Annotated in this window: 40 protein-coding genes and 1 pseudogene; 21 read left to right on the forward strand and 20 right to left on the reverse strand. The window is 71.5% G+C overall.

Annotated features, from left to right (window positions below; genetic code table 11):
• Positions 1-14 precede the first annotated feature (14 nt).
• Complete coding sequence (locus ITI46_RS08045; protein ID WP_209238731.1) at positions 15-908, reverse strand: SIS domain-containing protein; 894 nt, start codon at positions 906-908, stop codon at positions 15-17.
• 190 nt (positions 909-1,098) lie between these two features.
• Complete coding sequence (locus ITI46_RS08050; protein ID WP_209238732.1) at positions 1,099-1,614, reverse strand: DUF1203 domain-containing protein; 516 nt, start codon at positions 1,612-1,614, stop codon at positions 1,099-1,101.
• Between the two features lie 189 nt (positions 1,615-1,803).
• On the opposite strand from ITI46_RS08050, the gene ITI46_RS08055 reads away from it, so the two are divergent.
• From ITI46_RS08055 to ITI46_RS08070, 4 genes are all read left to right on the forward strand, one after another.
• Entirely contained in the window at positions 1,804-2,982 is a 1,179-nt protein-coding gene (locus ITI46_RS08055; RefSeq protein WP_209238733.1) for a CaiB/BaiF CoA transferase family protein, read from the forward strand.
• A 56-nt stretch (positions 2,983-3,038) separates the two neighbouring features.
• Positions 3,039-4,181, forward strand: a complete 1,143-nt coding sequence (locus ITI46_RS08060) for an acyl-CoA dehydrogenase family protein (protein WP_209238765.1) — start codon at positions 3,039-3,041, stop codon at positions 4,179-4,181.
• Between the two features lie 58 nt (positions 4,182-4,239).
• Complete coding sequence (locus tag ITI46_RS08065; RefSeq protein WP_209238734.1) at positions 4,240-5,454, forward strand: acetyl-CoA C-acetyltransferase; 1,215 nt, start codon at positions 4,240-4,242, stop codon at positions 5,452-5,454.
• 80 nt (positions 5,455-5,534) lie between these two features.
• A complete protein-coding gene (locus ITI46_RS08070) occupies positions 5,535-7,736 on the forward strand; it encodes a 3-hydroxyacyl-CoA dehydrogenase NAD-binding domain-containing protein (RefSeq protein WP_209238735.1) in 2,202 nt (733 codons plus the stop codon).
• Positions 7,737-7,767: 31 nt separating this feature from the next.
• On the opposite strand, the gene ITI46_RS08075 is transcribed toward ITI46_RS08070, so the two are convergent.
• Entirely contained in the window at positions 7,768-8,550 is a 783-nt protein-coding gene (locus tag ITI46_RS08075; RefSeq protein WP_209238736.1) for a MerR family transcriptional regulator, read from the reverse strand.
• 120 nt (positions 8,551-8,670) lie between these two features.
• Between ITI46_RS08075 and ITI46_RS08080 the strand changes: the two genes are divergently transcribed.
• Together ITI46_RS08080 and ITI46_RS08085 are read left to right on the forward strand one after the other, a co-directional pair.
• A complete protein-coding gene (locus ITI46_RS08080) occupies positions 8,671-10,488 on the forward strand; it encodes an AMP-dependent synthetase/ligase (RefSeq protein ID WP_209238737.1) in 1,818 nt (605 codons plus the stop codon).
• Between the two features lie 131 nt (positions 10,489-10,619).
• Complete coding sequence (locus ITI46_RS08085; protein ID WP_209238738.1) at positions 10,620-12,101, forward strand: amino acid permease; 1,482 nt, start codon at positions 10,620-10,622, stop codon at positions 12,099-12,101.
• A 91-nt stretch (positions 12,102-12,192) separates the two neighbouring features.
• Here ITI46_RS08085 and ITI46_RS08090 read toward each other — a convergent pair whose 3' ends face one another.
• From ITI46_RS08090 to ITI46_RS08115, 6 genes are all read right to left on the reverse strand, one after another.
• Positions 12,193-13,446, reverse strand: coding sequence for a cytochrome P450 family protein (locus ITI46_RS08090; RefSeq protein ID WP_209238739.1), 1,254 nt, complete (start codon positions 13,444-13,446; stop codon positions 12,193-12,195).
• Entirely contained in the window at positions 13,443-14,651 is a 1,209-nt protein-coding gene (locus ITI46_RS08095) for a cytochrome P450 (RefSeq protein WP_209238766.1), read from the reverse strand. The genes ITI46_RS08090 and ITI46_RS08095 overlap by 4 nt, the downstream gene beginning before the upstream one ends.
• Positions 14,652-14,731: 80 nt before the next feature.
• Positions 14,732-15,373 carry a GTP-binding protein gene (locus tag ITI46_RS08100; RefSeq protein ID WP_209238740.1) on the reverse strand — a complete coding sequence of 214 codons (642 nt, stop codon included), beginning with the start codon at positions 15,371-15,373 and terminating at the stop codon, positions 14,732-14,734.
• Positions 15,354-15,716, reverse strand: coding sequence for a DUF742 domain-containing protein (locus tag ITI46_RS08105; RefSeq protein WP_209238741.1), 363 nt, complete (start codon positions 15,714-15,716; stop codon positions 15,354-15,356). Before ITI46_RS08105 ends, ITI46_RS08100 begins: the two co-directional genes overlap by 20 nt.
• Positions 15,713-16,156 (reverse strand): roadblock/LC7 domain-containing protein, encoded by a 444-nt coding sequence (locus ITI46_RS08110; RefSeq protein ID WP_209238742.1) that lies wholly within the window; start codon positions 16,154-16,156, stop codon positions 15,713-15,715. The genes ITI46_RS08105 and ITI46_RS08110 overlap by 4 nt, the downstream gene beginning before the upstream one ends.
• A complete protein-coding gene (locus tag ITI46_RS08115; RefSeq protein ID WP_209238743.1) occupies positions 16,153-17,895 on the reverse strand; it encodes a sensor histidine kinase in 1,743 nt (580 codons plus the stop codon). Before ITI46_RS08115 ends, ITI46_RS08110 begins: the two co-directional genes overlap by 4 nt.
• Before the next feature lie 196 nt (positions 17,896-18,091).
• Here ITI46_RS08115 and ITI46_RS08120 point away from each other — a divergent pair, with 196 nt between their 5' ends.
• Positions 18,092-18,970, forward strand: coding sequence for an oxygenase MpaB family protein (locus ITI46_RS08120; protein WP_209238744.1), 879 nt, complete (start codon positions 18,092-18,094; stop codon positions 18,968-18,970).
• A 61-nt stretch (positions 18,971-19,031) separates the two neighbouring features.
• Here ITI46_RS08120 and ITI46_RS08125 read toward each other — a convergent pair whose 3' ends face one another.
• Entirely contained in the window at positions 19,032-20,522 is a 1,491-nt protein-coding gene (locus tag ITI46_RS08125) for a M1 family metallopeptidase (RefSeq protein ID WP_209238745.1), read from the reverse strand.
• Positions 20,523-20,700: 178 nt separating this feature from the next.
• Here ITI46_RS08125 and ITI46_RS08130 point away from each other — a divergent pair, with 178 nt between their 5' ends.
• Positions 20,701-22,062 carry a M14 family metallopeptidase gene (locus ITI46_RS08130; protein ID WP_209238746.1) on the forward strand — a complete coding sequence of 454 codons (1,362 nt, stop codon included), beginning with the start codon at positions 20,701-20,703 and terminating at the stop codon, positions 22,060-22,062.
• A 109-nt stretch (positions 22,063-22,171) separates the two neighbouring features.
• On the opposite strand, the gene ITI46_RS08135 is transcribed toward ITI46_RS08130, so the two are convergent.
• The 3 genes from ITI46_RS08135 to ITI46_RS08145 form a co-directional block, all read right to left on the reverse strand.
• Positions 22,172-23,113, reverse strand: a complete 942-nt coding sequence (locus ITI46_RS08135; RefSeq protein ID WP_209238747.1) for an FAD-dependent oxidoreductase — start codon at positions 23,111-23,113, stop codon at positions 22,172-22,174.
• Between the two features lie 68 nt (positions 23,114-23,181).
• Positions 23,182-25,194, reverse strand: coding sequence for an amylo-alpha-1,6-glucosidase (locus ITI46_RS08140; protein WP_209238748.1), 2,013 nt, complete (start codon positions 25,192-25,194; stop codon positions 23,182-23,184).
• Between the two features lie 4 nt (positions 25,195-25,198).
• Positions 25,199-26,701 carry an MGH1-like glycoside hydrolase domain-containing protein gene (locus ITI46_RS08145; RefSeq protein ID WP_372451867.1) on the reverse strand — a complete coding sequence of 501 codons (1,503 nt, stop codon included), beginning with the start codon at positions 26,699-26,701 and terminating at the stop codon, positions 25,199-25,201.
• Positions 26,702-27,111: 410 nt separating this feature from the next.
• Between ITI46_RS08145 and ITI46_RS08150 the strand changes: the two are divergent.
• Positions 27,112-27,216 (forward strand): annotated as a pseudogene (locus ITI46_RS08150) (carbohydrate ABC transporter permease); the annotation flags it as partial.
• A 76-nt stretch (positions 27,217-27,292) separates the two neighbouring features.
• Positions 27,293-28,528, forward strand: coding sequence for an ROK family transcriptional regulator (locus ITI46_RS08155; RefSeq protein WP_209238749.1), 1,236 nt, complete (start codon positions 27,293-27,295; stop codon positions 28,526-28,528).
• An 18-nt stretch (positions 28,529-28,546) separates the two neighbouring features.
• On the opposite strand, the gene ITI46_RS08160 is transcribed toward ITI46_RS08155, so the two are convergent.
• The gene (locus ITI46_RS08160) at positions 28,547-30,184 is read right to left on the reverse strand and encodes an ABC-F family ATP-binding cassette domain-containing protein (protein ID WP_209238750.1); all 1,638 of its coding nucleotides are present in this window, start codon (positions 30,182-30,184) and stop codon (positions 28,547-28,549) included.
• A gap of 357 nt (positions 30,185-30,541) precedes the next feature.
• On the opposite strand from ITI46_RS08160, the gene ITI46_RS08165 reads away from it, so the two are divergent.
• On the forward strand, positions 30,542-31,609 hold the full coding sequence (locus ITI46_RS08165; protein WP_209238751.1) for a DUF8094 domain-containing protein: 1,068 nt from the start codon (positions 30,542-30,544) through the stop codon (positions 31,607-31,609).
• A gap of 28 nt (positions 31,610-31,637) precedes the next feature.
• On the opposite strand, the gene ITI46_RS08170 is transcribed toward ITI46_RS08165, so the two are convergent.
• Positions 31,638-32,657 carry a hypothetical protein gene (locus ITI46_RS08170; protein WP_209238752.1) on the reverse strand — a complete coding sequence of 340 codons (1,020 nt, stop codon included), beginning with the start codon at positions 32,655-32,657 and terminating at the stop codon, positions 31,638-31,640.
• A 229-nt stretch (positions 32,658-32,886) separates the two neighbouring features.
• On the opposite strand from ITI46_RS08170, the gene ITI46_RS35440 reads away from it, so the two are divergent.
• Positions 32,887-33,009, forward strand: coding sequence for a hypothetical protein (locus ITI46_RS35440; RefSeq protein ID WP_280634737.1), 123 nt, complete (start codon positions 32,887-32,889; stop codon positions 33,007-33,009).
• 126 nt (positions 33,010-33,135) lie between these two features.
• On the forward strand, positions 33,136-35,268 hold the full coding sequence (locus ITI46_RS08175) for a prolyl oligopeptidase family serine peptidase (RefSeq protein ID WP_209238753.1): 2,133 nt from the start codon (positions 33,136-33,138) through the stop codon (positions 35,266-35,268).
• Between the two features lie 34 nt (positions 35,269-35,302).
• Here the strand turns inward: ITI46_RS08175 and ITI46_RS08180 are convergent, their stop codons facing one another.
• From ITI46_RS08180 to ITI46_RS08190, 3 genes are all read right to left on the reverse strand, one after another.
• Positions 35,303-37,690, reverse strand: a complete 2,388-nt coding sequence (locus tag ITI46_RS08180) for a Tex family protein (RefSeq protein ID WP_209238754.1) — start codon at positions 37,688-37,690, stop codon at positions 35,303-35,305.
• Positions 37,691-37,839: 149 nt separating this feature from the next.
• Positions 37,840-38,712: an SCO6745 family protein gene (locus ITI46_RS08185; RefSeq protein WP_209238755.1), complete on the reverse strand. Its 873-nt coding sequence runs from the start codon at positions 38,710-38,712 to the stop codon at positions 37,840-37,842.
• A gap of 72 nt (positions 38,713-38,784) precedes the next feature.
• Positions 38,785-39,549 (reverse strand): enoyl-CoA hydratase/isomerase family protein, encoded by a 765-nt coding sequence (locus tag ITI46_RS08190; RefSeq protein ID WP_209238756.1) that lies wholly within the window; start codon positions 39,547-39,549, stop codon positions 38,785-38,787.
• Between the two features lie 402 nt (positions 39,550-39,951).
• Between ITI46_RS08190 and ITI46_RS08195 the strand changes: the two genes are divergently transcribed.
• Positions 39,952-40,401 carry an ATP-binding protein gene (locus ITI46_RS08195; RefSeq protein ID WP_247745651.1) on the forward strand — a complete coding sequence of 150 codons (450 nt, stop codon included), beginning with the start codon at positions 39,952-39,954 and terminating at the stop codon, positions 40,399-40,401.
• A 65-nt stretch (positions 40,402-40,466) separates the two neighbouring features.
• Here the strand turns inward: ITI46_RS08195 and idi are convergent, their stop codons facing one another.
• Both idi and galE read right to left on the reverse strand, forming a co-directional pair.
• Positions 40,467-41,027, reverse strand: a complete 561-nt coding sequence (gene idi, locus ITI46_RS08200; protein WP_209238758.1) for an isopentenyl-diphosphate Delta-isomerase — start codon at positions 41,025-41,027, stop codon at positions 40,467-40,469.
• Positions 41,028-41,154: 127 nt separating this feature from the next.
• Complete coding sequence (galE, locus tag ITI46_RS08205) at positions 41,155-42,153, reverse strand: UDP-glucose 4-epimerase GalE (protein WP_209238759.1); 999 nt, start codon at positions 42,151-42,153, stop codon at positions 41,155-41,157.
• 235 nt (positions 42,154-42,388) lie between these two features.
• Here galE and ITI46_RS08210 point away from each other — a divergent pair, with 235 nt between their 5' ends.
• The 7 genes from ITI46_RS08210 to ITI46_RS08240 all read left to right on the forward strand — a co-directional run bounded on the left by ITI46_RS08210 (position 42,389) and on the right by ITI46_RS08240 (position 49,467).
• Positions 42,389-44,173, forward strand: a complete 1,785-nt coding sequence (locus tag ITI46_RS08210; protein WP_209238768.1) for a DUF5941 domain-containing protein — start codon at positions 42,389-42,391, stop codon at positions 44,171-44,173.
• Positions 44,170-44,907 carry a phosphocholine cytidylyltransferase family protein gene (locus tag ITI46_RS08215; RefSeq protein ID WP_209238760.1) on the forward strand — a complete coding sequence of 246 codons (738 nt, stop codon included), beginning with the start codon at positions 44,170-44,172 and terminating at the stop codon, positions 44,905-44,907. Before ITI46_RS08210 ends, ITI46_RS08215 begins: the two co-directional genes overlap by 4 nt.
• Positions 44,895-45,959: an iron-containing alcohol dehydrogenase family protein gene (locus ITI46_RS08220; RefSeq protein WP_209238761.1), complete on the forward strand. Its 1,065-nt coding sequence runs from the start codon at positions 44,895-44,897 to the stop codon at positions 45,957-45,959. The genes ITI46_RS08215 and ITI46_RS08220 overlap by 13 nt, the downstream gene beginning before the upstream one ends.
• Positions 45,937-46,716, forward strand: a complete 780-nt coding sequence (locus ITI46_RS08225) for a CDP-alcohol phosphatidyltransferase family protein (RefSeq protein WP_209238762.1) — start codon at positions 45,937-45,939, stop codon at positions 46,714-46,716. The genes ITI46_RS08220 and ITI46_RS08225 overlap by 23 nt, the downstream gene beginning before the upstream one ends.
• 29 nt (positions 46,717-46,745) lie before the next feature.
• Positions 46,746-47,618: a glycosyltransferase family 2 protein gene (locus tag ITI46_RS08230; RefSeq protein ID WP_209238763.1), complete on the forward strand. Its 873-nt coding sequence runs from the start codon at positions 46,746-46,748 to the stop codon at positions 47,616-47,618.
• 66 nt (positions 47,619-47,684) lie between these two features.
• Entirely contained in the window at positions 47,685-48,635 is a 951-nt protein-coding gene (locus ITI46_RS08235) for an ABC transporter permease (protein ID WP_209238764.1), read from the forward strand.
• Complete coding sequence (locus ITI46_RS08240) at positions 48,622-49,467, forward strand: ABC transporter ATP-binding protein (protein WP_247745646.1); 846 nt, start codon at positions 48,622-48,624, stop codon at positions 49,465-49,467. Before ITI46_RS08235 ends, ITI46_RS08240 begins: the two co-directional genes overlap by 14 nt.
• Positions 49,468-49,508 lie beyond the last annotated feature (41 nt).

The raw sequence follows: 49,508 nt of genomic DNA on the forward strand, positions 1-49,508 counted from the left end.
GAGCCGGCTTGCGGTCAGCCGTCCAGCATCACCGAGCGGGTGAGGCTGCGCGGGCTGTCCGGGTCGAGGCCTCGAACCCGTGCCCGCTCCAGCGCGACCCGGTGGACCAGCACCAGATCGGCGAGCGGGTCACGGTCATGGCACACGAACTGCGCACCGGTCGCGGCCACCTCGCCCTCCAGCCCCTCCGGCGCCGCGCCGAACAGCCAGGTGACCCGCCCGGGCGCGGCGATGGCTATCGGCCCGTGCCGGTACTCCATGGCGGGGTAGGACTCCGTCCAGCTCTGGGACGCCTCCCGCATCTTCAGTGCCGCCTCGTTGGCCAGGCCGAAGGTCCAGCCCGTGCCCAGGAAGGTGAACTGCTCGGCGTCCAGCCACTCCTGCGTCAGCGGGTCGGCCAGCGCCGCCTCCGCTTCGCTCACCGGGCCCGCCAGATCCTCGCCGAGGTGTGCGCGCAGCAGCGCGAGGGCCGAGGTGGCGAAGCGGGTCTGCACCACGGACCTCTCGTCGGCGAACGGCAGCGCCACCGTCTCGTCCGACAGTGACGTCGCGGGGGTGTCCGGGTCGCCCAGCACCGTGACCGTGGGGATGCGGCCCCGCACCGTCTCCAGTACGCGGAGGACCTCCGTCGTGGTGCCGGAGCGGGTGATCGCCACCACCGCGTCATACCCCCGGGCCTCGCCGAGGAAGGCTTCCGAGGCGGCGAAAGCGTCCGTCACGCCGAGCCCGGCCCGCTCGCGCAGCGCCGCGTATGACTGGGCCATGAACCATGAGGTCCCGCAGCCGACCACGGCGACGCGGGCACCCGCCGCCGGGAGCGGGGTGTCGCCGGAACCGATCTTCGCCGCCGCCCGCCACGTCTCCGGCTGGCTGCGCAGCTCCTGCTCCATGTATGTGGTCTCGCCCATGCCTGGGGCCCCCTCCTGAACCGGAGCCCCTGGGATCCGGTGCGTAAAGTTGCGTGAAATCTCTGACTTTCACGCAACTTTACGCAGCCCCGTCGAAGCTGTCCATCCCACTCCCGGGTGAACGCCCTCCCCACGGCCCCCGACGGCCCGACCCCGACGGCCCAGCCTCCGACGGCTCGGCCCCGACAGCTCAGCCCCCGGCCACTCTCCGCGTCTCCAGCTGGAAGCAGCCGAACTCGACCGCACGTACATGCACCGCTGCGACCCGGGGGTCGTCGTACAGCCGGGCCAGCCCCACTTCCAGCGGCGGCGTCCCTTCCCGCTCCTGGTCGAGCAGGAGACCGCCCAGGATCCGGCCCTCCGCCGAGTAGGCGCGCAGCACCCGTCGTTCGCCGCGCATGGTCTCGGGATACCTGCCGTCCCCGGCGCCCGCCCAGCCGCCGCAGTCGTCCGGATGGATGAAGACGGGCCCCACCTCGTCGTACGCGCCGGGGTCAGCGCCCGTCTCCTGGGCCCAGCGGCGCAGCGGTGCGTAGGAGACGAGGGCAAGGGTCTCGCCCGGTTTGCTCCGCTCCAGGCAGCAGCGCAGCGGGTTGTCGCCCTCCTCGTCCACCATCCGGCGCGGCGGGGCGCCCGCGTCGTCGCGTGTGCGCAGTTCGTCCAGTGTCCGGGGCGGGATCGCCCGTATTTCGTAGCTCCTGTTCATGCGCCCAGGCTGCGTCGGCCGGCGGTCAGGTGCTGGCGGCTTTCGGCCGTGGCGTTCAGGCGGCGTGCAGTGGGTGCCGGAGGGGCCGCCGACACCTTCCGGCGTCCCCTCCGGAGGGCTTGTGGATTGGCGGGGCTGTCCATAGCATCGCCGGTGTTACATCAGTTGTGTCACAGTGCTGGGGGCCGGATGGCAGCAGCGGAAGAACACGCCGGAGCCGCCGCCGGGGGCCCACTGGCCGGGGTACGGGTCGTGGAGCTGGCCGGGATCGGTCCTGGCCCGTTCGCCGCGATGACGCTGGCCGACCTGGGCGCCGACGTCGTCCGCGTCGACCGGCCCGGAGGCGGCGCGCTCGCCGTCGCGCCGGAGTACGACGTCACCAACCGCAACAAGCGCTCCGTGGTCCTGGACCTCAAGCAGCAGGCGGGAGTTGCCGCCGCCCTCTCCCTCGCCGAGCGCGCCGACGTGCTGGTCGAGGGGTTCCGGCCCGGCGTGGCCGAGCGGCTCGGCGTCGGCCCCGAGGTCTGCCTCGCCCGCAATCCGCGCCTGGTGTACGGCCGGATGACCGGCTGGGGCCAGGGCGGGCCGCTGGCCCAGCGGGCGGGGCACGACATCGGCTACATCGCGGTCACCGGTGCCCTCGGTATGACGGGACCGGCGGCGGGCCCGCCCGTCGCACCCGGAAATCTGCTGGGCGACTACGCCGGCGGCTCCCTCTATCTCGTCATCGGCATCCTGGCCGCGCTGCACCACGCGCGTGGGCCGCAGGGCGCGGGACAGGTCGTGGACGCGGCGATCGTGGACGGCACCAGCCACCTCACAGCGATGATCCAGGGCCTGCTGGCGGCGGGCAGCTGGCGGGACCGGCGCGAGGCCAACCTGCTGGACGGCGGCTGTCCCTTCTACGGCACCTACGCCACCTCCGACGGCGGATTCATGGCCGTCGGCGCCCTGGAGCCCGCGTTCTACGCGGAGTTCGTGCGGCTGCTCGGCATCGCGGACGAGGCGCCGCCCCGGGAGGACACCGCCGCCTGGGGAGAGCTGCGGGAGCTGATCGCCGCCCGGTTCGCGTCCCGTACCCGCGCGGAATGGACGGAGATCTTCCAGGACACGGACGCCTGCGTCGCCCCCGTGCTGTCGCTGACCGAGGCGCCCTCCCACCCGCACCTGGCGGCGCGCGGCACCTACGTCGAACACAGCGGCATCACCCAGCCGGCCCCGGCACCCCGGTTCTCCGTGACGCCCACCCGTATCGCCAACGGCCCCGCCGAGCCGGGCGCGCGCACGGCGGAGGTCGCCCGCGACTGGGACGTACCGGCACTGACCGCATCCGCCGCACCGCGCGAAGGAGACCAGCCCACCCCATGAAGCAGCAGACGAACGGGCAGACCAACCCGCAGACGAACCGGCAGACCCACCGGCAGCTGAAGCGGCAGATCTTCACCGAGGATCACGACGCGTTCCGGCAGACCGTGCGCACCTTCCTGGCCAAGGAGGTGGAGCCCTACTACGCGCAGTGGGAGCAGGACGGCGTCGTCTCCCGCGAGGTGTGGCTCGCGGCAGGCAGACAGGGGCTGCTGGGGATCGCGGTGCCGGAGGAGTACGGCGGCGGGGGCGAGCCCGACTTCCGCTACGCCGCAGTGCTCGCCGAGGAGTTCACCCGCGCGGGTGCTCCGGGTCTGGCCATCGGGCTGCACAACGACATCGTCGGCCCCTACCTCACCGGGCTGGCGACGGACGAGCAGAAGCAGCGCTGGCTGCCCGGGTTCTGCACCGGCGAGACCATCACCGGGATCGCCATGACCGAGCCGGGCGCCGGCTCCGATCTGCAGGGGATCCGCACCACGGCTCAGGACAAGGGCGACCACTGGCTGCTGAACGGCTCGAAGACGTTCATCTCCAACGGCATCCTCGCCGACCTGGTCGTCGTCGTGGCCAGGACGACGCCCGAGGGCGGCGCGCACGGGCTGAGCCTGCTCGTGGTCGAGCGCGGCATGGCGGGCTTCGAGCGGGGCCGCAACCTGGACAAGATCGGCCAGAAGGCGCAGGACACCGCCGAGCTGTTCTTCAGCGACGTACGCGTGCCCAAGGAGAATCTGCTGGGCGAGCTCAACGGCGCCTTCGGGCACCTGATGACCAATCTGGCGCAGGAGCGGATGGCCATCGCCGTCGCCGGGATCGCCGGGGCCGAGCAGCTGCTGGAGCTCACCACCGCGTACGTCAAGGAGCGCACCGCGTTCGGCCGGCCGCTCGCCAAGCTCCAGCACATCCGCTTCGAGATCGCCGAACTGGCCACCGAGTGCGCCGTCACCCGCGCCTTCCTGGACCGCTGTATCGAGGAGCACGCCAGGGGCGAACTGGACGCGGTGCACGCCTCCATGGCCAAGTGGTGGGCCACCGAGCTGCAGAAGCGCGCCGCCGACCGCTGCCTCCAACTGCACGGCGGCTACGGCTATATGAGTGAGTACAGCGTGGCCAGGGCGTTCACCGACGGCCGTATCCAGACCATCTACGGCGGGACCACCGAAATCATGAAGGAGATCATCGGACGGTCCCTGCTGAACTGAGCCTTCCTTCCGCCCCCCGGGATCCCTCTCCCCGTACCGCTACGAAAGGCACACCCTCGTGAGCTCAGAAGCGTTCGTGTACGAGGCCATCCGCACCCCGCGCGGGCGCGGCAAGGCCAACGGCGCCCTGCACGGCACCAAGCCCGTCGATCTCGTCGTCGGCCTGATCGGCGAGCTGCGCCGCCGGATGCCGGAGGTGGATCCGCAGGCGATCGACGACATCGTGCTCGGCGTGGTCAGTCCCATCGGCGACCAGGGCTCGGACATCGCCAAGATCGCCGCCATCGCGGCCGGGCTGCCGGACACCGTCGCAGGCGTCCAGGAGAACCGCTTCTGTGCCTCCGGGCTGGAAGCGGTCAACATGGCCGCGGCCAAGGTCCGCTCCGGCTGGGAGGACCTGGTGCTGGCGGGCGGTGTGGAGTCCATGTCGCGGGTGAAGATGGGCTCGGACGGCGGCGCCTGGTTCAACGACCCGATGACCAGCTTCGAGACCGGTTTCGTCCCGCAGGGCATCGGTGCCGACCTCATCGCCACCCTGGAGGGCTTCAGCCGCCGCGACGTGGACGAGTACGCGGCACGCTCGCAGGAGCTGGCCGCGCACGCGTGGAAGGAGGGCAGGTTCGAGCGCTCCGTGGTGCCGGTACGGGACCGCAACGGGCTCACCGTGCTCGACCACGACGAGCACATCCGTCCCGGCACCACCGCCGACACCCTCGCAGGGCTCGAGCCGTCGTTCGCCGCCATCGGGGACATGGGCGGGTTCGACGCCGTCGCGCTGCAGAAGTACCACTGGGTCGAGAAGATCGACCATGTGCACCACGCGGGCAACTCCTCGGGCATCGTGGACGGTTCGGCGCTGGTCGCCATCGGCAGCGAGGAGGTCGGCAGGCGGTACGGGCTGCGCCCGCGTGCGCGTATCGTCTCCGCAGCCGTCTCGGGTGCTGACCCGACCATCATGCTGACCGGTCCTGCGCCCGCCTGCCGCAAGGCCCTCGCGAAGGCCGGGCTGACGGTGGACGACATCGCCGTCGCGGAGATGAACGAGGCCTTCGCGGCGGTGGTGTTGCGGTTCGCACGGGACATGGAGCTCCCGCTGGAGAAGGTGAATGTCAACGGCGGTGCCATCGCCATGGGGCATCCGCTCGGTGCCACCGGGGCGATGCTGCTCGGTACGTGCATCGATGAGCTGGAGCGCACGGATCAGCGGTACGGGCTGGTCACGCTCTGCGTCGGTGGAGGGATGGGGATCGCCACTGTGATCGAACGCCTGTAGTTGCGGCCGCTGTTCACCCGCCGGACCCTCGCCGTCGTGGCTGCGTGCCGCTGCGGCGGACATCTGCTTGGAGATCACCCATGCCTGAACCCACTGAATCGTCGGCCATCCGCTGGGACAAGGACAGCGCCGGGATCGTCACGCTGACCTTCGACGACCCCGACCAGTCCGCGAACACCATGAACGCGGCCTTCCAGACCTCCCTCACCGCGATCGCCGACCGGCTGGAGGCCGAGAAGGACGAGGTGCGGGGCGTCATCATGACCTCCGCCAAGAAGACCTTCTTCGCCGGCGGCGACCTGCGGCTGCTCATCCAGGCACGCCCCGAGAACGCCCAGGAGGTCTTCGACAACGGGATGCGCATCAAGCGCGATCTGCGCCGTATCGAGACCCTCGGCATCCCGGTCGTCGCGGCCGTCAACGGGGCGGCGCTCGGCGGCGGGCTGGAGATCGCGCTGGCCTGCCACCACCGCGTCGCGCTCGATGCGCAGGGATCCAAGATCGGCTGCCCGGAGGCCACGCTGGGGCTGCTCCCGGCCGGCGGCGGTGTCACCCGTACGGTACGGCTGCTCGGCATCACCGACGCGCTGCTGAACGTGCTGCTCCAGGGGCAGCAGTACCACCCGGCCAAGGCCAAGGAGATCGGCCTGGTCCATGAGGTCGTACAGACGCCCGAGGAGATGCTGGCCGCAGCCCGCGCCTTCATCGAGGCCAACCCCGCCTCGCAGCAGCCCTGGGACGTCAAGGGCTACAAGATCCCCGGCGGGACCCCTTCGCACCCCAAGTTCGCGGAGAACCTGCCGGCGTTCCCCGCCAACCTGAAGAAGCAGACGGCAGGTGCGCCCTATCCGGCGCAGCGCAACATCCTGGCCGCCGCCGTGGAGGGCGCCCAGGTGGACTTCGAGACCGCGCAGGTGATCGAGGCCCGCTACTTCGTTGAGCTGGCCTGCGGGCAGATCTCCAGCAACATGATCCAGGCGTTCTTCTTCGACCTCCAGGCCGTCAACGCGGGCCGCAGCAGGCCCCAGGGGATCCCCGAGCGCAAGGTCGAAAAGGTCGCCGTGCTGGGCGCCGGCATGATGGGCGCCGGGATCGCCTACTCCTGTGCGAAGGCGGGGATCGACGTCGTCCTCAAGGACCTCACCCAGGAAGCGGCCGAGAAGGGGAAGGCGTATTCGGCGGGCCTGCTGGAGAAGGCGCTCTCGCGCGGGAAGACCACCGAGGCCAAGCGGGACAAGCTGCTGGCGCGGATCACCCCCACCGCCGACCCGAAGGCCGTGGCCGGCTGCGACGCGGTGATCGAGGCGGTGTTCGAGGACCCCGCGCTCAAGCACAAGGTGTTCCAGGAGATCCAGCACATCGTGGCGCCCGATGCGCTGCTGTGCTCCAACACTTCCACCCTGCCGATCACCTCGCTCGCCGAAGGAGTGGAGCGCCGGGCCGACTTCATCGGACTGCACTTCTTCTCACCCGTCGACAAGATGCCGCTGGTCGAGATCATCAAGGGCAAGGAGACCGGCGCCGAGGCGCTGGCCCGCGCCTTCGACCTCGTACGGCAGATCCGGAAGACACCCATCGTGGTCAACGACTCCCGCGGCTTCTTCACCTCACGTGTCATCGGCCACTTCATCAACGAGGGCGTCGCACTGCTGGCCGAGGGCGTGGATCCGGCAACCGTGGAGCAGGCAGCGGCGCAGGCCGGCTACCCGGCCAAGGTGCTCTCCCTGATGGACGAGCTCACCCTCACCCTGCCGCGCAGGATCCGCGACGAGACGCGGCAGGCCCTGCGCGCCGAGGGCAGGGAACTGCCCGCGCATCCGGCCGATGCCGTACTCGACCGGATGGTGGACGAGTTCGGCCGCACCGGGCGCAGCGCAGGCGCCGGGTTCTACGACTACGACGAGAACGGCAAGCGCGTCGGGCTGTGGCCCGGCCTGCGGGAGCATTTCGTCAAGGAAGGCACGAGCACGAAGGAGGGGGACACCGGCATTCCGCTGCGGGACATGCAGGAGCGGATGCTCTTCTCCGAGGCGCTGGACACCGTCCGGCTGTTCGAGGAGGGCGTGCTCACCACCGTGGCCGACGCCAACATCGGCTCCATCATGGGCATCGGCTTCCCCGCCTGGACGGGTGGCGTGATCCAGTACATCAATGGCTACGAGGGCGGGCTGCCCGGCTTCGTCGCCCGCGCCCGCGAGTTGGGCGAGCGGTACGGGGAACGGTTCGCGGTGTCGGCGCTGCTGGAGGAGAAGGCCGCCAGGGGCGAGACCTTCAGCGACTGACCGGTCGGTATGTGCCAGCCGGGCCCCGCCGTCACTCCGCCGCGGGGTCCGGGCCGTTCACGGAGGGGAAGACCTGGCGCAGCTCCTCCTTCATGGAGCGCTGGAAGGCCGTCAACAGGGCCTGCACCACCATCGGCTGCATATGCGCGGAGAGCGACTTCATCCGCTTCAGCCGGTCCTGGTCCGGCTCCAGCTCCTGGTAGGGGTCCCACACCTCCTGCTTGAACAGCCTGCTCAGCTCCCGTGCGGCCGAGCGGGTGTGCTCGATCATCACCTCGCGCGCCGCCAGGATCGCCTCCTGTGAGATCGGTACGTCCAGCAGCCGCACCCCGAGCTGCACCAGTGCCGGATCGACGCGGAAGATGTCCGGGTCGTCCGTGGGGGCGAGGACGCTCATCGCCTCCAGCCGCTTGAGGTCGTCGTCGGTCAGCTCCCGGCCCACCCGGCCCTCCAGTTGGGCCCGCGTCGTCTCGTCCACCGTGTCCGGCATCCAGGAGGCGACGACCGCGCGGTGGATCGCCAGGTCGTGGGCGCTGATGTCGTCGGGGAGGCGTTGCAGATAGCGCTCGATGGCCGCCAGTGTCATGCCCTGGTTCTGCAACTCCTCGATGAGCGCCAGCCGGGAGAGGTGCTCGGGGCCGTACCGTCCGACACGGCGGGGGCCGATCGTGGGCGGCGGCAGCAGGCCCCGCGTGCTGTAGAAACGGACCGTACGTACGGTCACGCCCGCGCGGGCCGCGAGCTGGTCGACGGTGAGCTCGTCGGTGGTGAGCCGGCCGGTGGGCTCGCCCGCCGGCCCGTCCTGTCGCTGCATCTGCCGCGCCCCTCTCACCACGGCACCACGGGGGTGCCGACCGTACCGATCACGTTCAACAGTATTGCTGTCTCACCACTCCTGTGAAACCTTCGGCCCACCTTCACGCGCGGAGGAGCCATGACGACGATCCTGCGACTCCCCAAGGACACGTCCGAGCTGACCATCCCGGACCTGCTGCTGCGCAATGTGCAGGACCACGCTGACCTTCCGGCGCTGACCTGGTACGCCCGGCGCGGGCGCACCACCCTCACCTGGGCCCAGGTCCGCCACCGGATCGCCGAACTGGCCGCCGGGCTCGACGCGCTGGGCGTCACCCCGGGCGCGCACGTACTGCTGATGATGGGGAACCGGCCCGAGCACTGGCTGACCGACCTCGCGCTCGTCCATCTGGGCGCCGTTCCGGTCTCCGTCTACGGCACCGCCGCGCCCGACCAGCTCGCCCATATCGCCCGGCACTCGCGGGCCCGCATCGCCGTCGTCGGGGGAGCGGAGGAGCGGGCGCGCTGGGAGTCGCTGATGGCGCCCGGCGGCGAGATCCTCGGCGGAATCCGGCAACTGGTGGTCGTCGACGAGGACGCCGTCGGCCCGCACCTCGCGTGGCAGGCGCTGGCGCGCCCGTACCAGCCGGACCGCTTCGAGGAGACGTGGCGCAGGGTGTGCTCCGCCGACCCGGTGACCGTCGTCTACACCTCGGGCACCATGGGCGACCCGAAAGGCGTGGTGATCAGTCACCGGAACGTGGTCCTCAACGGAGTCGCGCTCGACGGCGTCACCGAACTGCCCGACCACGCCGACCACATCTGCTATCTGCCCTTCGCCCATATCGCCGAGCGGATGCTGGGCATCTATCTGCCCGTCCTGCGCGCCTCGCACGTCCACCTGTGCGACGACCCCGCGAATGTGGCGGCGCTGGTGCGCGAGCTGCACCCGGCCGAGTTCTTCGGGGTGCCGCGGGTGTGGGAGAAGCTGGCCGCCGCCGTCCGTACCGGGCTGGAGGGGCTGCCCGCCGAGCGCCGGGCCGCCGTGGCCGAGGCGGCGAAGGCGGCCCGCGCCCATGTGCGCTGCCGCGAGCGCGGTATCCCGCCGGGGCCCGGGCTGGCAGCGGCGTACGAGAAGGCCCGCGACGAGGTGCTGCGGCCGCTGCTGGAGCCCGCCGGGTTCGACCGGCTGGTGTGGACGGCCAGCGCCTCGGCGCCCATGCCGAGAGAGGTGCTCGACTTCTGGGCGGGGCTCGGCATCGTGATCATGGACGCCTGGGGGCTGACGGAGACCACCGGGGCGCTCACTCTCAACGGCCCGGCCGCCTTCCGGCTCGGCTCGGTCGGGCGTCCGCTCGACGGAACGGAGATCCGTACCGCCCAGGACGGGGAGATCCTGGTGCGCGGTACCACCCTGTTCGCGGGGTATCTGCGGGCCGACGGCTCGGTCGAGCAGGGCACCGACGCGGACGGCTGGTTCGCCACCGGGGACATCGGCCGGATCGACGAGGACGGCTTCCTGTGGCTGACCGGCCGCAAGAAGGAGATGATCGTCACCTCCACGGGCAAGAAGGTCTCACCGGCGTTGGTGGAGAACGCCCTCAAGGAACACCCCCTCGTCGGCCAGGCCCTGGTGCACGGGGACGGCCGCTCCTATCTGGTCGCCCTCCTGGTCCTGGACGGCGAGACGGCACCGGCCTGGGCGGCCCGCAACGGGATCGACGTACCGCCAGGGGAACTGCCGGCGCACCCCGCCGTGCGCGCCGAGATCGACCGTGCCGTGGCCGCGGCCAACGCCCGCCTCAACCGCACCGAACAGGTCAGGCGCTACCGGCTGCTGGACGGGGAGTGGACGGCGGCGACGGGGGAGCTGACCCCCTCGCTCAAACTGCGCCGGAAAGTGATCCTTTCCCGTTACCTGGAGGTCATCGACGGTCTGTACGGAGATCACGTGTGAGAAACCCCAGGGTGTGTGGTGCGTCACCGCATAGCCGGCTCCTCCGGGGTTAGGTGACGCATTGGTCCGCAGCCGTGATCACGCCGGCCGCCGACCCGGCAAAGCCCATCCCAGAGTGAGTTGGACCAACTGTGAGCAACGACGTCGTCCAGGACGCCAAGCCGTCGCAACCCGGCGGAGGCGACCAGGTCGCAACGCCGCCCCCGCACGGGGCGGCTGCCGACGCCGGTGACACCGGCTACAGCAAGGACCTCAAAGCACGTCACATCAACATGATCGCCATCGGTGGGGCGATCGGCACCGGACTGTTCCTGGGGGCCGGCGGACGCCTCGCCTCCGCTGGACCGGCGCTCGCCCTCGCCTACGCCGTCTGCGGGCTCTTCGCGTTCTTCGTCGTCAAGGCCCTCGGCGAGCTGGTGCTGCACCGGCCCTCGTCCGGCTCCTTCGTCTCCTACGCGCGGGAGTTCCTCGGCGAGAAGGGCGCCTATGTCGCCGGCTGGATGTACTTCCTCAACTGGTCGACGACCGGCATCGCCGACATCACCGCCATCGCGCTCTACACGCACTACTGGAGCTTCTTCACCGACATCCCGCAGTGGGTGCTCGCGCTGATCGCGCTGGCCGTGGTGCTCGCCGTCAACATGATCTCCGTGAAGATCTTCGGGGAGCTGGAGTTCTGGTTCGCGGTGATCAAGGTGGCCGCGCTGGTCGTCTTCATGGTCATCGGCATCGTGCTGCTCGCCACCCAGCACCCCGTCGGCGGCACCACGCCGGGGCTCGGCCAGATCACCGACCACGGCGGCTTCTTCCCCAGTGGGCTGATGCCCGTCGTCATCGTGATGCAGGGCGTCGTCTTCGCCTACTCCAGCGTGGAGCTGGTCGGTGTGACGGCGGGCGAGACCGCCCAGCCGCACAAGGTCGTCCCCAAGGCCGTCAACGCCATCATGTGGCGCGTCGGCTTCTTCTACGCCGGCTCCGTGCTGCTGCTGGCGCTGCTGCTGCCCTGGGACCAGTTCACCGACGGCCAGAGCCCGTTCGTGACCGTGCTGTCCAAGCTCGGCGTCGACGGCGCCGGCGACGTGATGAACCTCGTCGTCCTCACCGCCGCCATGTCCAGCCTCAACTCCGGCCTGTACTCGACAGGGCGCATCCTGCGGTCCATGGCCGCCGCAGGGTCGGCGCCCAAGTTCACCGCCCGGATGAACTCCAGCCAGGTGCCGTACGGCGGCATTCTGCTGACTGCCGCCGTCTGCGTGGTGGGTGTCGGGCTCAACTATGTGGTGCCCGGCAAGGCGTTCGAGATCGTGCTGAACATCGCGGCCCTCGGCATCGTCAGCACCTGGTGCACCATCATGCTGTGCCACTGGGTGTTCGTACGGCGCGCCAAGGCCGGGCTGGTCACCCGGCCCTCCTTCCGGCTGCCCGGCTCGCCTTTCACCGAGTGGGTGACGATCGCGTTCCTCGTGGGCGTCGTCGTCCTGATGTGGGACGACCCCGACGTGGGCCGCAAGACCGTGATGCTGGTGCCACTGATCGCCGCCGCGCTGGTGGGCGGCTGGTTTGCCGTGAGGGGGCGCGTGCGGGCGATTGCTGCGGAGGAGCGGCTGAAGTAGGGGCTGCCCCTTGCTGCCCGTTGCAGGCTGCGGGCGCGTTGTGGCTGGTCGCGCAGTTCCCCGCGCCCCTTACGGGGCGCGGGGAACTGCGCTAGTGCAGCCGCACGGGCAATTCGTACAGCTCGTTCTGGGTGATCGCGGGCTTGTTGCGGAGCTCTTCCGGGGGGACGGCGAGGGACAGTTCCGGGAACCGGTCGAAAAGTGCGGGCAGCGCCACCAGCGCCTCCAGGCGGGACAAGGGTGCCCCCGGGCACACATGGGGCCCGTGGCCGAAGGACAGATGCCGGGTGGGGGGCGTACGTGTGACATCGAAGCGCCCCGCGTCGGGCCCGTGCTGCCGCTCGTCCCGTCCGATGGCACCGTAGGCGATGATCACCGCGTCGCCCTGCTTCATCACGGTGCCGCCGACATCGATGTCCTCCGTCGCGAAACGGATCAGCACATGGGTGGTCGGCGCGTCCCAGCGCAGGGTCTCCTCGATGGCCGCCTCCCAGCTCACCTCGCCGGAGCGGACCAGGGCGAGCTGTCCGGGGTGGGTGAGCAGCGCCCGTACCGCGCTGACGATCAGGCTGATCGTCGTCTCGTGCCCGGCGGTGATCAGCACCTGGACGGTGGCGAGGACCTCCTCGTCGCTGAGCGAGTCGCCCTCCTCGGCGGCTGCCAGCAGCGCGCTGGTCAGATCGTCACCGGGTGACTCCTTCTTCTGCGCGAGCACGGCGCTGAACAGCGAGCCCAGCTCGGCGATGATGCCCTGGACCTCCTCCGGCGGGGTGACGCTGCTGAAGAAGCCGTCATAGAGCGTGCGCAGCCGCGGGATCTGGGTGGTGTCGATGCCCAGCAGGTCGCCGATCACGGCCATCGGCAGGGGGTAGGCGAAGCCGGCCTTCAGGTCGACCCGGCCTTCGGAGTCGGCCTTCGCGGACAGGTCGTCCAGCAGTTCGCGGGTGATCTCCTCGATGCGGGGCCGCATCGCCGCCACCCGGCGCGGGGTGAGGGCCTGCGCCGTCAGCGTGCGCAGCCTGCGGTGTTCGGGGCCGTCGAAGGTGAGCATGCTGGGGCCGGGGTCGGCCAGTCCGATCAGCGGCCAGGTCTGCGGGATCTCGCCCCGCTGGTGGGCCGCCCAGTGGTCGATGTTCTTGACCAGCCTGCTGTCCGTCAGCAGCTTGCGGGCCGCCGCGTGGTGGGTGACCGCCCACACCCGTACACCGCCCGGCAGTTCGACGGGCGCGAGCGGCCCGGCGGCGCGCAGCCGGGCGCCCTCGCCCGCCAGGTCACGCACCAGCGGGTCGAGCACGATCACCTCGTCGGCGGCGGCATCCGTTCCGGTGACGGGACACGACGTCATCGATAGCCTCCTGCGGTGCTGGTGGGGGTCGGGGAGAAGCGGACCGGGAGCGACGCCAGACCCCGCAGGAACGGCGAAGGACGCCAGACCAGAGCCTGCCGGCTGACCGCCAGGTCCACGTCCGGCAGCCGGTCGAGCAGCACCTCGATACCGGTACGCGCGATGCCCTCGGCGATGTCCTGCGCCGGGTAGGGGCAGCGGTGTTCGCCGTGCCCGAAGGAGAGGAAGGCGCTGTTGCCGCCGGTGAAGGCGGAGCGGTCCGGGCGCACCTGGGGGTCGCCGTTGGCCGCGGCGAAGCTGAGCATCAGCAGATCGCCGGCGGCGACGTGCCGGCCTGCGAGCTGCGTGTCGCGGGTCGCCCAGCGGCCCGCGATGTTCTGGCTGGGGGTGTCTTCCCACAGCACCTCGTTCATGGCCTCGGCGACGCTGTGCCGGCCGCCGGAGAGGGAGGCGGCGAAGCGGTCGTCGGTGAGCATCAGCCGCAGCGAGTTGCCGATCCAGTCGGCGGTCGGCTGATGGCCCGCCACGATGTTCACCATCATGTCCTCGACGATCTCCTCGAAGGAGAAGTCGTCCGAGAAGTCGTGGTGCAGCATCCGGGAGGCCACCCCGGCGGCGGGTGCCTCGCGCCGGGAGGCGAGCAGTGAGGTGATCGCCGCCCGCACCCGCTCACTGCCCGGCAGCGCGTCGGCGTCCCCGTCCACCAGCGCGTTGATGTCGGGCACCAGCGCGGCCCCCGCCTCGTCGGAGAAGCCGTAGAGCTGGGCGAGCACCAGCGCCGGCAGCACCTTGGCGTACTCGGCGATCAGATCGGCCGAGCCGCGCCCGCAGATTCCGTCGATCAGCTGGTCGGCGAACCGCTCGGCGTGGTTGCGCAGTTCGAACGGGTCGACTGCGGCCAGCGCGTCGCTGACCAGCGTCGCACGGCGGTGGTGCCGCTCACCGACGGTGTAGAGGATCGACGGCTGCTTGCCCACCATCGGCAGCAGCGGCCAGTCCGCCGGAATGTTCGGCCACTGATTCCACAGCCCCGAGTCCCGGCTGAAGAGCACCGGATCGGAGGTGACCTGGTGCAGCTCCCGGTAGCCGAGCACCAGCCAGCAGGGCACGTCTCCCGGCAGCACCACCGGCGCGAGCGGACCGTGCTGCTCGTACATGTCGCGGTAGAGCCTGGCCCGGTCGTCGTTCTGGAAGCGCGGGCCCATCAGGGGAACGGCGTCCGGGCTCGGGTGTGCGGGGCAGCCTGGCGGCGGTGCGGCGGTGGTGCCGTGGTGCTGAGCGGGTGTCAAAGGGTGTTCTCCGGGGCGGTACGCGCGGTGGACAGGGTGTACAGGTGCTGGACGAGGGCGAGCAGCACCTCTTTGCTGGACTCGCGGGACCGCGCGTCGCACTGGATGAGCGGGATCTCAGCGGGCAGATCCAGGGCCTCACGCACCTGTTCGACGGCGTGCCGGGGGCCGCCGAAGTCGTTGCACGCGACGATGAACGGCGTGCCGTGCGCCTCCAGCCGGTCGATGGCGTACCAGGAGTCCTCCAGCCGCCGGGTGTCCACCAGCACGACGGCGCCCAGGGTGCCGGAGAAGAGCCGGTCCCACAGGAACCAGAACCGCTCCTGACCCGGTGCGCCGAACAGATACAGCACCGTCTCGTCGTTGAGGCTGATCCGGCCGAAGTCGAAGGCGATGGTGGTGGTCGTCTTGCCCTGCACGGCCGAGAGGTCGTCGACGCCCTCGCCGGCGCGGGTCATGGTCTCTTCGGTGTTGAGCGGACGGATGTCGCTGACGGCCCGCACCATGGTCGTCTTGCCGACGCCGAAGCCGCCGACGATCACGATCTTCAGCCCCTGGGCCGCGGTACTGAGCAGCGGCGGGCGGGCTTCGGTGCCAGCTGTCGTCACCGGGTTCGCTTCAGATGTTGCGGAGTCCAACGAGCACCTGCTTAAGGATGTCGGGATCGGGCAGTGCGTCAGCGGTCCGGGCCCGCCGCGGATGGCGAGCGGTGATCTTCCCCTGGGCGAGCAGGTCGCCCAGCAGGATGCGGACGACGCTCACCGGCAGGCCCAGATCGGAGGCCAGCTCCACGACCGCTGTGGGGAAGCGGCAGATTCTCAAAATCGCGGCGTGCTCCGACTGCATGCCACGCACGGGGGCGCTCTCGCTGACCACGAGCGTCACCAGGTCGAAGGTGTCGGCTCCGGTCGTGGAACGGCTGCGCCCGCCGGTGACGGTGTACAGCCGGTCCGGGTCCTCGTCCCGGCCCGGCCGGGTCATACTGCTCCGCCTCCGTCCGCCGAGCCGCTGCGGACGTCGCCCGCGGCCGTCTGGCGCGGCGGGGCGCTCAGGTACTCGCTGAGCTGTTCGATCAGCTCGTTCATGTTGTGGCCGACGAGCCCCACGTCCGAGTCCTCCTCGGCGATGACGGCCAGGTGCGCGCCGTCGCCCGCCTCCACGACGAACAGGATGCCGCCGTAGAACTCGGCCATCGCCTGGCGTACCCCGCCGTTGCCGTCGCCGAACTCCACGGAAGCCCCGTGCGACAGGCTCTGGATGCCGGCCGAGATGGCCGCGAGCTGGTCGGCCTGGTCGATGGAGAGCTCGGGTGTACGGCACAGCTTGAGGCCGTCACGGGAGAGCACGAGAGCGTGCCGGGCACCGGGGGTGCGCTCCAGGAGGTTCTCCAGCAGCCAGTCGAGCTTGCTGTCAGTGATCATTCGGTGTCGTCCTCCGAGAGGGAAGAGGAGCGGGTGGGGGAGGAGGGGGAAGACGTGCCGGACTCTTCCGGATCGCCGGTGCCCTGGACGGCCCGCCGGAAGTCGCCGAACCGGGTGCCGGAAGGACGCTTGGCGCGGCCGGCCGCCGGGGATGTGCCGTCCGCTGCCGCCTCCTCGCCGGCCCCGTGCTCCGCGCCGGACTGGGAGCGCTCCGTCTGTGACGAGGCGGCGGTGGCCCTGGCGACGGCCGCGAGGGTCTGGCCCCGCCGCCGCTTGGGCAGTCCGCTCTCGCCGTACACCTGGGGTGGCGGGGCCGCGTTCGCGTAGCCGCCGCTCCCCTGCTGGTCGTGGCCCTCGGCGCGCTGCTGCGCCGGGCGGGCAGGATCCTGCTGCCCGGCGTGGTCGGCCGCCGGTCCCGAGTGCTCCGTCACGGGGCGCACATGGTCGGTCGGCGGCGGGGTGCTCTGGGCGCCCAGCGAGGCTCGGGGCGCCGGGGCGGGCTCGGCAGCCGGTGGCATGGGGGCGGGCTCCTCTCGGCGTCGTTCGGTGAGCAGCTCGCGCGGGATCCGCACGAGTACGCCCGTGCCGCCGTGCGCGGACGGCCGGAAGGAGACCGACAGGCCGTGCTTGCGGGCCAGCCGCCCCACCACGGCCAGGCCGAGCCGGGTACCGGACAGTGTGGTCAGGTCGCCGTGGTCGGCGGAGACGGCCTGCTGGGCGCGGCGCAGCGCGACCTCTCCCATCACCAGGCCGCCGTCCTCGATGGTGATGACCACGCCTGCGGCCACCTCCTCGACGTAGACGTGCACTTCGGAGGTGGGCGGGGAGAAGTTCGCCGCGTTGTCCATCAGTTCGGCCAGCAGGTGCATGACGCCCTCGGCCGCGTGGCCCGCGATGGCGACCTCGCTCGTGGAGTGCAGCCGCACCCGCTGGTAGCCGCTGATCCGGCCCATGGCGCCGCGCAGGATGGACTCCATCACGATCGGCTTGGCCCAGCGGCGGCCCGAACGGGCGCCGGTCAGCACGGCGATGGAGTCGGCGATCCGGCCCATCTGGGCGTTCCTGTGGTCCAGCTCCAACAGGTCGGCCAGCACGTCCTCGTCCGCGTGCCGGTGCTCCATCTCGCGCAGGTCGGCGGCCATGCTGGTGGCCAGCGCCTGCACCCGGCCCGCAGCGTTGGCGCACGCGGACATCGCCGCGGCACGCATGTTCTCGCCCCTGTGGACCTCGCGCGCGAGGCTGATCAGTACCCGGCGCTGTGCCTCGGACGAGACCGGGGGCGCCTCGGCCAGCGCGGTCTCGGCCGATCCGCCGCGGCGCAGCCGCTCCACGACGGCGGGCACGGTGCCGTCGGCGAAGTAGTTGTCCGCCGCCTCCCGTTCGGCCAGCCTGGTCTGTCCTGCGGACACCGCGGCCCGCAGCGAGCGGCTGGTGAGCCGGGCGTGCGCCGCCACCGTGACCGCAGCGCACAGCACCGCACCGGCAGCGCCGGTGCCCCAGGCGACCCCGGCACGCGCCGACTCGGCGCTGGAGTAGACGGCGATCAGGCAGGCGGCGCCCGCCACCACGACGGAGATCAGCAGCGCGAGCGCCGTGCCGGCCGCGGTCCCGTCACCTGCGGCGGCTGGCTGACCGGCGTGCACGGTCGGTTGAATGCTGCCTGTGACCGGCTGGGCTGAGCCGGCTGCCGGTTGGCCCGCGCCTGCGGCCGGTGGCGGTGCTATCTCGGGGGAGGTCATCAATCAGGTCCTAGGGGGACGGAACCGGGCAGAGGCGAGAGCTGAGCCGCAGCCCTCCGATCAACGCCGCACCAATATAGGCCAGTTAGTGATCACTGAGCAGCACAGGGGTGCTCACGTTCCGCTCAGCGCCCACGGCGGCCCTCGCCGCGCCGGGAACGGCCACCGCAGGCATGATGGGGGGCGCGGGGGCATCATGAGAAGAGTGCAGGCAAGCGAACGAGAGCGGCCGGTGTACACCGGCCTTGAGCCTCCGCCCCCGGACGGCATCCTGTGGGACGTCGTCGGGGAGGTGCGCTCGCTGCTCATGCTCCCCGCCGCGCTCACGCTCCAGGTCGCTCACCCCGCTGTCGGCGCGGGAGTGGACGACCACTCCGTCTTCCGCACCGACCCCTGGGGCCGCGGTGAACGCTCGGTCCGGAGCCTGCTGCTGTGGGTCTACGGCGGCGAGGAGGGGATCGCCGAGGGGCGCAGGCTGCGGGAGCTGCACAAGACGATCCAGGGCGTCGACGCGCACGGCCGCCGCTACCACGCGCTCACCCCCGCCTACTACGCGTGGGTGCACGCCACCGGCTTTCCCGTCTACCGGCACGCCCAGCGGTATCTCGGCCGCCGCCCCTACACGGACGACGAGGAGCGCAGGCTGTACGCGGAGTGGCTGCGGGTCGGCCGCGTGCTGGGCATCCACGACCGGGACATGCCCGCGACGCGGGAGGAGTTCTGGCCCTACTGGCGCCGGATGCTGGCCGAAGAGATCGAGCCGACGAAGGTGGTCGGCGAGCTCACCGCTGTGAACACCGACATCCCGCCGCCGCCCTACGGGCCGCGGCCCGTGCGCTCTGCTCTGCGAGCCGTGTGGCCGCTCGTCGTCCCCGGTTTCGCCCGGTTCCGGCGCTTCCTGACCATCGGGCTGATGCCGCCCGAAGCCCGGGAGGCGCTGGGCCTGCCCTGGACGCCCCGTCAGGACCGCCGGCTGCGCCGCCTCGGCAAGGTCCTCGCCCGGACCCTGCCCCTGCTGCCGGAGCGCTTGCGCTTCCTTCCGTACGCACGCAGGGCGCGCGCCGCCCGCCGCTGAGGCCCGTTACGGGGACACCCGCACGCAGGGGGGTGCCCCCGCAGGGGACGGAGCCGGCGGTTCAGTGGCGGGGATGGTCCGCCGTGTGGATCTGCTTCCAGGAGCGGGGCTGCTTCGGGGTGCCCTTCACGGCGAAGGACGCCGCGCCCGCCCCGGCCTTCGCCGACGGCTTCGACGGCTGGTACAGCCAGGTGTCGAAGAGTTCGGCGAGCGGCTTGCCGGAGACCTTCTCCGCATAGGCGACGAAGTCGCCCACCTCGGCGTTGCCGCCCTTGTGCTCCTGCGGCCATCCCTTCAGCACGGCGAAGAAGTCCTTGTCACCGATCTCGTTCCGCAGCGCCTGCAGCGCCATGGCGCCCCGGTCGTAGACCGCGCGGTGGAACTGGTTCTCCGGGCCCGGGTCGCCCGGCTTGACCTTCCAGAAGGCGTCGTCGGCCGGATGCGCGGCATAGGCGTAGTCGGCCAGCTCCTGCGCGGTGCCCTCGCCCTGGTCCTCGGACCACAGCCACTGCGCGTACCGTGCGAAGCCCTCGTTGATCCAGATGTCCTTCCAGCCCTTGACGGAGACGCTGTCCCCGTACCACTGGTGGGCCATCTCGTGGACGACGACGGAGGTGTTGGAGCCGTCGGCGAAGTCGTCGGGGCTGTAGAAGGGGCGGGTCTGCGTCTCCAGCGCGTAGGTGGTGTCGGTGTTGGGGACGTAGCCGCCCATCGCTTCGAAGGGGTACTTGCCGAAGTAGCCCTCCAGCCATTCGGTGAGCTCGGCGGTGCGCTCCACGCTGGCCCGCGCGGCGCCCTCGTGCTCGCCCAGGTCCTTGCTGTAGGCGTTGATGACGGGCAGTCCCGAGTCGGTCTTCGCCGTCGTGATGTCGAACTTGCCCAGCGCCAGAGTGGCCAGATAGGTGGCCTGCGGAGAGCGGGAGCGCCAGTTGAAGCGCGTCCAGCCCGCCTGCGAGCGCTGCGACTGGAGGGTGCCGTTGCTGATGGCCTGGGTTCCGTCGGGGACGGCGACGCTGATGTCGTAGCTCGCCTTGTCGGTGGGGTGGTCGTTGCTGGGGAACCACCACCAGGCCGCCTCGGGCTCGTTGGCGGCCACGCCGCCGTCCTTGGTGCGGTGCCAGGAGGTGTAGTCGTTCACCTTCACCTTGGAGGGGATGCCGTGGTAGCGCACCACGACGGTGGCCTTCTCGCCCTTGGCGAGCGGCTCGGCCGGGGTCACCTCCAGCTCGTGCGCGCCCGAGGTGGTGAAGCCGGCCTTCTTCCCGTTCACCCGCACCTCGCTGACGTCCAGTGCGAAGTCCAGGTTGAAGCGCGACAGGTCCTGCTGCGCTGTGGCCAGCAGGGTGGCGGTACCCGTGAGCTTGTCCGTCTTCGGCTGGTAGGTGAGCCGAAGGTCGTAGTGGGAGACGTCGTAGCCGCCGTTCCCGTAGTCCGGGTAGTAGGGGTCGCCCACACCCGGGGCTCCCGGGGTCGGTTCGGCCGCCGAGGCCGGGACCGCCAGCAGCAGCGAGGCCGCCGCTATCGCACCCGGGACGATCAGTCTGTGACGCACGAGTCCTCCAACTCTTCTGCGACAGGAGCCACTTCTTCGACGACAGGAGTCACTTCGTCCGAAGCGTATGTACTCACGCGTCACACTGCATGTCCACAGCAACCATCGTCATCCGGCCGTCATCCAGGCGACATACGCCCCCTTCTGCACGGCAGTTCGTACGACTACTGTCCCGCATATGGTGACAAGCGCGCGGCCCGGCCGCTCACGGTGGAAGACCGCTGCCCTGACCTCGGCGGCGCTACTCGTCCCCCTGCTCGCCACCACCTCGGCGCGGGCCACCCCGGGCACCGGCACGCACTCCCCGGCGCCGCGCACCGGGTTCGAACGCTCACACGGTGAGCGGTGGACGACGCAGCCCGAGGAGCAGCAGTTCCTCCGCGCCGTGGACCGCGCCAGCCCTCGCGTCACCCTGGAGACCATCGGCCGCACCGCGCAGGGCCGCCCCCTCCAGCTGGTCAGCGTCGGCGCCCCCGCGCCGCCCGGCCCCGCAGTGGTGCGGCGCGGCAACTCCGTACTGCTGGTCTGCTCCCAGCACGGTGACGAACCCGCGGGCCGCGAGGCGTGCCTGAGCACCGTGCGGGATCTGGCCTTCGCCCGCGACCGCGCCACGGAGCGCTTTCTCTCCCGTACGACGCTGCTGGTCGTCCCCACCGCCAACCCCGACGGCCGGGCCGCGGACACCCGGGGCAACTCCACGGGCACCGACATCAACCGCGATCACCTCGCGCTGAGGACCCCCGAGGCCCGCGCCATGGCCGCCGTCCTCCGCGACCTGCGCCCCGACACCGTCTACGACCTGCACGAATACAGCGCTCATCCGCCGTACTACGTCAAGGACCTGCTCTCCCTGTGGCCCCGCAACCTCAACACCGCGCAGGCCCTGCACCGGGAGTCGGCGGCGCTGTCCGAGAGCTTTGTGCGGCCCGCCGCGGGGGGCGCGGGATACAGCACCGGCATCTACGGCATCTGGACCGATCCGGAGACCGGCGAGCCCGTGAAACAGGTCGCGGGAGACGGGCAGGAGCGCATCCTCCGCAACGCGGTGGGCGTCAAGCACGCAGTTGGGCTTCTTGCCGAGACGCGTACTGACCCTCTCACTGATGCGGAGAAGTCTGACGAGGCCGTCAACAACCGTCGCCGCGTGGGAGTTCATCTGGCCGCGCTGGACGGCTTGTTCGAGTTCGCGGGCAAGCACCGTGGGCGGGTCGAGGCGGCCACTCGGCAGGCCCGCGCTGAGGGCTTTGCCGATCGCGGTCCCGTCTATCTGGACGGCGCGGACAATGAGGAGCCGGACGAGGATCAGGTGCTGGGCGACCCGCCCTGCGGGTACGCACTGAGCGCGGGGCAGTGGCGTGAGGTCGGCTCCACGTTGCGGCTGCACGGTGTGCGGGTTGCGCTGTCGCGCGGTGGTGGGGCGTTTGTGCCGCTGCGGCAGTCGCAGCGGGCGCTGGTGCCGTTGTTGTTGGATGGGCGGGCGAAGTACGGGCTGACGGCGGGGAGGCCCGTCGAGACGTGCGCCGCGGATGGTGCTGAGTAGGGGCTGCCCCTTGCTGTGCGTTGCAGGCTGCGGGTGTGTTTGTGGCTTGTCGCGCAGTTCCCCGCGCCCCTGAATGGCAAGCGCAGCCCCCCATGCCGGGTGCGCTCTGTCACGGCGGCCCCACCAGACGCGCAGCGTCCACCGCGCAGCCCCAGGAGACGGTGACGCCCGCGCCGCCGTGGCCGTAGTTGTGGACGCACAGTGAGGTGCCGCCGCGTCCGTCGGGCACCCGCTGCGCCTCCAGCCGGACCGAGGGGCGGAACGGGCGCAGGCCCACCCGGTGTTCGAGGACGGTGGCGGTGGCCAGTTCGGGGTGGACGGCGGCGCAGCGGCGGACGATCGCCGCCGCGGTCGCCGGATCCGGCTCGCGCTGCTCGGCGCCGTCCTCCGCCGTACCGCCGAGCACCACGCCGTAGGGCTGCGGCAGGATGTACGTCGTCTCGGTGGCGCTGTCGTTCACCGCGACGTACCACTCCTCGATGCCCGGGTTCTCCACGACGACGAGCTGCCCGCGCACGGCACGCACCGCAGGGTCCGGCACCAGTTCGCGGGCGCCGAGCCCGGCGCAGTTGACGACGGTGGGGGCCGCGGCTGCCGCCTCGCTGAGGGAGCGGGCCGTGCGCTGCTCCCAGCGCCCGCCAGCGGACTCGAACCGGCCCGCCAGGTAGCGGAGATAGCTTGGCATGTCGACAAGCGGGGCGCGGGGAGGAGACCCGGTCAGCGCGGTCCACTCCGGCGGCGGGGTGCTGCCCGGCATCCGTCCGCGCACCAGCCGTACCCCGGTGGTCGGCGGCTGCTCGGCGAGCCAGGAGAAGTGCCGGAAGGAGCGGACCGCCCAGTCGAGGGCCTGCTTCTCCGGCTCGATGCGGTACGGCCAGATCAGGCCGCCCGCGACGGCGGAGGTCGTCTCCCCGGGCGGCTGAGCGCTCCACACCCGTACGTGCATGCCGCGCTCGGCCAGGATCACGGCCGTCGTCAGCCCGATGACTCCGCCGCCGAGTACGACAACGTCCCCGGCGGCACCGCCCGTGCCCGCTTGCGTCTCACTCATCTGTCACCTCCGGCATGCCGCGAGACTACGTCGCGGCACCGGACCAGGTCACCGGCTCGGTGCCGCCGTCACCGGCTCAGCGCCGTCAGCAAAGCCAGCGGAGTGGCCGCCGCCCATGCCCGTGGGGAGCAGGTGTGCGGGTAGGGGACCGGCTCGGGGAACTCCTCGCGGTCGTACCCGGCCAGCACCTCCGGCAGCCGGTGGCCGCACCGCGCGGCAGCGGCCAGCAGCCCCTCCGCCAGCCGTGCGGCCTCGGCGCGCAGGCTGTAGCGGGCCAGACCGAGCGCGATCAGCGCGTTGTCCTGCGGCCAGATGCTGCCGCGGTGGCAGGAGAGCGGGTGGTGAGCGGCCTGCCCGGCAGCCAGTGTGCGCACGCCCCATCCGGAGAAGAAGTCCGGCTCCAGCAGCCGCCGTCCCACCGTCTCGCCCCGGCGCTGTCCCAGGATGCCCGACCACAGCAGATGCCCCGCGTCGGAGGCGAGCGCGTCAAGACGGCGTCCGCTCTCGTCCAGCGCGAGCGGCGGGAAGCCACGGTCCGGCAGCCAGAAGTCGGCCCCGAACCGCTCGCGCAGCGCGGCAGCGGCCCGCTCCAGCCGGCCCGCGTAACCGGGGTCGCCCCACGCGGCGCGGGCGAGCTCGGCGGTGCGGCACAGCGCGTCGTACGCGTACCCCTGCACCTCGGCCACCATCACGGCGCCGGCCGGCACGGTGCCGTCGGCCGCGCAGACCGCGCCGGGCGAGTCCTTCCAGCTCCGGTCGGCCGGGCCGCCCTCGCCCGGCCGGCAGGCGAGGTAGCCCAGGTCGTCCAGGCCGCCATAGCCGAACATCCACTCCACCGCGGCCCGCGCCTGCGGCTCCAGGCGGCGGGCGAGCTGGTGGCCTTCGGCGCCCTGCTGTTCGGCGTAGGCGCCGAGGAGGACGAGGAAGAGCGGGGTGGAGTCGACGGAACCGTAGTAACGGCCGTACGGCACCTGTCCGAAGGCGGCCAGTTCGCCGTGCCGCACCTCGTGCACGATCTTGCCGGGCTCGGCCCCCCGCTCCGGATCCACCGTCCCGGCCTGGGTGGCGGCCAGTGCCAGCAGCGTGGCCTCGGCGAGCCCAGGGCGGTAGGGGAGGGCAAAGAAGGAGGTCAGCAGCGAGTCCCGGCCGAACAGCGCCAGGAACCAGGGCGCTCCGGCGCCCGGCACCCGCAGCGGCGCACCGTCCGGCCCGGGGACGGTCACGCACAGCTCCGCCAGGTCGGCCAGCCCGCGCTCACAGGCGGCAGCCAGCTCCGGCCGGGCGGTACGCCGGCTCGGGCACGGCTCGGCCGCGACGAACGTGTGCCGTGCGGCGGCCAGTTGTGCGCGTATGGACGCCGGGTCGCCGGCGCCGTACGCACCGGCGGCCGAGCCGGCCTCCGCCGCGCCGGGCGGCAGCGCCGCCACCCGCAGCCGCAGCTCCACCGCGCCCTGCGGCGACGGCTCCAGCAGCCAGCTCAACCGGCATGCCGTACCGGCGGATCCGGTGGCCTCGGCCGGCACGGTCTCGACGGGCGCGGGGTCAGCGGTCACGACCGTACGGGCGTGCCAGTCGGCGCCGCGCCGGTAGTGGAACTCGATCCCGTCCGGGCGGGTGACGGCGCTGCGTGCGGCCTCCGGCCTCGGGTACGCGTGGTGCGGCGAGCGCAGTTCCAGCTGGTCGGCGAAGTCGGCGTCCATGGTGAGGCTGAGGCGCACCGGTGCCGCCCCGCCGTCGTTGCCGACCACCCGTATGCGCTCGGTCAACACCCCGCCGGCCACGGCCTGTTCCCGGAAGAGGGTGCAGCCGGGAGGGGCCTCGCCGGTCGCGGGTGGGGTCAGTACGGCCGTGGCCGGGTTGGTTTCCCGGCAGTCGGCCTCCCGGTCGGGGGCCGGGGCCGGAACCAGCACCGCCGGAGCCGCCCCGTCGAGCGTCAGCTGCCAGCGGCTCAGATGGCGGGTGTCATGGCGGAACAGCCCGTCCAGTGTCGGCGTGCCCGGGGTTCCGGCGATGTCCCCTGAGGGGGCCAGCACCGCGAAGGTGCCGTCGTGCACGAGCAGCCGGCGCCCGTTCGCCGTCATCGGTTCACGGCCCCTTCTCGGACGCCGGCACCGGCGCGGGCGCCGGGATGTGCGCGGAGGCCGACGGAAGCGGGGCGGTTGCCGTGGGTTCCGCGTCGCGGGCGAGCAGGTCCAGGGTGAGCGCCGCCGTCCAGCTGAAGTCGCGGGCGCCATGGCCCTGTCCGGTGTATGGGTCGAGGTATTCGGCGAAGCGGCCCGCCGCGGCGGCGTGCAGCACCTCGGCGCGCAGCGTGTCGGCGCGCGCGCTCTCACCGTGCTGCCGCAGGCCGCGCTCCAGCAGCCAGTTGACGTTGAACCAGGCGGGCCCGCGCCAGTAGCAGTACCGGTCGAAGGCGGCGCCGCGCAGGTCGTAACTGGGCAGCAGCCGCACGGCCGTGCCCAGGCCGAAGTGTTCACCCGAGACCGTGCGCAGCAGCGACTCCACGATGGGGCGGGGCAGTTCAGGGGCCACCAGCGGGAGCAGCCCTGCGGCGCCGCGCTTGGAAACCAGCCGTCCGTCGTCGTCCGGGCCCGGTGCCCGCAGGTCGCGGCAGAGGAACTGCCCGGCCTCGGGCGACCACAGCCGCGCCACCAGCGCCTCGGTCAGCGCGGCAGCCCGCTGCCGGTGGCCGTCCGGATCGCCGTCCAGCGCCTCAGAGATCCGGGCCAGCGCGTACTCGGAGGCGATGAACAGGGCGTTGAACCCGGGGTCCTCCACGGCGAAGGAGTGCGGGGCCGCGGCGTCGCGGTAGCCGTGGTCGCGGTACTCGGCGGCCAGCCGCACATAGCGTCCGTAGTCCAGGTCGGTGGGCCGGTCGGCCGCTGTTCCGTGCACCAGGTCGGCCCGCCGGAAGGAACCGGCGGCGGCCGGCTCGATCCGGGCCAGCGGCCCGTCCCAGCAGGGGCTGTTGTCCATCCCCGGCTCCCAGGGGTGGACCACGGCGGCCAGTCCGTGCCCGCCCAGGTCACGGTGGTCGGCCAGATAGCGGTGCCAGGCCACCAGCCGCGGATACACCCGGGCCAGAAAGCCGCGCCGTGCCGACGTTCGCGGGTCGGCGCTGTGCACCAGCCAGGCGGCCAGCGCGTGCACCGGCGGCTGCACCACACCGGACGTCTCCACCGTGCGCGGCGCACCTGCGGCGGCGCCCGCCGAGGACGAGCGCCAGAAGTCGGGGCTGGGGAAGTACGCGTCCAGCGGCACCGCGCGGTTGAAGACGATGTGCGGCACCCGCCCGTCGCCCCACTGCGCCTCCAGCAGCGTCTCCATCTCCTGCTGCGCCCGTACGGGGGAGAGATGGCGCAGCCCGATGGCGATGAACGCCGAGTCCCAGCTCCACTGGTGCGGATACAGCTCGTGGGACGGCACGGTCGAGCGGCCGGTCCAGTTGCCGACCAGCACCCGGCAGGCGGCGCGGCGCAGCTCGCTGCGGGTTTCGCCGGGCAACCGCGGCGCGACCGTGGAGCTGGACGGCACGGCGGCAGTCGCCGTGGGGCAGCCGGTGCCGCCCCGCGCTGAGGGATGCGTCACTGCGCCACCTCGGCGCTCAGCCTGCCGTCGGTGTCGAGACCGTCGGCATCGACACCGCCGGGTCGGCGGTGTCCGTCTGCGGAGTCGGCTCGCGGGTCACTGAACGGGACAACTCGCTCCACAACGGACTCCGGGCGGCTCGGCTTCGACGGTTTCGTAGAAAATACACCGGAGTTACGTCTGGTGGACAGGCAGAACTGGGGTGGAGATGCGTAACTCACAGGCTGAACACGGATCGAACCGATGTCGGAACCGAGGGTGAGGCGCGTAGACGTGGCCGCGGCGGTCGAGGGTGACCGCGGTAGGCCCGAACAAATTGAATAGACCGGACAAAAGCCACAGTGTGGATGCGGGAGGGCCTCCCTGCGTGGAGGGCGGCCACCAAGAAGATCGTCTCCCGCGACGGCTGGCTGATGGCAGGATCGGTGGTACCGACCATCCCCGTCGTCCTGCTGTTCTTCGCCGCCGAACGGCTGCCGGCCGAGGGCCTGACCAGCGGCGCGGACAAGAGCTGAGCGGCCTGGAGCCGCCCGGCGGAGCCGACGCCGACGAGCACAAGAGCTGCCGACGAGCACAAGAGCTGAGGAGAGCATGACCGGTACCACCGGCAACCAGTCGAGCGCGGGCCATCTGCTGCAGCTCATCCGGGGCGGCCGGGCCACCACCCGGGGAGCCCTGCAACAGGCCACCGGGCTGTCCAGGTCAACGGTCGGCCACCGCCTCGACCAGCTCTTCGCCGCCGGCTGGCTGCGCGAGGGCCAGGCCACACCGGCGGCGGGCTCCACCGGCGGGCGGCCCTCGGCACGGCTGGAGTTCGACGCCGGGCACGCCGTGGTGCTCGCCGCCGACCTCGGCACCCGGCACGCCACCGCGGGGCTGCTCGACCTGGCGGGGAACGTGCTGGCCGAGCGCTCGGGCGAGATGGTCATCGGCGACGGGCCCGACCAGGTGCTCGACCGGCTCGGCCAGTGGTTCGCCGCGCTGCTCGAGGAGCACGGCACGGACCCGTCCCGGGTCTGCGGCATCGGCCTGTCGGTGCCCGGACCCGTCGACTTCGCCTCGGGGCTGGTCATCCAGCCACCGATCATGCCCGGCTGGGACTGCTACCCGCTGCGCGAACGGATGCAGCAGGCATACGCGGCGCACATACGCGCCGACGCGTCCGTACCCGTCCTCGTCGACAACGACGCCAACCTCATGGCCTACGCCGAACAGCGCTTCGGCCACCCCGACTGCTCGGCGTTCCTGCTGGTCAAGGTCGCCACCGGGATCGGTGCCGGCGTCGTCGTGGACGGCCGGCCCTACCGCGGTATCGACGGCGGCGCCGGTGACATCGGCCACATCCGGCTGCACGACTGCCAGGACGCGCTGTGCATGTGCGGCAACCACGGCTGTCTCGCCGCCGTCGCCAGCGGGCGCGCGCTGGCCGGCCAGCTCACCGCCGCCGGTGTGCCCACCACCTCGGGCTCCGGCGTCCGCGAGCACCTGGCCGCGGGCCGCCCGGAGGCGGTACGGCTGGCCCGCGAGGCCGGACGCCGGGTGGGGGAGGTGCTGGTCACCGTCGTCACCCTGCTCAACCCCGGGGTACTGATGATCGCCGGAGACCTGGCAGGCACCCCCTTCCTGACCGGCGTACGGGAGCTGCTGTACCAGCGCGCCATGCCCCGCACCACCGCACACCTCGACGTCGTCACCTCGCAGCTGGGCGAGCGCGCCGGGCTGATCGGCGCCGCCGCCATGGTCGTGGAGGACCGCTACGCCCCCGACCGCGCCGACGCCCGCCTGGCAGCACTGGCGGCACTGACGGCACCGGGGGAACGACCCTGACGGGCGCCCCTCGACGGTCTAAGGAGCGGCTTCCCGCAGCTCCTCCTCCCCCAGTTCCCGCAGCTCCCCCTCCCTCAGCTCCAGCCACCTGGTGATGCCCAACTCCCGCAGGAACGGGACGTCATGGCTGGCCACCATGAGAGCCCCCTCGTATCCGGACAGCGCCTGACGCAACTGCCGCACGCTGGAGAGGTCCAGATTGTTGGTCGGCTCGTCCAGCATCAGCAGTTGCGGGCCCGGCTCGGCCAGCATCACCGCGGCGAGCGTCGCACGGAACCGCTCGCCGCCCGACAGCGTGCCGACCGCGCGCTCGGCACGCTCACCCCGGAACAGGAACCGCGCGAGCCGGGCGCGGATCTGCTGGTTGGTCGCCTCCGGAGCCAGCGCGGCCACGTTCTCCACGAGGGAGAGCGCGTCGTCGAGCACGTCCAGCCGCTGCGGCAAGAAGCGCAGCGGCACATGCGTGCGCACCTCACCCGCAGGGGGCGCCAGCTGCCCGGCAATCGTGCGCAGCAGCGTCGTCTTGCCCGCGCCGTTGGGACCGACGAGGGCGATCCGGTCAGGGCCGTGCACGCCCATGTCGGCGAGGGCGCCATTGCGCAGCTCCACCTCGTCCAGCTCGAACACCCGCCGGCCGCGCGGCACCGCGGTGAACGGCAGCTCGACGCTGATCTCGGCGTCGTCCCGCACCTGCTCGGCCGCCTCCTCCAGCCGCTCCTTCGCCTCTTCGAGCCGCTGCTCGTGCAGGATGCGGTGTTTGCCCGCCGACTCCTGCGCCTTGCGCTTGCGCGCGCCCATCAGGATCTTCGGCTCGCTCCTGCTGGCCTGCACCTTCTTGCCGTGCCGGGCGCGCCGGGCCAGCTTGGTCTGCGCCTCGGACAGCTCGCGCTGCTGCCGCCTCACGTCCGTCTCGGCCGCGCGCACCATCCGCTCGGCGGCCTGCTGCTGGGCGGCGACGGCCTCCTCGTAGGCCGCCAGGTTGCCGCCGTACCAGGTGACCTCGCCGCCGCGCAGTTCGGCGATCTGGTCGACCAGGGCCAGCAGTTCGCGGTCGTGGCTGACGACGACGAGGACGCCGGGGAAGGCGGCGACCGCGTCGTGCAGCCGCTGCCGGGCCGCCCGGTCGAGATTGTTGGTCGGCTCGTCCAGCAGCAGCACATCGGGCCTCGCCAGCAGCAGCGCCGCCAGCCGCAGCAGCACCGACTCGCCGCCGGACAGCTCGCCGATGGTGCGGTCGAGACCCACATGAGCGAGGCCGAGCTGATCCAGCGTCGCGCGGGACCGCTCCTCGACGTCCCAGTCGTCGCCGACGGCGGTGAAGTGCTCCTCGCTGACGTCGCCCGCCTCGATGGCGTGCAGCGCGGCCCGGGCACGGGCCACACCCAGCGCCTCGTCCACCCGCAGCGCGGTGTTGAGCGTGAGGTTCTGCGGCAGATAGCCGACCTCGCCGGCGACCGTGACCGTGCCCACGTCCGGGCGCAGCTCGCCCGCGAGCAGCTTCAACAGGGTGGACTTTCCGCTGCCGTTGAGCCCGATCAGGCCGGTGCGCCCGGGACCGACGGCCAGGTCGAAGTCGGTGAGCACGGGGGTGCCGTCCGGCCAGCTGAAGCTCAGCCGGGAGCAGACGACGGAGTGGGAAGGGGGAGTAAGGGCCACAGGGGCCTCCTGGTCGCATCGCGGTGGGAGATGAACAACGCGGGAGACACCGGGCCCGGAGGGCAACACCGGGGACGGGGTTCAGAAGGAGGAGGGAGAGGCGAAGAGGCCGGCCGACTCGCTTCCGAGGTCACACACGTGGCACACAGACAGGGCACACGGTGTCTCAGACCTCAGATACGCAACGGCCTCTCCAATCGACGGCGACAGGGCCGTCCGGGACGCTACGCCGCCGTTTTCCCGCCCGCAAGTGTTTTTCGGCGCGTCGCTGGTGCGCTTGTGACCACCCCGCCGCCGCAGAGGTCCGGAGGACCCGGCATACTCCCAGCGCACAACAGCGAACAGCGGGAGCATGCGATGAAGAGTGCGGTACGGGGGATGGCGGGCATAGCCTGCGCGGGCAGTCTGGTCCTCCTGGCGGCGGGGTGCGGGGGGCGTTCCACGGAGGACTCCACGGGCGGCGGTTCGGGCAAGGGCGACGACAAAAAGCATTCGGCGGCCGTCGGCGTCGTCAGCCAGGCCCAGGCCGACAAGCTCGTCGACCACTACGAGAAGATCAACAACAAGGCCAACAAGAACTCCGACCCGAAGCTGCTCTCCACCGTCGAAGGCGGCGCGGTCTTCCAGCAGAGCAAGGCCACCTTCAAGGTGCAGAAGACCTGGTCGGCGAAGGACCGTGCCGAGTACCGGAACCCGTTCCGCTACGTCGACCGGAAGTTCTACATCCCCCGGAAGGGGACCGCCGACTGGTTCGTGATGGTGGCGCACTCCAAGTCGCCGGGGGAGAAGAAGGGCAAGTACCCCGGCATCCTCATCATGGAGAAGCAGAAGAGCGGCGACTGGAAGATGGTCACCGCCAGCTACAGCGAGACCAAGAAGCTGCCGCGACTCGCCAAGGACAAGGGTGGCTTCGCGGTGCCGGTCACCAACACCGCGAAGAAGACCGGCGCCCAGTCCCCGGACTCGCTCTCCGACTCGCTGCTGGATCTCTACACCGGACAGGGCGCCTCCGGGAGCGGTTTCCGTCCGTCCAAGACCACCAAGTGGATCCGTAAGATCCCCAAGGCACAGAACAAGCTCCTGAGCCCCTACGGCGCGGCCGAATTCAGCCGGGGCGAGCCGACCCACGAGAAGGCGTACGCGCTGCGCACCGCGAACGGCGGCTCGCTCGCCGTTTTCAGTACCCAGGTGCGCGAACACGACCGCGGTACACAGGTGACGGCGACGATCCACCCGTCCGACAAGATGAAGGTCTATGTCGGCGACACCTCGGGGGCTCCGGCCTTCTTCGTGGACTGGCTGCACATCTCCAGTGCCTACATCCGCCCGCAGGGCCGGCCCGACCTGCTCGGTTCCGAGTACGAGATGACCGGAGCCGCCGCCGCTACCGACGCGGACGGCAACATGCCCGGCGCCGACAGCTGAGCCACCCCGGCTGCCCCGGCGTCCGGACTCATACGGAGGGCTCCTCGGCCAGGCGCGCTCGTGCCTGGCCGGGAACGGTCACCTTTCCCGGCTCGGCGACGGACTCGGCCACGGGCTCCGGGACGGCCGGGAGCCGGAGCCGCTCGCCGCGCTCCAGCCGCCACCAGATGTACGCCCGCAGCAGCGGCCGGGGCAGCAGCGCATGCACACGAGTGGGGCGGCGTTTGACGGCGAGGGCGCGCAGCGGGCGCGGCCGCGGCAGAAAGACCCGCGCGACCAGGGCCAGCGTACGGTGGTCGGCCGCCGCGAGGTCGCGGCGCAGGTCGGCGCAGAGCCGCTGCCAGATCTCGCCCAGCCGGTCACGGGCACCCTCGGTACCGGCGGACCAGACGCACATGCGGTAGAAGTTGCAGGAGTCGTCGGCCACATCCGCTGCGTACCCGACGACGTCACCGGTGAGTTCTCCCATCGCGTACAGGTGTCCGGCGAGCCGGTCGAAGGCTTCGCTGTGCGGCAGCCCCGCAAGGTGCCGCCCGAAGCGCAGCATGATCCGCACATCGGACGACCGGCCGTGGCAGGCACGAACCAGGTCACCCACGCCCGGCGCGGCCCGCGAGCCGGTGGCCTCGGTCTCCCAGCGCGCGTACTCCTCCAGCGCACGCAGTTCGGCGAGGGTGGCGGCGTCGTCGCATCCGTAGCCGCGCAGCACCTCCTCGATGCCGTCGCGCCACGCCGGGCCTGCCGGGACGCCGTGGGACTGCTCCCGTTCGACGGCGAGGTCACCGAGGTAGACCAGAGCCTCCAGATGCAGCAGGGGCGGCCAGTAATAGTCCAGCGCATCGCGCGGGCAGCCGAGTAGTTGCAGGGTGCGTACGCAGTACTGGGTGACGGCGCCCGCCTTCAGCTGGTGCCGCAGCGTGACGGCGGTGCGCTCCCAGTCCATCGGGGGCTGTGCGGCCAGAGGCCGCTGCCACGCACGGTCGGCCGCACCGCGCTCTCCACGCGAGAGCAGCGGCCGGCGCACCTTCGTCTTCCTGGTGAGGCTCATACGGGGGTGTCCCTCGGCATTGGGGAGTGGCGGGCGGACGCCTGCGGCCCGTGCGGCAGGGGGTCAGCGGGAACGTAACGGGGGTCGGACCTCAACTGACAGGTGCTTGGCAGCAATTCACCGCATCGGGTGGGCAATGCGGCCTCTACGTTTTTGATCCAGGCGAGCCGGAAATGCCCCGCTCGGCACCGGCCCACTCCGGGCCGGCCTTTTCACCGAGGAGAACGACATGCTGCTGCCCGACTTCGATGGCCCCCGCGCTCCCGCGTTGGGCGACGTCCGCAACCCCGCTTCCGACGAGGCCCCCGCGCTGCGCTGGCACGCCGAGGTGTACGAGGGCGATCAGGGGTGACCGGCGCCTGACGCCGGCCGAGTGAGGAACGGCGGGGCCGCGCTGCTTTTCCGCGGCCCCGCCTTCCGCTGCGCAACCGCTCTTCCCCCGCCTGCTCCAACGCTCCGAGGACCCTCCGTGCCACCCATGACATCCGCTCACCCGCTCGCCTACCCGCCCGCACCCCGCGAGGACCTCGTCGAAACCCCGCACGGGCTGCCGGTCGCCGATCCGTACCGCACGCTGGAGGACTTGGAAGGCGAGGCCGGCCGGGCCTGGGCCGAGGGCCAGGACGCGCTGTTCGCCGCGCAGCGCGCGACCTGGCCGCAACTGGCCGCCTGGGAACGGCGGCTTGCGGCGGATTCGGCGGCACGGCGCGTGTCCGCACCGGTGTGGCGGGGCAGCCGCTACTTCACCGAGCGGTATCTGCCAGGACGCGAGCAGGCGGTGCTGTACGTCACCGAGGCGGACGGCACCGAGCGGGTCGTGGTGGACGCGGACGCGGCGGAGCCGCGGGGCGGGGTCCGGCTGGCAGGATGGCGGCCGTCCTGGGAAGGCGACTTGGTGGCCTGCCAGTTCGCGGTGGACGGTGCCGACACCACACGGCTGGAGGTGTACGCCGCCGACGGCAGCGGGCTGGTGGACGGACCGGTCGGCCCGCTGCGGCACTCTCCGGTGGCCTGGCTCCCCGGAGGCAAGAGCTTCTACTACGTCGGGCCCGCCGCTGAGGGGCCGTCCGGTCTGCTCCGGGTCAAGCTGCACCAACTCGGCAGGCCCGCCACGGAGGATGAGGAAGTCTTCGGGGAACAGACCGACGGCTTCGCCTACTTCGGGCTGACCGTCGCGCCCGACGGCAGCCGCTTGGCGGTCTCCGTGGCGCGCGGGGTCGCCCGGCACAACGATCTATGGCTCGCCCGAGATGTGTGGGACGACCCCGCACGGCCGGTCTGGCGGCCCCTCGTGGACGGCGCGGAAACCGGAGCGCTCACCTCCATCCGGCTGCACCGGGACGGCGGCGCCCGCCTGCACACCGACCGGGAAGCGCCCCGTGGCCGCATCCTGGTCACCGACTGTGTTCTGGCAAAGGGGTGGCGCGAGCTGGTGCCGGAGGACCCGCAGGCCGCTCTCGACGAGAGCGTTCTGCTGGATGGGCCCGCGTTGCCCGAGCCGCTGCTGCTGGTGTGCTGGAGCCAGGATGCGACCAGCCGGGTCACCGTGCACCGTGCGGCGGACGGACGGCGGACCGGCGAGGTGCCACTGCCCGGCAGTGGAGCGGTCAAGGTGCTGCGGACCCGGCCCGAAGGCGGGCACCAGGTGTGGTTCACCTACACCGACTTCGGCACGCCGCCCACGGTGTATGTCTTCGACGCCCTCACCGGACAGGTGTCCCGGTGGCCCGGCGAGCAGGCGCTGCCCCGGCCGCGGGTGCCCGCCGCGGAGACGGCGACGTCCCAGGACCCGCATCCCGAGTCACCGGAGCTGACGGCCCAACAGGTGCGGTACGAGGCCGATGACGGGACCCCGGTACTGCTCTTCCTCCTCGGCCCGGCGGACGCCACGCATCCCCAGGCGTCACCCCGGCCGACGCTGCTGACGGGCTACGGCGGCTTCGGCACCCCGATGCGCCCCGGCTACAACCCGTTCGCCCGGGCCTGGGCCCAGGCAGGCGGCGTCTACGCCGTGGCCTGTGTCCGCGGTGGCGGCGAACACGGCACCGCCTGGCACGCCGCCGGACGGGGTGCCGCCAAATCGCGTGCTGTGGACGACTTCAACGACGCGGCCCGGTATCTCATCGACCGGAACATCACAGCCCCGGACCGGCTGGGCGCCTACGGACAGTCCAACGGCGGACTCCTGGTGACCGCCGCCATGACCCGCCGCCCGGAGCTGTACGCCGCCGTGACCGCTCTCGGACCGCTGTGCGACATGGCGCGCTACGAACGCTTCGGGATCGGCCACACCTGGACCGCCGAATACGGCAGCGCCGCCGACCGCGAGCAACTCGCCGGGCTGCTGGGCTACTCGCCGTACCACCAGGTGCGGCCGGGCACGCGCTACCCGGCCGTCCTGCTGTGCGTCGCCGACACCGACCACCGCACCGGCGCCCAGCACGTCCGCAAGATGTGCGCCGCGCTGCAGCACGCCACCACCGGACCGGGACCGGTGCTGATGCGCCGCACCACGACCGGGGGCCACGCGCACGCTTCCGCAAGGACGGCGCACGAGCTGGGAACCGACGTCGCCGCCTTTCTGGCCCACCACACCGGCCTGGTGACCTGAGGGTTGCCCCTCCTGGCGGTCGGTTGCGACAGCCCTAGGCCAGGCCCGCGCGGCGCAGCGCCTCGGCCATCTCGCTGTTGGCCGGGGCCGGGGCTGAGGTCTTCTGGCCGCCTTGGCCGCCGCGGCGCTTGTTGCCATCGCCCCGGCCGCCCTTGGGAGCACCCTTGGGCGAGCCCTGGCGCTGGCGCGGGGCGCCCCCTCCCGAGCGCTTGCCGGAGCCGCCGCCCGCCGCCTCCGGCTCGTCGTCCAGCCGCAGCGTGAGGGAGATCCGCTTGCGGGCCTCGTCCACGTCCAGCACCCGCACCCTGACGATGTCGCCGGGCTTGACCACGTCGCGCGGGTCCTTCACGAACGTCTTCGACATCGCCGAGACATGCACCAGACCGTCCTGGTGCACCCCGACATCGACGAACGCGCCGAAGGCGGCGACATTGGTGACCACGCCCTCCAGCACCATGCCCTTGGACAGATCGCTGAGCTTCTCGACGCCCTCCTTGAAGCTCGCCGTACGGAACGCGGGCCGCGGGTCACGGCCCGGCTTCTCCAGCTCGCGGAGGATGTCGGTGACCGTGGGCAGCCCGAACGAGCCGTTGACGAACTCCTTCGGGTCCAGCGTGCGCAGCACCTTGGCGTTGCCGATCAGCGACGGCACATCGGCGCCCGTGCTGGCCACCATCTCGCGCACCACCGGATACGCCTCCGGGTGCACCGCCGAGGCGTCCAGCGGGTCGGCACCGCCGCGGATACGCAGGAAGCCCGCGCACTGCTCGAACGCCTTGGGGCCGAGCCGCGCCACATCCTTCAGCTCCTGACGGCTCTTGAAGGGGCCGTTGGCGTCCCGGTGCGCGACGATGTTCTCCGCCAGGACCGAGCCGATGCCCGAGACGCGGGACAGCAGCGGCGCCGAGGCCGTGTTGACGTCCACCCCGACGCCGTTCACACAGTCCTCCACCACGGCGTCCAGCGAGCGGGAGAGCTTCACCTCGGACAGATCGTGCTGATACTGGCCCACGCCGATGGACTTCGGGTCGATCTTCACCAGCTCGGCCAGCGGATCCTGGAGCCGCCGGGCGATGGAGACGGCGCCGCGCAGCGACACATCCAGCTCGGGCAGCTCCTGGGAGGCGTAGGCCGAGGCGGAGTAGACCGAGGCGCCCGCCTCGGAGACCATCACCTTGGTCAGCTTCAGCTCCGGTTTGGCGGCGATGAGCTCACCGGCGAGCTTGTCCGTCTCCCGGGAGGCGGTGCCGTTGCCGATCGCGACGAGCTCCACCTTGTGCGCCTCCGCCAGCGCGGCCAGCTTCGCCAGCGACTGGTCCCACTGCTTCTGCGGCGCGTGCGGGTAGACCGTGTCCGTCGCGGCGACCTTGCCCGTCGCGTCGATCACCGCCACCTTCACGCCCGTTCGCAGCCCGGGGTCGAGACCGAGAGTGGCGCGGGTGCCGGCGGGCGCCGCGAGCAGCAGATCGCGCAGGTTGGCCGCGAAGACCCGGACCGCCTCGTCCTCGGCGGCCGTCCGCAGCCGGGTGCGCAGATCGATTCCCAGGTGCACCAGAATGCGCGTACGCCACGCCCAGCGCACCGTCTCCGCCAGCCACGCGTCGGCCGGACGCCCCTCGTCGCGCACCCCGAAGCGGTGGGCGATGGAACGCTCGTAGGAGCTCGGGCCCTCCGGGGCCGCGCCGTCCGCTCCGGCCGGCTCGGGCTCCATGGTCAGGTCGAGGATCTCCTCTTTCTCGCCGCGCAGCATCGCGAGGATGCGGTGCGAGGGCAGCTCGGTGAAGCCCTCGGAGAAGTCGAAGTAGTCGGCGAACTTGGCGCCCTGCTCCTCCTTGCCCTCCCGCACCTTGGCGGCCAGCCGCCCGCGCTCCCACATGCGCTCGCGCAGCTCGCCGATGAGATCGGCGTCCTCGCCGAAGCGCTCGGTCAGGATCGCCCGCGCCCCCTCCAGGGCAGCGGCGGCGTCCGCGACACCCTTGTCGGCGTCGACGAACGCGGCGGCCGCGGCGGACGGCGCCACCGTGGGATCGGCGAGCAGCCCTTCGGCGAGCGGTTCGAGACCGGCTTCCCTGGCGATCTGCGCCTTGGTGCGCCGCTTGGGCTTGTACGGCAGATAGATGTCCTCCAGGCGCGCCTTGGAGTCGGCGGCACGGATCTGCTCCGCCAGCTCGTCGGTGAGCTTGCCCTGCCCGCGCACGGACTCCAGGACCGACTCGCGCCGCTCCTCCAGCTCCCGCAGATAGCGCAGCCGCTCCTCCAGGGAGCGCAGCTGCGCGTCGTCGAGCATCTCGGTCGCTTCCTTGCGGTAGCGCGCGATGAACGGCACGGTCGACCCGCCGTCGAGCAGCTCGACAGCGGCGCGGACCTGCCGCTCGCGTACGCCGAGTTCCTCGGCGATCCTGCCTTCGATGGTCGTCGTCACGATGGTTCGTTCCGCCTTCTCGGTGCTGTGGTCCCCCGGTAGGCATGCATTGTGGCAGGCGGGTCCGACAGCCCCGCGCAGGCGGGCGGGGCGGCGGGCCCCGAAGCCGCCGCTCCGGCCGCTGGGACTGTGTGCCGGCCCTGCCCGGGTCAGCCCTTGCCGAACAGGTCGGCGGGGAACGCGCCGGCCTCCGTCGCCGCCCGCGCGAACCCGCCGGCCAGCTCGGTCAGCCGCGCCACGCCCTCGGCGCCCAGCAGCTCGTAGGGCCGCCGGTCCAGCCGGTCGGTCTCCTGCTCCAGACGCTTGCGCAGCTCGATGCCCTGCTCCGTCAGCTCCCCTTCGCCGTCCAGCAGTCCGCGCCCGGTCAGCCGCTGCTGGGCCGCCGCCCAGTCCTGCTCGTTGTAGCCGCGGGTGCTCATCACCCACTTGGGGTTCATCCCGCGCCCGCTGGCCGTATGGCTCACCAGGGCCTCCAGCGCGTCGAGTTCGGCGTTCTGCAGGGCCGCTATATGGCCGTCCCCGCGGTGCTCGCGCAGCAGGGTCGCCGCGTGCCACAGCGCCAGATGCGGCGACTGGTCCACCGGGGGCACCGGCAGGTCCGCGTTGGCGGAGTACAGCGGGCGCCCTGAGCGGGTGCAGCCCTCGGTCGCGCGGAGTGCCAGCCGCGCGGTCTCCGCCATCTCCGGGGAGTTGACGGCGTCCTCGCCCAGCAGTTTGCGCAGCGTCGTGTCGGCGGCCCGCAGCCGCGCGGCCAGCACGGTCTCCGGCGACGCCGCGTCCCACACCTCCGGGACGAAGCGGGCCACCAGCGCGTGGCTGTAGTTGTAGAAGGTGGCCGTCACCGTCCCCGCGCTCACGGCACCCAGCGGCGCGGACCGCGAGGCCAGGTTGACCGCGTGCTGGTCGTCGATCCCGTAGGGCGAGAGTTCCTTCCCCAGCGCGGGTGAGAAGTAGAGCGCGGAGTGCAGGGCGTTCAGGGCGTTGTGGCAGCGCCGCCCGGCGCGTTCGGGAAGTGACGTCATGCCGGTACGCTACCGCTGGGTACATCGCCCTTGAAGACGCGCCCCGTAAGGGGCACCCCTCATCGGAAAGCCTCAGTGGCGCGGCCAGCCGAACCGGGGAGCCCGGCGCTCAAGAAAGGCCGCCACCCCTTCCGCCGCCTCCCCACTCGCGGCAGCCTCCCGCCCCCAGTGCTCGACCCGGTCAGCCCCCGTACGGCCGTCGGCGAACTCCTTGGCCGCCGCCTGGGTCAGCGCGGAGCGCGCCGCGAGGGTACGCGTGAACTCGGCAACCCTTTTGTCGAGTTCGTCCCCATGGTGCACCTCGTCCACCAGCCCGGCCCGCAGTGCCCGCGCCGCGTCGATCAGTTCGCCGGAGAAGAGCAGGAACTTCGCGGTGGCGGGACCGACCAGGCGTACCAGGCGCTCCGTCGAGGAGGCCGCGTACACGATGCCCAGCTTTGCCGGGGTGATCCCGAAGAGTGCGTCGTGCGCCGCGAAGCGCAGATCGCAGGCGGCGGCCAGCTGACAGCCGCCGCCGACGCAGTGCCCGCGTACCACGGCGAGCGTGGGCTTGGGGAAGCCGGCCAGCGCCTCCTCCGCGGCCACCGCCAGCGACTGCTGCTCCCGTGGCGCGCTCTGCGCCGCATCGTGCAGCGCACCGATGTCCGCACCCGCACAGAAGGTTCCGCCGGCACCTGTGAGCACCACGACACGGACGCCGGGATCGTCGGCGAGCTCGGCCAGGAGCACGGGCAGCGCCCGCCACATGGCCGGCGTCATCGCGTTGCGCTTGGCGGGGCGGTCGATGGTGACGGTCGCGACGCCCTCGTCGTGCGCCGTGCGCAGGGTCGGCTCCATGACCGTGATCGTATCCGGCTCGCGCCACGAACTGTCATGGAGCCGACCGCGGCGTAAGTGTTCTGTCAAATGCCATCGATACGTGCCAACTTGCAGTCACCGGGCCAGCTCCGCCGCACGCGGTATCACCATGCAATGCAAGTACATCTGCAAGTACATCCAGTGCTACAGGTACCGAGCAGGAGAGTGGGTGCTCAGATGGAGAGCCGCGGCGGGCAGCTGTCCGGCGTTGTCGACGAGGCTCCACCAACCGGGGAGAGAGACCGGTCCCCGAGTGCGGCGCGCGGTGGACCGGCGACAGGAGCCGCAGGTGCGGTCACCGCCGTCCTGCCGCTGCGGGAGAGCGCGGAGCGGCAACGGCGGTGCGAATCCAGAACGCTCGGCTGCGGGCACGAGGGCTCATTGGGCCACGCGCACGCCAGCACGGCCGGGACGGCGCGCGAGGGGGCTTGGCGGTTCACCGCGCCGGCGACCGCCTCCTCGGTGCCCCGGCTGCGGCACGCCGTACGTGACCTGCTGGGGCGGCAGACCGCCCGGGTGCCGGACGAAGTGCTCCAGGGGGCGCTGCTGATCCTCTCGGAGCTGGTCACCAATGCCGTACAGCACGCGGCGCTGCTCTCTCCCGAGATCGGGGTCGAGGTCTCGCTGGGGGGCGGCCGGCTCCGCGTCGCGGTGGAGGACAGCCACCCCTACCGGCCCAGGGCGCTGGAGGCCGAGCCGTTCCGTGAGCACATCGGCGGCCGGGGGCTGCTGCTGGTCAAGACGCTGGTCGGCGAGGCGGGCGGGCGCTGCGACGTGGAGCAGACGAGTGCGGGCGGTAAGGTCATCTGGGCCGCGCTGCCGCTCATCTGAGCGCCGGGGCCGGATACCGCTGAGCCGGGCCGTACGCCGCTGAGCCGGGCCGTACAGCACGGAGCTCACCAGTTCCCGGCGCCGCCCGTCACCTCGCGGACGGCGGGCCGGGCCGCGTCCAGCACGGTCATGAACCAGGTGGAGAACGTGTCGGTCGCGTGCCGCTTCTCCAGCTCGTCCCAGGTGACGAACGCGGTTTCGGAGATCTCCTCCGGATCGGGCCGCGGCTCGTCACGGAGCAGCCCCACGTACAGGTGGTTGAACTCCTGCTCGACCAGTCCCGAGGCGGGGTCCGGGTGGTTGTAGCGGACGGTGCCCGCCTCCCGCAGCAGTGAGGGCGCCACGCCCAGTTCCTCCACGACCCGCCGGGTGGCGGCGGCGAACGGCGGCTCGCCCGGATACGGGTGACCGCAGCAGGTGTTGGACCACACCCCGGGCGAGTGGTATTTGCCCATGGCCCGGCGCTGGAGCAGTAGTCGCCCCTCGTCGTCGAAGAGGAAGACGGAGAAGGCGCGGTGCAGCCGCCCCGGGGCCACATGGGCGGAGAGCTTCTCCGCGGTGCCGATCGTCGTCCCGTCCTCATCGACCAGTTCGAGCATGATCGGGGCCGCTGAGCTGTTCGCCATGGTGTTCCTTCGGGTGGGCCTGTGGGCAGCGTGATCCAGTGTGCCGCAGGCAGTGCGATAACTCCGCATTCTGCGGGATTCTGTCTATATCGCTCACACTTGTGCCCATTGCTGTCGAAACGCGGCCTCAGTTCGACGGCGTTCCAGCCTCCGGGTGACGCAGCAGCCAGCCCTCCCACGCGGACGCGACCATCTCCCGGACCCCGAACCGCGGCTCCCAGCCCAGCTCCTTGCGGATCCGCTCCGCCGAGGCCACCACCCGCGCGGGGTCACCGGGACGCCGCGGAACCACCCGGGGCGCCGGCTCCCGCCTGCCGGTGACCTCGGCGACCAGCTCGGCCATCTCCCGTACGGAGACGCCTGCGCCGGTGCCCACGTTGAGGGTCAGATCGCCGGACTCCCCGGTGCCCCCCGCCGCCAGCGCCTGTGCCGCGGCGACATGTGCCTCGGCCAGGTCCCGCACATGGATGTAGTCCCGCACGCAGGTGCCGTCCGGCGTCGGATAGTCGTCCCCGAAGATCCGGGGGGCCTCGCCGCGGGTCAGCGCGTCGAAGAACATCGGGACGATGTTGAACACCCCGGTGTCGGACAGCTCCGGCTCGGCGGTGCCGGCGACGTTGAAGTAGCGCAGACAGGCCGTGGACAGCCCGTGGGCCCGGCCCGTCGCCCGCACCAGCCACTCGCCGGCCAGCTTGGTCTCGCCGTACGGATTCATCGGCACCGTCGGGGTCTGCTCGGTGACCAGGTCCACGTCCGGCATTCCGTAGACGGCGGCGGAGGACGAGAAGACGAAACGGCCCACCCCGGCGTCGACCACAGCGCCCAGCAGCGTGACCAGACCGTGCACGTTCTCCTCGTAATAGGACAACGGCATCTCGACGGACTCGCCGACCTGCTTCTTGGCCGCGAGATGGATCACACCGCTCACACCGTGCTCGGCGAGCGCGCGGTCCAGCACCGGGCGGTCCAGCACGGAGCCCCGCACCAGCGGCACCTCGGGGGGCAGCCGCTCGGCGAGCCCGGTTGAGAGGTCGTCCAGTGCGACGGCACGCTCACCGGCTGCTGTCATGGCCCGTGCGACGTGCGCGCCGATGTAGCCCGCGCCGCCTGTGATCAACCACGTCATGTCCCGAACCCTATCGGCCTCGGTTGTGGCGCGAGCCCATGATCCACCATGCTGGGGCCCGCGGGCGCTTCCCGGGCAACACCGGGGCGGTGAACGCTCGGTGAAGGCTCCCTTTGGCGATCCGATACTCTCTGCCGACGTGCTGCCGACCCTTACGGGTGACGGCGCTCCCTGCCCGCTGCCGTTGTTGTCCCCTCTCGCGCGGGTATGCCAGCTTCCAAGGAGTGAGTTCGTTCTGTCGACCGCCATCCTCACCGGTCCGCCGGTTGCCGGGTCGTCGCTCGAGGCCGACCTGCGCTCGCTCGGCTTCGAGGTGCGCGTGGCCGCCCGGCCCGCCGAGGTCAGCGCCCACCTGGCCGCCACGGCGGCGAACGAACGGCTCGCCCTGATCGACCCCCGCTTCGTCGGCCACACCCACGCGCTGCGGCTCGCGCTGAAGGACCCCCGCTTCGCGGCGGGCGCGCTGCCCGGCGTGCTCGGCGTCACCCCCGAGGCCCGGCGCGCGCTGCCCCCCGAGCTGACGGGCGGCCCCCAGCAGGCGGCCGAAGCGCTGGAGGCGGCCGGCGTCGAGGTGCACCGGCCCGAGCTGGGCACGCTCGTCGCGACCGTCCCCGACGGCGAGACGGCACGCAAGGAGGCCGAGGCCGCCGTCGCCGCGGTCGACGACGAGGCCGTACGGCTGCGCTCCGCGGTCAAGTCGCGGGACGGCTTCTTCACCACCTTCTGCGTCAGCCCCTACTCGCGCTACATCGCCCGCTGGTGCGCCCGCCGCGGGCTGACCCCCAACCAGGTCACCACGGCCTCGCTGGTCACCGCGCTGATCGCCGCCGGGTGTGCGGCCAGCGGCCAGCGGTGGGGCTTCGTGGCCGCGGGGGTGCTGCTGATCGCCTCGTTCGTGCTGGACGCCACGGACGGCCAGCTCGCCCGCTACGACCTCCAGTACTCCAAGCTCGGCGCCTGGCTGGACGCCACCTTCGACCGGGCCAAGGAGTACTCCTACTACGCGGGCCTCGCGCTCGGTGCTGCCCGCGGCGGCGATGACGTATGGGCCCTGGCGCTCGGCGCCATGCTGCTGATGACCGCGCGGCACACCGTCGACTTCTCCTTCAACGAGGCGAGTCACGCCGAGTCCGCCGTCACCGCCAACACCAGCCGCACCGCAGCCCTCTCCAGCAGGCTGGACAGCGCGGGCTGGACGGTCTGGGCCCGGCGGATGATAGTGCTGCCCATCGGGGAGCGCTGGGCCCTCATCGCCGTACTGACAGCCGCCACCACACCGCGTATCACCTTCCTCGTGCTGCTCGCCGCCGGTACCCTCGCCGCCTGCTACACCACCGCGGGGCGGCTGCTGCGCTCCCTGCACCGCAGGGCCCGCACCGACCGTGCGGCAGAGGGTGTCCGCGCCCTGACCGACAGCGGCCCGCTCGCCGAGCTCGCCGCGCGGCTGCTGCGCCCGCTCCCGCTGCCCCGGCTGGGGGTGCCGGCGGTCGCGCTGCTCGGCGGCGCCGTGATCCTCGCCACCGCGTGGGCCACACCACTCGGCAGCCCCTGGCCCGTGGTCGCCGCCGCTGTGTACGCCCTCTGTGCCGGGGTCGCGCTCGCCCGGCCCCTCAAGGGCCCGCTGGACTGGCTGCTGCCGCCCTTCTTCCGTATCGCGGAATACGGCACGGTTCTGGTGCTGGCCGCCCGCGCCGACACCGACGGCGCGCTCCCCGCGGCATTCGGGCTGGTAGCGGCTCTCGCCTACCATCACTACGACACGGTGTACCGCATCCGCGGAGGCACCGGAGCGCCTCCGCACTGGCTGGTGCGGGCGGTCGGGGGGCACGAAGGAAGGACCCTCGTGGTCACCGTCGCCGCTGCCCTCTGGCTGGGCGACGGCGGCCCCACGCAAGACTTCAACTTCGCGCTGACCGCGCTCGCCGTGGTCATCGCGGCAGTGGTGCTCGTCGAGAGCATCCGTTTCTGGGTGTCGTCGCAAGCACCCGCAGTACACGACGAAACAGGAGAACCCGCATGATCGGCCTCGTGCTGGCGGCCGGCGCCGGACGGCGTCTGCGCCCCTACACCGACACCCTGCCCAAGGCCCTGGTGCCCGTCGACGGTGAGACCACCGTGCTCGACATCGCCCTGGCCAACTTCGCACAGGTCGGTCTCACCGATGTCGCGGTCGTCGTGGGCTACCGCAAGGAGGCCGTCTACGAGCGGCAGGCGGAGCTGGAGGCCAGGCACGGCGTCAAGCTCCGGCTGATCGACAACGACAAGGCCGAGGAGTGGAACAACGCCTACTCCCTCTACTGCGCCCGTGAGGTCTTCAAGGAGGGCGTGCTGCTGGCCAACGGCGACACCGTGCACCCCGTCTCCGTCGAGAAGACGCTGCTGGACGCGCGCGGCAACGGCCAGAAGATCATCCTCGCCCTCGACACCGTCAAGGACCTCGCCGACGAGGAGATGAAGGTCGTCGTCGACCCGGACAAGGGCGTTCAGCGCATCACCAAGCTGATGGACCCGGCCGAGGCCACCGGTGAGTACATCGGCCTCACCCTGATCGAGCCGGAGGCCGGCGCCGAGCTGGCCGACGCGCTGAAGGCCACCTTCGAGAAGGACCCGCAGCTCTACTACGAGGACGGCTACCAGGAGCTGGTCAACCGCGGCTTCAAGGTCGACATCGCCCCCATCGGCGACGTCAAGTGGGTCGAGATCGACAACCACGACGACCTCGCCAAGGGCCGGGAGATCGCATGCCAGTACTGACCCGCCTCATTCCGTCGCCGGTCGTCGTGGACATCAGCCGCGGCGCACTGGACGACCTGGCGGGCCTGTTGGCCGATCAGCGGATCTCCACCAACGGCAAGCTCGCCTTCGCCATCAGCGGCGGCTCAGGTGCCGCGCTGCGCGAGCGGTTCGCGCCGCTGCTGCCCAACGCCTCCTGGTACGAGGTGGGCGGCGGCACCATCGACGACGCGGTCAAACTCGCCGACACGATGAAGAAGTCCGGCCGCTACGACGCGGTCGTCGGGCTCGGCGGCGGCAAGATCATCGACTGTGCGAAGTACGCGGCGGCCCGGATCGGACTGCCGCTGGTCGCCGTCGCGACCAACCTCTCGCACGACGGCCTGTGTTCGCCGGTCGCCACCCTCGACAACGACGCGGGCCGCGGCTCCTACGGGGTGCCCAACCCGATCGCCGTCGTCATCGACCTCGACGTGATCCGCGAGGCACCCGAGCGCTACATCCGCTCCGGCATCGGCGACGTCATCTCCAACATCTCCGCGGTCAAGGACTGGGAGCTGGGGCACGAGGTGCGCGGCGAGGACATCGACGGGCTGGCCGCTGCCATGGCGCGGCAGGCCGGCGAGGCGATCCTGCACCACCCGGGCGACGTCAGCGACGACGGCTTCCTCCAGGTGCTCGCCGAGGGCCTGGTGCTCACCGGCATCTCGATGTCGGTCGCCGGGGACAGCCGCCCCGCATCCGGCGCCTGCCACGAGATCAACCACGCCTTCGACCTGCTCTACCCCAAGCGCGCCGCTCCGCACGGCGAGCAGTGCGGCCTCGGCGCCGCCTTCGCCACCTATCTGCGCGGGGACAAGGACACGGCGAAGCTGATGGTGGAGGTGCTGCGGCGGCACGAGCTGCCGGTGCTGCCCGCCGACATCGGCTTCGACCCGGACGAGTTCGTCGAAGCCGTCGCGTACGCGCCGCAGACCCGCCCCGGGCGGTACACGATCCTGGAACACCTCGACCTGTCCACCGACCAGATCAGGGACGCGTACGCGGACTATGCACAAACCATCGGTAGCTGAACTGCGGCCGGTCGTTCACCCCGAGGGCGTGAAGGACCGGCGCAGCGGCGAGCACTGGGCGGGCCGGCTCTACATGCGCGAGCTCTCGCTGCGCGTCGACCGGCACCTGGTGAACACCCGGGTCACCCCCAACCAGCTGACGTATGTGATGACCCTCGCCGGGGTGCTGGCGCTGCCGGCGCTGCTGGTGCCGGGGGTCGGCGGCGCGGTGCTGGGCGTGGTGATGGTCCAGCTCTATCTGCTGCTGGACTGTGTCGACGGCGAGGTGGCCCGCTGGAAGAAGCAGTTCTCGCTGGGCGGGGTCTATCTGGACCGGGTCGGCGCCTATCTGTGCGACGCCGCGGTCCTGGTCGGTCTGGGCCTGCGCGCCGCCGACCTGTGGGGCGGCGGCCGGATCGACTGGCTGTGGGCCTTCCTCGGCACGCTGGCCGCGCTCGGCGCCATCCTGATCAAGGCGGAGTCCGACCTGGTGGGCGTAGCGCGTCACCAGGGCGGACTGCCGCCGGTCAAGGAGTCGGCGTCCGAGCCGCGCTCCTCGGGGCTGGCCCTGGCGCGCAAGGCGGCCGCCGCGCTGAAGTTCCACCGGCTGGTGCTGGGCATCGAGGCGTCCCTGCTGATCCTGGTGCTCGCGATCGCCGACCAGGTCCGGGGCGATCTGTACTTCACCCGGCTCGGTGTCGTCGTCCTCGCCGCCATCGCGGTGCTCCAGACGCTGCTGCACCTGGTGTCCATCCTGGCGTCGAGCAGGCTGAAGTGACGGGTGACATGACGGAGGGCGGGAAAGCTATGCGACTGGGGGCCGTCGTGCTCACCATGGGCAACCGACCCGAGGAGCTGCGCGCACTGCTGGAGTCGGTTGCCAAGCAGGACGGCGAGGCGATCGAGGTCGCCGTGGTCGGTAACGGCGCGCCGTTGCCGGAGCTTCCGGACGGTGTACGGAAGGTCGAGCTTCCGGAAAATCTCGGCATCCCCGGTGGACGGAATGTCGGAATCGAGGCGTTCGGTCCCTCGGGTGCCGAGGTCGACGCGCTGCTCTTCCTGGACGACGACGGGCTGCTGCCCTCCACCGACACCGCCGAGCTGGTGCGGCAGGCGTTCGAGGCCGATCCCAGGCTGGGCATCATCAGCTTCCGGATCGCCGACCCCGAAACCGGCGTCACCCAGCGCCGCCACGTACCCCGGCTGCGCGCCTCCGACCCGATGCGCTCCTCGAAGGTCACCACCTTCCTCGGCGGCGCCAACGCCGTACGTACCAAGGTGCTGGCCGAAGTCGGCGGCCTGCCCGACGAGTTCTTCTACGCACACGAGGAGACCGACCTGGCCTGGCGCGCCCTCGACGCCGGCTGGGGCATCGAATACCGCGCCGACATGGTGCTGCACCACCCGACCACCGCTCCCAGCAGGCACGCCGTCTACCACCGGATGGTGGCCCGCAACCGCGTCTGGCTCGCCCGCCGCAACCTCCCCGCGCTGCTCGTCCCGGTATATCTGGGCGTGTGGCTGCTGCTCACCCTCGCCCGGCGGCCCTCCATGCCGGCGCTGCGGGCCTGGCTGGGCGGTTTCAAGGAGGGCTGGACCACGTCGGCAGGCACACGGAGGCCGATGCGGTGGCGTACGGTATGGCGTCTGACGCGGCTGGGCCGCCCACCCGTGATCTGACAAGCTCGTGTCTGAGAGCATCAGCCCCGGATTCACTTGCGCAGTGTGAGGACGAAAGTTTCCAACGTGAGCGAGACAACCCCCGACAGCGCCGACCACTCCGTCGGCGTGCTGCCTCCGCCGTCACCGGACGACCGTCTGACCCCGGCCGAACTCGCGGCCAAGTACGGCCTGTCGGTGAGCGGAGCGCGCCCCTCGCTGCCCGACTACGTACGCCAGCTGTGGGCGCGGCGGCACTTCATCCTCGCCTTCTCCCGGGCGAAGCTGACGGCGCAGTACAGCCAGGCGAAACTCGGCCAGTTGTGGCAGGTCGCCACGCCGCTGCTGAACGCCGCCGTGTACTACTTCATCTTCGGTCTGCTGCTGGGGGGCCGCGACGGCACCCCGGGCGGCAAGGAGAACTACGTCCCGTTCCTGATCACCGGGGTGTTCGTCTTCACCTTCACCCAGACCTCGGTGCTCACCGGAGTCCGGGCGATCTCCTCCAACCTCGGACTGGTGCGGGCGCTGCACTTCCCGCGCGCCGCGCTGCCGATCTCGGTGGCGCTCCAGCAGCTCCAGCAGCTGCTGTACTCGATGATCGTGCTGGTCATCATCCTGCTCGGCTTCGGCCAGCTGCCACAGTTCTCCTGGGTGCTGGTCATCCCGACGCTGGCCTTCCAGTTCGTCTTCAACACCGGCCTCGCGCTGGTCCTGGCCCGGCTCGGCAGCAAGACGCCGGACCTGGCGCAGCTGATGCCGTTCATAACCCGGACGTGGATGTACGCGTCCGGTGTGATGTTCCCCCTCAAGCACATGCTGGCGAAGGCGAACGCACCGGGCTGGGTCACCGACGCGCTCCAGGCCAACCCCGCCGCCGTCTACATGGACCTGATGCGGTTCGCATTCATCCATCAGTACCCCAGTGATCAGCTCCCGCCGCACGTCTGGGCGCTCGCCCTGGGCTGGGCGGTCCTCATCGGTGTCGGCGGATTTGTTTTCTTCTGGAAGGCGGAGGAGCGTTATGGCCGTGGCTGAGCAGACCGAGCAGAGCGGAGCGCCCGTCGAGTCCGGCGAGAAGACCGAGGCGCAGGCGCAGCAGACTCCGGGCCCCTGGGTGCCCACCGTCATCGCCGAGGACCTGCACATCGTCTACCGCGTCTACGGCGGCTCCAAGGGCCGGGGCAGCGCCACCGCGGCCCTCAACCGCATCATCCGCCGCAAGCCGGGCGGCGGCATGCGCGAGGTGCACGCGGTGCGGGGCGTCAGCTTCACCGCGTACCGCGGTCAGGCCATCGGCCTCATCGGCTCCAACGGCTCGGGCAAGTCCACGCTGCTCAAGGCCATCGCAGGGCTGCTGCCGGCCGAGAGCGGCAAGGTTTACACCGACGGTCAGCCCTCGCTGCTGGGTGTGAACGCGGCCATGATGAACGACCTGACGGGCGAGCGGAACGTCGTCCTGGGCGGCCTGGCGATGGGGATGTCCCGCGAGGAGATCGGGCGCCGCTATCAGGGCATCGTCGACTTCTCCGGCATCAACGAGAAGGGCGACTTCATCACGCTGCCGATGCGCACCTACTCCTCCGGTATGGCGGCCCGCCTGCGGTTCTCCATCGCCGCCGCCAAGAACCACGACGTCCTCATGATCGACGAGGCGCTGGCGACCGGCGACAAGCGCTTCCAGAAGCGCTCCGAGGCCCGCATCCGCGAGCTGCGCAAGGAAGCCGGCACGGTCTTCCTCGTCAGCCACAACAACAAGTCCATCCGCGACACCTGTGAGCGGGTGCTGTGGCTGGAAAAGGGCAAGCTGCTGATGGACGGGCCCACGGACGAGGTCCTGAAAGAGTACGAGAAGTTCACCAGCAAGTAGGAGCCGGGGCTTCCACCGAAGCGGCCCGCTTCACCAGCATC

Origin of the sequence: Streptomyces oryzae (assembly GCF_017676365.1) — a bacterium.
Taxonomy (GTDB): domain Bacteria; phylum Actinomycetota; class Actinomycetes; order Streptomycetales; family Streptomycetaceae; genus Streptomyces; species Streptomyces oryzae.

Coding starts and splice junctions, on each gene's coding strand:
- ITI46_RS08215 (WP_209238760.1), top strand. CDS start 44,170: ATGATCGGCCTCGTGCTGGCGGCCGGCGCCGGACGGCGTCTGCGCCCC.
- ITI46_RS08135 (WP_209238747.1), bottom strand. CDS start 23,113: ATGAGTGAGACGCAAGCGGGCACGGGCGGTGCCGCCGGGGACGTTGTC.
- ITI46_RS08090 (WP_209238739.1), bottom strand. CDS start 13,446: ATGACGTCGTGTCCCGTCACCGGAACGGATGCCGCCGCCGACGAGGTG.
- ITI46_RS08165 (WP_209238751.1), top strand. CDS start 30,542: ATGAAGAGTGCGGTACGGGGGATGGCGGGCATAGCCTGCGCGGGCAGT.
- ITI46_RS08105 (WP_209238741.1), bottom strand. CDS start 15,716: ATGACCCGGCCGGGCCGGGACGAGGACCCGGACCGGCTGTACACCGTC.
- ITI46_RS35440 (WP_280634737.1), top strand. CDS start 32,887: ATGCTGCTGCCCGACTTCGATGGCCCCCGCGCTCCCGCGTTGGGCGAC.
- ITI46_RS08130 (WP_209238746.1), top strand. CDS start 20,701: ATGGTGACAAGCGCGCGGCCCGGCCGCTCACGGTGGAAGACCGCTGCC.
- ITI46_RS08110 (WP_209238742.1), bottom strand. CDS start 16,156: ATGATCACTGACAGCAAGCTCGACTGGCTGCTGGAGAACCTCCTGGAG.
- ITI46_RS08155 (WP_209238749.1), top strand. CDS start 27,293: ATGACCGGTACCACCGGCAACCAGTCGAGCGCGGGCCATCTGCTGCAG.
- idi (WP_209238758.1), bottom strand. CDS start 41,027: ATGGCGAACAGCTCAGCGGCCCCGATCATGCTCGAACTGGTCGATGAG.
- ITI46_RS08230 (WP_209238763.1), top strand. CDS start 46,746: ATGCGACTGGGGGCCGTCGTGCTCACCATGGGCAACCGACCCGAGGAG.
- ITI46_RS08140 (WP_209238748.1), bottom strand. CDS start 25,194: ATGACGGCGAACGGGCGCCGGCTGCTCGTGCACGACGGCACCTTCGCG.
- ITI46_RS08185 (WP_209238755.1), bottom strand. CDS start 38,712: ATGACGTCACTTCCCGAACGCGCCGGGCGGCGCTGCCACAACGCCCTG.
- ITI46_RS08120 (WP_209238744.1), top strand. CDS start 18,092: ATGAGAAGAGTGCAGGCAAGCGAACGAGAGCGGCCGGTGTACACCGGC.
- ITI46_RS08080 (WP_209238737.1), top strand. CDS start 8,671: ATGACGACGATCCTGCGACTCCCCAAGGACACGTCCGAGCTGACCATC.
- ITI46_RS08225 (WP_209238762.1), top strand. CDS start 45,937: ATGCACAAACCATCGGTAGCTGAACTGCGGCCGGTCGTTCACCCCGAG.
- ITI46_RS08220 (WP_209238761.1), top strand. CDS start 44,895: ATGCCAGTACTGACCCGCCTCATTCCGTCGCCGGTCGTCGTGGACATC.
- ITI46_RS08070 (WP_209238735.1), top strand. CDS start 5,535: ATGCCTGAACCCACTGAATCGTCGGCCATCCGCTGGGACAAGGACAGC.
- ITI46_RS08175 (WP_209238753.1), top strand. CDS start 33,136: ATGACATCCGCTCACCCGCTCGCCTACCCGCCCGCACCCCGCGAGGAC.
- ITI46_RS08095 (WP_209238766.1), bottom strand. CDS start 14,651: ATGGGCCCGCGCTTCCAGAACGACGACCGGGCCAGGCTCTACCGCGAC.
- ITI46_RS08045 (WP_209238731.1), bottom strand. CDS start 908: ATGGGCGAGACCACATACATGGAGCAGGAGCTGCGCAGCCAGCCGGAG.
- ITI46_RS08240 (WP_247745646.1), top strand. CDS start 48,622: ATGGCCGTGGCTGAGCAGACCGAGCAGAGCGGAGCGCCCGTCGAGTCC.
- ITI46_RS08115 (WP_209238743.1), bottom strand. CDS start 17,895: ATGACCTCCCCCGAGATAGCACCGCCACCGGCCGCAGGCGCGGGCCAA.
- ITI46_RS08055 (WP_209238733.1), top strand. CDS start 1,804: ATGGCAGCAGCGGAAGAACACGCCGGAGCCGCCGCCGGGGGCCCACTG.
- galE (WP_209238759.1), bottom strand. CDS start 42,153: ATGACGTGGTTGATCACAGGCGGCGCGGGCTACATCGGCGCGCACGTC.
- ITI46_RS08075 (WP_209238736.1), bottom strand. CDS start 8,550: ATGCAGCGACAGGACGGGCCGGCGGGCGAGCCCACCGGCCGGCTCACC.
- ITI46_RS08170 (WP_209238752.1), bottom strand. CDS start 32,657: ATGAGCCTCACCAGGAAGACGAAGGTGCGCCGGCCGCTGCTCTCGCGT.
- ITI46_RS08050 (WP_209238732.1), bottom strand. CDS start 1,614: ATGAACAGGAGCTACGAAATACGGGCGATCCCGCCCCGGACACTGGAC.
- ITI46_RS08190 (WP_209238756.1), bottom strand. CDS start 39,549: ATGGAGCCGACCCTGCGCACGGCGCACGACGAGGGCGTCGCGACCGTC.